At 41.3% G+C, this 53,533-nt stretch carries 40 protein-coding genes; 8 read left to right on the top strand and 32 right to left on the bottom strand.

The features are described from left to right. Window positions 1–393: 393 nt before the first annotated feature. The 17 genes from ggt to NK987_RS12295 form a co-directional block, all read right to left on the bottom strand. Entirely contained in the window at window positions 394–2,091 is a 1,698-nt protein-coding gene (gene ggt / locus NK987_RS12370; RefSeq protein ID WP_259264087.1) for a gamma-glutamyltransferase, read from the bottom strand. A gap of 38 nt (window positions 2,092–2,129) precedes the next feature. Then, window positions 2,130–2,267, bottom strand: a complete 138-nt coding sequence (locus NK987_RS21480) for a HepT-like ribonuclease domain-containing protein (RefSeq protein ID WP_420841181.1) — start codon at window positions 2,265–2,267, stop codon at window positions 2,130–2,132. A 9-nt stretch (window positions 2,268–2,276) separates the two neighbouring features. Then, window positions 2,277–3,068: a sterol desaturase family protein gene (locus NK987_RS12365; protein ID WP_259264086.1), complete on the bottom strand. Its 792-nt coding sequence runs from the start codon at window positions 3,066–3,068 to the stop codon at window positions 2,277–2,279. Window positions 3,069–3,076: 8 nt separating this feature from the next. Next, window positions 3,077–4,381, bottom strand: a complete 1,305-nt coding sequence (locus NK987_RS12360) for a M20 family metallo-hydrolase (RefSeq protein WP_259264085.1) — start codon at window positions 4,379–4,381, stop codon at window positions 3,077–3,079. Between the two features lie 55 nt (window positions 4,382–4,436). Continuing rightward, window positions 4,437–7,592 carry a VPS10 domain-containing protein gene (locus NK987_RS12355; protein ID WP_259264084.1) on the bottom strand — a complete coding sequence of 1,052 codons (3,156 nt, stop codon included), beginning with the start codon at window positions 7,590–7,592 and terminating at the stop codon, window positions 4,437–4,439. A 184-nt stretch (window positions 7,593–7,776) separates the two neighbouring features. Continuing rightward, window positions 7,777–8,958, bottom strand: a complete 1,182-nt coding sequence (locus NK987_RS12350) for an acetyltransferase domain-containing protein (RefSeq protein WP_259264083.1) — start codon at window positions 8,956–8,958, stop codon at window positions 7,777–7,779. Between the two features lie 97 nt (window positions 8,959–9,055). Then, a complete protein-coding gene (locus NK987_RS12345; protein WP_259264082.1) occupies window positions 9,056–10,057 on the bottom strand; it encodes a c-type cytochrome in 1,002 nt (333 codons plus the stop codon). 10 nt (window positions 10,058–10,067) lie between these two features. After that, a complete protein-coding gene (locus NK987_RS12340) occupies window positions 10,068–10,490 on the bottom strand; it encodes a hypothetical protein (RefSeq protein WP_259264081.1) in 423 nt (140 codons plus the stop codon). 90 nt (window positions 10,491–10,580) lie between these two features. Next, window positions 10,581–11,585: an NADPH-dependent aldehyde reductase Ahr gene (ahr, locus tag NK987_RS12335; protein ID WP_259264080.1), complete on the bottom strand. Its 1,005-nt coding sequence runs from the start codon at window positions 11,583–11,585 to the stop codon at window positions 10,581–10,583. A 93-nt stretch (window positions 11,586–11,678) separates the two neighbouring features. Further along, on the bottom strand, window positions 11,679–12,311 hold the full coding sequence (locus NK987_RS12330; RefSeq protein WP_259264079.1) for a DUF2306 domain-containing protein: 633 nt from the start codon (window positions 12,309–12,311) through the stop codon (window positions 11,679–11,681). Window positions 12,312–12,386: 75 nt separating this feature from the next. Then, window positions 12,387–12,812 (bottom strand): nuclear transport factor 2 family protein, encoded by a 426-nt coding sequence (locus tag NK987_RS12325; protein WP_259264078.1) that lies wholly within the window; start codon window positions 12,810–12,812, stop codon window positions 12,387–12,389. A 29-nt stretch (window positions 12,813–12,841) separates the two neighbouring features. Continuing rightward, window positions 12,842–13,240: a RidA family protein gene (locus NK987_RS12320; RefSeq protein WP_259264077.1), complete on the bottom strand. Its 399-nt coding sequence runs from the start codon at window positions 13,238–13,240 to the stop codon at window positions 12,842–12,844. 231 nt (window positions 13,241–13,471) lie between these two features. Further along, on the bottom strand, window positions 13,472–14,239 hold the full coding sequence (locus NK987_RS12315) for a hypothetical protein (RefSeq protein ID WP_259264076.1): 768 nt from the start codon (window positions 14,237–14,239) through the stop codon (window positions 13,472–13,474). Between the two features lie 162 nt (window positions 14,240–14,401). Continuing rightward, on the bottom strand, window positions 14,402–16,819 hold the full coding sequence (locus NK987_RS12310; RefSeq protein WP_259264075.1) for a TonB-dependent receptor: 2,418 nt from the start codon (window positions 16,817–16,819) through the stop codon (window positions 14,402–14,404). Window positions 16,820–17,137: 318 nt separating this feature from the next. After that, the gene (locus NK987_RS12305) at window positions 17,138–17,656 is read right to left on the bottom strand and encodes a YybH family protein (RefSeq protein ID WP_259264074.1); all 519 of its coding nucleotides are present in this window, start codon (window positions 17,654–17,656) and stop codon (window positions 17,138–17,140) included. Window positions 17,657–17,786: 130 nt separating this feature from the next. Beyond that, complete coding sequence (locus tag NK987_RS12300) at window positions 17,787–19,091, bottom strand: DUF418 domain-containing protein (protein ID WP_259264073.1); 1,305 nt, start codon at window positions 19,089–19,091, stop codon at window positions 17,787–17,789. Between the two features lie 210 nt (window positions 19,092–19,301). Continuing rightward, a complete protein-coding gene (locus NK987_RS12295; protein ID WP_259264072.1) occupies window positions 19,302–19,826 on the bottom strand; it encodes a nuclear transport factor 2 family protein in 525 nt (174 codons plus the stop codon). Between the two features lie 257 nt (window positions 19,827–20,083). Between NK987_RS12295 and NK987_RS12290 the strand changes: the two genes are divergently transcribed. Together NK987_RS12290 and NK987_RS12285 are read left to right on the top strand one after the other, a co-directional pair. After that, window positions 20,084–22,027 (top strand): tetratricopeptide repeat-containing sensor histidine kinase, encoded by a 1,944-nt coding sequence (locus tag NK987_RS12290; protein WP_259264071.1) that lies wholly within the window; start codon window positions 20,084–20,086, stop codon window positions 22,025–22,027. Continuing rightward, window positions 22,024–22,758 carry a LytR/AlgR family response regulator transcription factor gene (locus NK987_RS12285; RefSeq protein ID WP_258424922.1) on the top strand — a complete coding sequence of 245 codons (735 nt, stop codon included), beginning with the start codon at window positions 22,024–22,026 and terminating at the stop codon, window positions 22,756–22,758. Before NK987_RS12290 ends, NK987_RS12285 begins: the two co-directional genes overlap by 4 nt. A gap of 11 nt (window positions 22,759–22,769) precedes the next feature. Here NK987_RS12285 and NK987_RS12280 read toward each other — a convergent pair whose 3' ends face one another. Further along, window positions 22,770–23,531, bottom strand: a complete 762-nt coding sequence (locus tag NK987_RS12280; RefSeq protein WP_259264070.1) for an SDR family NAD(P)-dependent oxidoreductase — start codon at window positions 23,529–23,531, stop codon at window positions 22,770–22,772. A 197-nt stretch (window positions 23,532–23,728) separates the two neighbouring features. On the opposite strand from NK987_RS12280, the gene NK987_RS12275 reads away from it, so the two are divergent. The 3 genes from NK987_RS12275 to NK987_RS12265 are packed head-to-tail and all read left to right on the top strand — an operon-like array spanning window position 23,729 to window position 28,396. Continuing rightward, on the top strand, window positions 23,729–25,534 hold the full coding sequence (locus tag NK987_RS12275; RefSeq protein ID WP_259264069.1) for an FAD-dependent oxidoreductase: 1,806 nt from the start codon (window positions 23,729–23,731) through the stop codon (window positions 25,532–25,534). Continuing rightward, entirely contained in the window at window positions 25,531–27,369 is a 1,839-nt protein-coding gene (locus NK987_RS12270; protein ID WP_259264307.1) for a 2-oxoacid:acceptor oxidoreductase subunit alpha, read from the top strand. Before NK987_RS12275 ends, NK987_RS12270 begins: the two co-directional genes overlap by 4 nt. Then, a complete protein-coding gene (locus tag NK987_RS12265; RefSeq protein WP_259264068.1) occupies window positions 27,344–28,396 on the top strand; it encodes a 2-oxoacid:ferredoxin oxidoreductase subunit beta in 1,053 nt (350 codons plus the stop codon). The genes NK987_RS12270 and NK987_RS12265 overlap by 26 nt, the downstream gene beginning before the upstream one ends. 464 nt (window positions 28,397–28,860) lie before the next feature. Here the strand turns inward: NK987_RS12265 and NK987_RS12260 are convergent, their stop codons facing one another. The 6 genes from NK987_RS12260 to NK987_RS12235 form a co-directional block, all read right to left on the bottom strand. Continuing rightward, window positions 28,861–30,480: an FAD-binding protein gene (locus tag NK987_RS12260; protein ID WP_259264067.1), complete on the bottom strand. Its 1,620-nt coding sequence runs from the start codon at window positions 30,478–30,480 to the stop codon at window positions 28,861–28,863. 12 nt (window positions 30,481–30,492) lie between these two features. Continuing rightward, entirely contained in the window at window positions 30,493–30,822 is a 330-nt protein-coding gene (locus tag NK987_RS12255; protein ID WP_258424917.1) for a Bor family protein, read from the bottom strand. A gap of 207 nt (window positions 30,823–31,029) precedes the next feature. Further along, window positions 31,030–31,557 carry a YfiT family bacillithiol transferase gene (locus NK987_RS12250; RefSeq protein ID WP_258424916.1) on the bottom strand — a complete coding sequence of 176 codons (528 nt, stop codon included), beginning with the start codon at window positions 31,555–31,557 and terminating at the stop codon, window positions 31,030–31,032. 127 nt (window positions 31,558–31,684) lie between these two features. Next, the gene (gene priA / locus NK987_RS12245; RefSeq protein ID WP_258424915.1) at window positions 31,685–34,204 is read right to left on the bottom strand and encodes a replication restart helicase PriA; all 2,520 of its coding nucleotides are present in this window, start codon (window positions 34,202–34,204) and stop codon (window positions 31,685–31,687) included. A gap of 8 nt (window positions 34,205–34,212) precedes the next feature. Then, entirely contained in the window at window positions 34,213–36,240 is a 2,028-nt protein-coding gene (locus NK987_RS12240) for a thioredoxin domain-containing protein (protein ID WP_259264066.1), read from the bottom strand. A gap of 413 nt (window positions 36,241–36,653) precedes the next feature. Next, on the bottom strand, window positions 36,654–37,640 hold the full coding sequence (locus NK987_RS12235) for a GSCFA domain-containing protein (protein WP_259264065.1): 987 nt from the start codon (window positions 37,638–37,640) through the stop codon (window positions 36,654–36,656). 159 nt (window positions 37,641–37,799) lie between these two features. On the opposite strand from NK987_RS12235, the gene NK987_RS12230 reads away from it, so the two are divergent. Continuing rightward, window positions 37,800–38,084, top strand: a complete 285-nt coding sequence (locus NK987_RS12230) for a GxxExxY protein (protein ID WP_259264064.1) — start codon at window positions 37,800–37,802, stop codon at window positions 38,082–38,084. 264 nt (window positions 38,085–38,348) lie between these two features. Here the strand turns inward: NK987_RS12230 and purL are convergent, their stop codons facing one another. The 7 genes from purL to NK987_RS12195 all read right to left on the bottom strand — a co-directional run bounded on the left by purL (window position 38,349) and on the right by NK987_RS12195 (window position 48,807). Further along, window positions 38,349–42,029, bottom strand: coding sequence for a phosphoribosylformylglycinamidine synthase (gene purL / locus NK987_RS12225; RefSeq protein ID WP_259264063.1), 3,681 nt, complete (start codon window positions 42,027–42,029; stop codon window positions 38,349–38,351). Between the two features lie 372 nt (window positions 42,030–42,401). After that, window positions 42,402–43,046 carry a tetratricopeptide repeat protein gene (locus NK987_RS12220; protein ID WP_259264062.1) on the bottom strand — a complete coding sequence of 215 codons (645 nt, stop codon included), beginning with the start codon at window positions 43,044–43,046 and terminating at the stop codon, window positions 42,402–42,404. A 608-nt stretch (window positions 43,047–43,654) separates the two neighbouring features. Next, window positions 43,655–44,509 carry a helix-turn-helix domain-containing protein gene (locus NK987_RS12215; RefSeq protein ID WP_259264061.1) on the bottom strand — a complete coding sequence of 285 codons (855 nt, stop codon included), beginning with the start codon at window positions 44,507–44,509 and terminating at the stop codon, window positions 43,655–43,657. Next, window positions 44,510–45,064 (bottom strand): cupin domain-containing protein, encoded by a 555-nt coding sequence (locus NK987_RS12210; protein WP_259264060.1) that lies wholly within the window; start codon window positions 45,062–45,064, stop codon window positions 44,510–44,512. Window positions 45,065–45,313: 249 nt separating this feature from the next. Continuing rightward, a complete protein-coding gene (locus tag NK987_RS12205) occupies window positions 45,314–45,880 on the bottom strand; it encodes a hypothetical protein (RefSeq protein WP_259264059.1) in 567 nt (188 codons plus the stop codon). Then, window positions 45,870–47,645, bottom strand: a complete 1,776-nt coding sequence (locus tag NK987_RS12200) for a S41 family peptidase (protein ID WP_259264058.1) — start codon at window positions 47,643–47,645, stop codon at window positions 45,870–45,872. Before NK987_RS12200 ends, NK987_RS12205 begins: the two co-directional genes overlap by 11 nt. Window positions 47,646–47,730: 85 nt before the next feature. Continuing rightward, on the bottom strand, window positions 47,731–48,807 hold the full coding sequence (locus NK987_RS12195) for a ligand-binding sensor domain-containing protein (RefSeq protein ID WP_259264057.1): 1,077 nt from the start codon (window positions 48,805–48,807) through the stop codon (window positions 47,731–47,733). A 124-nt stretch (window positions 48,808–48,931) separates the two neighbouring features. On the opposite strand from NK987_RS12195, the gene NK987_RS12190 reads away from it, so the two are divergent. Further along, window positions 48,932–49,801 (top strand): winged helix-turn-helix domain-containing protein, encoded by an 870-nt coding sequence (locus NK987_RS12190; protein WP_259264056.1) that lies wholly within the window; start codon window positions 48,932–48,934, stop codon window positions 49,799–49,801. Window positions 49,802–49,850: 49 nt separating this feature from the next. Here NK987_RS12190 and NK987_RS12185 read toward each other — a convergent pair whose 3' ends face one another. Beyond that, the gene (locus NK987_RS12185; RefSeq protein WP_259264055.1) at window positions 49,851–51,545 is read right to left on the bottom strand and encodes an ATP-binding protein; all 1,695 of its coding nucleotides are present in this window, start codon (window positions 51,543–51,545) and stop codon (window positions 49,851–49,853) included. 677 nt (window positions 51,546–52,222) lie between these two features. Between NK987_RS12185 and NK987_RS12180 the strand changes: the two genes are divergently transcribed. Then, the gene (locus NK987_RS12180; RefSeq protein ID WP_259264054.1) at window positions 52,223–53,422 is read left to right on the top strand and encodes a DEAD/DEAH box helicase; all 1,200 of its coding nucleotides are present in this window, start codon (window positions 52,223–52,225) and stop codon (window positions 53,420–53,422) included. Window positions 53,423–53,533 lie beyond the last annotated feature (111 nt).

Raw genomic sequence — 53,533 nt, 5'->3', positions numbered from 1 at the left:
CGAAGCGGGCGAAGTAACAGTAGTTATGGGCAAGGCGCTTCTCTGAACTTCAAACTTTACTCAAATTTTCATGAACCATAGCCCATGGGTAAGAATGGGAACGATTAAGGAATTTCGGTCACGAGTTTTCTAAAAAGGAGAATTCTTAAAACCGAAATGGCCGGGATTGATTTCTTTATTTTTACTCTTTACATCGATCCCAATCTTCTATGTGTTTCATTCTTGTGTCACTTTTTGTCTTACCACAAAAAGTAACCAAAAAAGGCAAGAAATTTTAATCCTCCCTTACACAAACCCCCGCCGGCCCGGTAAAATTTCTTCCTCCCCACGGTTGTTCCATAAAAAGGTTAATTGAAAAGAATAAGATGCTTAAATATTCCTCCTTTCCTTTTCTCAATACCCCACCGCTGCTCCATCATCACTCGAAGAATCGGCAGCTCCAATAAAGACTTTAAGCTTGGGATCATAGGTGATTCCCATTAAGACACCGAGATTGTTGTAAGGAAATAGCCTATGTCCCATCTTCGTCAACGCATCACGGGTATCGGGGGACATCAAGTGCTTTTCATACACCAACCCATCCGGAAGCCATTGGTGGTGGATTTTCATGGCTTCGATGGCCTTGTCGATCCGCATGTTGTATTCCAGGACATTGAGGACTGTTTGAAACACCGTATTGATGATCGTCCTCCCTCCCGGGCTTCCGATGATCAGGTATGGTTTGCCGTCTTTGGCGACAATGGTCGGCGTCATGCTGGACAGCATCCGCTTTTCAGGTGCGATCAGATTTGGATTGGAACCGATCTGTCCGTCGCCGTTGGTCACTCCCGGCACGGGGTTGAAGTCTCCCATTTCATTGTTGAAGATGAAGCCGAGTTTGGCAGAACCCATCCCTACCCCATAGGAATTTTCGAGGGTATATGTCAGGGAGACGGCATTGCCCTCTTTGTCCACTACCGAAAAGTGCGTCGTGCTGCTTCCGTCATATAATTGTCCAAATTTCGAAGAGTCGCTGACGGAGGCTTTTTTGAGGTCAATATTCTCAAAACGTTTTTTGGCAAATTCCTTGGATGTCAATTTATCCAAAGGTATCTCAGGATTGAAATCAGGATCACCCAAATGCTCCGCACGATCGGCAAAAGCCCTTCGCATCGCTTCAGCTACCAAATGCACATAAGCCGTGGAATTGAATTCAATTTTTTGGAGGTCTGCCAGTTCCATCAGGTTCATCATCTCTATCAGGGCTACTCCACCCGAACTCGGTGGCGGCATCGAATAGATGTCGTAGCCTTTGTAGGTTCCTTTGATAGGTTTGCGCTCGATGGCTTTATATCTTGCCAAATCTTCCTTGGTGATGATTCCACCTTTGGCTTTCATGTAGGCTTCGATTTCTTCGGCAACTTCACCTTTGTAAAAGCCATCCTGACCTTTGTCCAGGATCAGTGAAAGGGTTTTGGCCAAGGCAGGCTGTGTCCAAAGCACTCCCGGTTGGATGATTTCACCGGCAGAATTGCGGAAATAATTGGTCATGATGTCATATGAATCATCCCAATCTTCCATATTCAGCGCAGCTTTATACAATCCCCAAGTCATGGGAAACCCTTTTTGAGCCAAATCAACAGCAGGCTGCACCAAATCCGGCCAAGGCAATTTCCCGTATTTTTGATGGGCTAGGTAAAGGCCTGCCACTGTACCGGGCACGCCAACGGCCTTTAAGCCATTGCTGTTCGCGTTTTCGATCAGGTTACCTGCGGCATCCTGAAACATGTCAGGTGTTGCTTTCAATGGTGCTTTTTCCCTAAAGTCAAAAGTCGTGACTTCCCCATCTGATTTCATCAAAACAATAAATCCTCCTCCACCGATATTGCCTGCCTCGGGATGTGTCACTGCCAAAGCAAATGCCGTGGCAATACTCGCATCGATGGCATTTCCTCCCTTTTTCAAAATGTCTATACCCACTTCAGAGGCAAGGACATTGTCAGAGACAACCATGCCGTTTTTGCCGTAGGTTTGGGCATGGAGGTGGAATGGAGTAAAAAAGAGGGAGGCTAACCAGAGGATTTGGAATATAATGGATTTGAAGTTTTTCATATTTGGGAAAGGCTATTTAGAATTTTCTTGTGCAACAGTTAAAACTCAGTTTCAAGGATAATAGTAACCATTGATTTCAATTTGGGTAAGTCTCTTTGGATGATCTCCCAAACAGCAGTCATTTTGATATTGAAATATTCATGGGAAATTAAAAAATAAACACAAAGAAAAAACAAAGTAGACAATCAATCTCTTAAAAATGGACTTCTGATCAAATACCAGAAAGTCTGCTTTCTTTCTTCATCGAATTCTTCCAATCCTAGTTTGACCTGCTCTGCAGGTTTGTATTTGTAAGTCCCGAAAATCCTGTCCCAAAGGATAAATATGTCGGCAAAATTCGAGTCGGTATAATGCTGATCCTGATCGTGGTGAATCTTGTGGAAGTTGGGCGTGGTGATCACCAATCCAATAGTTTTGTCCAACCAGGCAGGGAACTTTAAATTGGAATGCTCAATGACCAGAAAGGGAGTCAATACCAAAAAATACACTCCTATGGTAAACAGATCCAATCCGAAAATGGCCGACATCAAAATGGGTGCGCTTCCAAACCAGAAAAGGACTTCAATCGGATGGGATCGGAAATAATTGGATGAGTCCATGGTAGTATCACTGTGGTGAACCCTATGAAACCGCCAAAGTAGCGGGGAAAGATGGGAAATTCTATGGAACCAATAAGTACCTAAATCCAAGATCAAAATACCTAAAATCAGCTTCAGCCAAAGGGGGAATTCAAGCATATAGAACAATCCTATTTCATTTTGATTGAGCCATTCAATGCAGAAAACGAAGAAACCCGCCCAAAATAGGTTGCCGATCAGGAATACCACCTGAAACAGGAGGCTGTTCCAAAAATGCTTTCCCCTTTCTTTAAATGGAAATTGGGTACTGAGCACATGTTCCAAAGTAAAAAACAGTGCGATCAATCCGACTGCGATGTAATTGATGTCAATGCTAAGGAGGTATTCGAGGGTTTCCATTGCTCAGATCAGTTTCTTTTCAATTTTAGGCTTAAACTTTTGTCTAACAACAAAACTGTATGTAGCATCACATTGGCTCCGTTTGCCATTTCTGCAGGAGAGGAATATTCCTCTGGATTGTGGCTGATGCCGTCCTTGCTCGGGATAAAGACCAGTCCGATAGGTCCCAATTTTGCCATTTCCTGGACATCATGACCGGCACCGCTCTGCATGTTGATATGGGTAATCCCAAGAGATTTGGCTGCCTGAACCATTTTATCCTGAATTTCCTGACTTGCAAAGGTCGGAGTGGTCCCGAGGTTTAGATTTTCAAATTGGATTTTAGTATTGGTTTCTTTTTCGATCTGAGCGGCCCGCATTTGGATGTCGGCAAACATTCTCATGATTTTTTCTGAAGAAAGGTCACGCATCTGAAGGCTCATTTCCACTTTTCCCGGAATGATATTGGGAGCACCTGAAGGAACAGAGATTTTCCCCACACTCCCTACTTGCGCACCTTCATAGCTGTTGACTACCTCATTCACAGCCAATACCAATTTGGAAGCAGCGATCAATGCATCCTGCCGGTCGTTCATGGGCGTGCTTCCAGCATGGTTGGCCATCCCTGTGACAGTGATGTCCCAATCCTCAATACCAACAATGCCTTCAACAATGGCCACATCTATGCCGCGGCTTTCCAATACTTTGCTCTGCTCAATATGAATTTCTATAAAAGCTGCCAAGTCACCCTTTTTTCTGACGACCTCCTCCAGCCTATCCGGATTGCCTCCGATAGCCCTTATGCCTTCTTCCAAGGTGAGACCACTTGCACTCTTTTGGGACAAAGCTTCCCTGTTCAGGTTGCCTGACAAAGCCCTACTCCCTACCAATCCTCCTTCCTCGTTTTGGAAAATAATCAACTCCAAAGGATGCTCGGTTATGATGTTATTCTCATTCAGAACTTCGATGATTTCGAGAGCAGTGATGGAACCGTAAGCACCGTCATAGTTTCCGCCATTTGGAACCATATCGATGTGGGAACCAAAGGCAATGGGTTTTTTGGAAGAGTCCTTACCTGCCCTTTTTCCGATGATATTGCCCGCAAAGTCTAAGTGAACTTCAAGACCAGCCTTTCGCATCAGATCCATAAAGTAAGCCCTGCCGGCAATATCTCCCTGACTGTAAGCTACCCTTTGGCCTTCTCCTTTTTCATTTTTCCCAAACTCTGCCAATTCAAAAATCCGTTGTTCAATACGTTTCTCATTGACCTTGACTTGGGCAAATACTGAGAAAGCAAACAAAAACAAAATGCTTATCAGTAAAATTGATTTCATACTTATTGAATTTTTCATTTTCTCCAATGCTTTTATAGTCCGATTCAATTGAAAATCACCTTTTCAGAATCATTTGGATATCTCTTGACAATAGATACTGATTGAACTTCGGGATCTCCTCCTCTATCAGTCTTTTGTATTGGACCTGAATGTCATCCAGCTGTTTTCTGAAGACATTGTATACTTCCATTTGTTGGTTAGTTGGCCTGAAATCAGCTCCAAATCCGCCCGTATCGCTGGCCAAAGCACTGATTCTTCCATAGAGTTTCATCGGATTTCTAAAAGCATCTTCCCTTGCACCGGTAAGGTTGACATCAAATAATGCCCCTTCGACTTCCAAGATCTTTGCTTCAAGTTCCTTTGCTTTCAAAGCGATTTGTTCATCCTGATTTAGAAGTGTCAATTCCTCGAGTTCCTTGCGGATGATTTCGATCTCATTGATGGCAAGTACCACTTCGTTCATTGCCGCATTGAGTTTTAATGAGAACTCAACTTGCTTTTGAATATCATCTAAAGTACCGGCAGTGTTTGGGTCCTTGATGACCTTTCCTTTTTGACTGAAAGTTTGTCCATCAACAGTGATCCTGATTTCATACTCTCCGGGAATCACCCGAGGCCCAAATTGCCCACGATAAAGATCCAAATCCCAAGTCACTAGCGGTCTAAATTCCCTGCCCTCTAATTTTACCCAAGGTTTATCCTGAGGCGCTACCAATAATTTTGGTTGAAGTGTAGGTTCATGACGCAAATCCCACCAAACCCTGTTTACCCCTGAATCTTTCCTGCCATTGATGGTTCTGACTTGATTTCCGTCTTTATCAAAAATTTCCACCTTGACCTCTTTTGCCGGATTTTTCAAATAATAATTGATATCCATGCCATATGGGGGATTTGATCCTGTGGTCATGGTTCGGCCTTCTGTTTTGATTCCTTGTATTTCTTGAAATCGGTAGGCCGGCTGTTGATTGAAGAGATGTACCTCTTTTGCCAAAACCTCCTTATCCAATTCTTGTATTGCGCCAATATCATCCAAAATGTAGAATCCCCTGCCATATGTACCGATCACCATATCATTGAATTCCATTTGGATTGTCAACCAATAAATCGGTACCGGTGGTAGGTTATTTCTTAGTCTGAACCAGGTTTTGCCGTCATCCTTTGAAATGTAGAGTCCTTTATCCGTACCTGCATAAAGCATTCCTTTGACTTTTGGATCTTCACGAGCAACATGGACAAAGCTGGATTCTGAATGTTCTATTCCCTCGCTGATTTTTTCCCAGGTCTTGCCATAATCGGTGGTTTTGAAAATATAAGGATCAAAGTCTCCAAGCTGATGTGCATCAACTGTTATGTAGGCAGTTCCTTGCTGATGTCTTGATGGTTCAATGCTGGAAATTGTCCCAAGCTCAGGTTTTCCCATTATTTTTTCTGAGACATCTGTCCAGGTTTTGCCGCCGTCTCTGGTCAACTGAACCAAACCATCATTGCTTCCGGTCCAAATGAGTCCGTCTTCAATTTTAGATTCGGCAATGGCAAAAAGAACCGAGGCATCAAAAGTCATGAGGTTATCTGTCGCAATTCCTCCCGAAGACTGCTGATGGGATTTGTCATTTCGGGTGAGGTCCGGGCTGATGATTTTCCAGCTTTGCCCATAATCTTCTGTCATATGTACAAACTGACTTCCGACATAAACACGTTTGTGGTTATGAGGACTGATAAAAATCGGGAAGGACCAATGCCATCTGTAGCGCATGTCCTGCGGTGCCCAGCCATATCCTGCTTCCGGCCAAACCCGAACGTCTCGGGCATGTCCTGTTCGCATGTCGTATACCTGCAGTCCACCATCATAGCATCCCGACCAAACTATATGGTTGTCTACAGGGTCAGGGATAGCCCACCCACTCTCACATCCTCCGACAGCCTGCCAGAGTCCAAGCGGAATACTTCCTTGACGGCTATTGCTTGGGCCACGGTAAGAATAGCCATCCTGCCGGTTTCCATAGACATTGTAAGGAATCTGATTATCAGTCCATACATGGTACATCTGTGCATTGGGGAACACATGCTGCTTGTAGGATTCCTGTTTGTTCCAAGTCACCCCAAGCCCTCCATCATGCGCCACTAAAATCCGGTTTGGATTTAGCGGATCAACCCATATGTCATGGTTGTCTCCACCTGCCCGATAACCTGCGCTGGCCAGCGTTTTGCCACCGTCCTTGGAGGTGCTGAATTTTACCGAAGCAAAGTAAATTTCATCAGGATCATCTGTGGAAACTCTCAATTTGGTGTAATAAGGGGCCCGCTCATTGATGTCATGGTTGATCATGGTCAGTTCCCAAGTATCTCCACCATCAGTTGATTTCCAAAGCTGAGGACTATCCATTTCAAACAAGGCGTAAACGATATTTGGATTGCTGTAGGCAACGGCCACAGATGTTTTGCCCACAGGATTCCTTTCTCCACCCGGCAATCCTTTGTCTTTAAGTGCTTCCCATGTGGCTCCTCCGTCTTTACTTCTGTAGATTCCACCTCCGGCGCCTCCGCTGTTCAGCCCCCATGTTTTGATGTCAATTGACCAAAAGGCCGCAAATAGAATCTCGGGATTTTTGGGATTCAATGCCAAATCTACTGCGCCGGTTTGCTCATTTACAAAAAGTACTTGGTTCCAAGTTTTTCCTCCATCTGTGGTTTTATACACTCCTCTTTCTTTTTGTGGACCATATGTATGGCCCAAAGCAGCTACATAGACTATATCAGGGTTTTTCGGATCTACCACAATCTGCCCGATACGGGCCGTTTCTTTTAAACCCATGTATTGGAAAGTTTTCCCCGCATTATTGGATTTGTAAATCCCATTACCCATCGCATGTGCAGGACGGATTAGGAAAGTTTCCCCGGTACCTGCCCAGACCTGATTAGGGTCTGATGGCGCCAAAGCCAATGCAGAAACAGAAGATATATCCTGCTCATCAAAAATTGACCGCCATGTAGTCCCTCCATCTTCCGTTTTGAAAAGACCCCCTGACGCCATGCCTACATACATGACCATGAGGTTGTTGGGTTCGCCAACGGCAGCAATGGTACGGTTACCATCAGGTCCTATAAACCTAAAATCAAGCTGGTTCAAATGTCCGGCAAGATCGGCTTGCTGTGCAAAACCCAGCATAGGAAAAAGAAATAAACAGAGGAGAAAATGCTTAAAATGATTCATTTTTGGTGGTTTTCAATTGGTAGGTTCTAATACAATCTGAGTGCAATTTAACTTCATTCACAGAATTGAATATACCGGAATTTGAATTTAAAAGAAGAAGCATCCTCATTAATTTACATTTCGCATGGGAATAGAATTCCTATTGGATTGAATCTCCAGTGGTATGAATTCTTGTTTTACAAAATCAGAGATAGCTGAGCCACCATTTGTCCTTATTGCCCTGCTTGTAGCGGTCAAACTTTTTACAAATCGGATACAATACCAAAATCACTGAAATCCAGACAACATATACTACCCAAAGCGGAAATCCATAACCGGGAATCGGATTTTCGATTGCTCCCCATGCCGCCAAAACCATGTTCTTCTCCCAGACGAAACCCGTAAGCGTCACCAATCCGATAGCAATGAGATGAATTAGATAAATGTGGATGATGTAGAAAAAAAACGGAACCCTGCCGAAGGTGCAGATAAAATCCACTAGTTTTCCTTTCCATTTCTCCGAATTGGCCAAAAGGAGGAGTGTCCCTCCCAAAGTCATCAATAGAAACAAAAGTGAAGGCGGGTATTTGGTTGGATTCAGGAATGAAACCAGGTCCTGACCGGGTCTATCATACTGCTGAAACAGGATAGGATCTCCATAGACATTGGTCCACCTCAGCACAACAAAAAGAACAATAGCACCAATCCCGATCAAATTGAATGTCTTTCTCCTTTTTGAACTGTCCACTGATTTGTCGTAAAAGTCACCAAAGCAATAACCAAGGGACATCACAGCTATCCAAGGGATGATTGGATATCCTGCTATAAACATCAAATTTTCTGAAAGCATGAAAATATTGAGTTTGTGAAACATTGCCCATAATATAGAATCATCAAATTGGATATTGTCCAAAAGGTTATGTCCAAAAATCAGGATAAGGCTAAAAATCAAAATGACTTTACGGGGTAAGTAAACCAAACCCGCCAAGGCAATCATGCTGATTCCCAAGGACCAGATGACCTGTAAAAGAATGGTTCCAAAACTTAGATCAAAAAGCCACCCAAAATTGATCACAGTTAGCTCAATAAATACAAGCCAAAGTCCCCTTTTGAGAAGAAATCCCGATAATTCATTTTTTGGTTTTCTCTTGCCTATCATAAAAGCAGAAAGTCCTGCGAGAAAACTGAAAGCAGGCGCACAGAAGTGCGTGACCCAGCGGGTGAAGAAAATGGCCAAAGTTGTTTGTTCAGGGTCTGCCGCGTTGAATAGGAAAGCAGGGGCATGCACATAATCCCGCACATGGTCCAATGCCATGATGAGCATAGCAAGGCCTTTGACAAGATCGATAGAGGAGATTCTTTGGTTGGGGACAGAGATTGAATTCATTGATTATATTACTTTCTAAAGATTGATTTTTTTTAACAAAAGAATTGGACAGCAGTCGAGTGACCGTTGTCCAATTTGATCTATTCAGTTTATGATTCTATTTCTTAAACATCAACTCTCCAGCATCATAATCAGAAGGCTCCAAGCTGGTTAGATACAGGTATAGCGCCTCCAAATCTTCATCGGTCATTCTGGAAAAGGGTCCCCAATGCATCTGGGATATATTGATCAGCCTTCCCTGACGGAATCTTGCTTTCCATTCTTCTACAGTTTTGAATTTTGACAGAGCGCTGTTTGGATGGGGGGTAATGTTAGGGGTACGCATCCAGGTTTCAGGATCACCCCCTACAGCCAAAGCAAATTCAGGCCAAGGTTCAAATTCCATTCCACCGGCGTATTCAGGACCTATGGCTTCAAAAGTCATGGGGTCACGATTGGTATGACAGCCTACACAATTTGCCACATATCTAGCCACATATTCTCCCCTGGCTATGGTGGCTTCCATCGGAGGGGAGACCGGGGCCGGACTAGGGTCGGATATTGGTTGAAAAGAGCTTGCCAACACCCGAACTGCTTTTCCTACAAAAGTCCAATCATTATTGGGAACATCATTATTTACAGGCGCCATGGTTCTGAGGTAGGAAACCACCGCCACTAGGTCTTCATCTGCCATATTCCAAAAAGGCATCAATACAATTAGGGTACCTGTACCATCCGGTTTTACTACATGCCGCATCATCCTAAACATTTCCTTGTCCGAATACCTTGCTATACCTGTTTCCGAATCAGAAGTCAAATTCCTTGGGTACATGGTGCCGAGAGCGCCCATATTGAATGGCACACCTCCTTTAAGAGGGATTCTCTCACCCGCATCGGCCGCAATCATTTCCGCAACACTTCCCACATGGCAATTGGAACAATGGGCGGGACCATGAACGAGATATTTCCCCCTTTCGATTACTGTGGAATCAGTACTGACCTGAAGATCAGGATAGGAAATGTCATAGGTTTTATTCCAATTTAGTTGGACATAAAAAACAAATCCCCCAATGAATACTACCAAGAGAATAAGTGTTCCGAAAATGATTTTCTTTAACATAGCTGTTATATTAGTTATCCGGCTTATAATCAGAATGTTGCCACGACATCAGAACCCAATTCTTTTTTTGAGATGCATAAACGGCCGTAAATACGCCTTTGTATTCAAAAACATCTGAAGGATTCTTTTTTTGACTTATCTTTTGGTCGATCAGACCCGAAACTATTACAGTACCACCTGATTGATTTACTGTTAGATCTGAAAACTCATTTAAAACGGTCATCGTGGAGATTGCTTCCTTTATCTCGTTACGGCCCATTTTTTGGCCATTACCTGTAATAAACACAAAGCTTTCATCGGTATTTTCTAATGTAAACATCCGATCTTCAGTCTTAGCCATAAGTTCATGGAAGGTCTTTTCGGTAAAAGAACCTTGGGAATAGGCACTTAGTGTAAATGCCATAAGAATTGTTAGGATTGCTAAATTTTTCATTTTGGTTTTTATGGTTGCCTACTCTAAATCGGTTTTCGGCTTTCTCCTTTTAAATTAAATTAGCGGTACCCTTAAGGATATTCATAACTTCTAGTTTTTTAATACGATTCGGAAACGGGCTTTACCGGACTCCAGATGTTCTATCGCTTCATTGATTTTTGACATAGGATATTCTTCAGTAATCGGATAAATGTCATGTCTTACACAGAATTCCAACATGGTTCTAGTCAGGGCCGGACTGCCTAAAGGACTGCCTGCGACAGACTTCTCTCCCATAATCAAAGAAAAAGCAGGTATGGCCAAAGGTTCTAAAACCGCTCCTACATTGTGAAATTTTCCTTTAGGAGCTAAAACTGTCAGATAGGAATTCCAATCTAAAGTCACATTGGTCGTATTGAGAATAAAATTCAGACTTCCTGCGATTTTAGCAAGTTCTTCGGGATTAGTTGAATCCACAACCTTGGTCGCTCCCATTGCCATAATGGATGTCTTTTTATCAGGGTTGGAGCTAAAAGCGATAACTTCACAACCCCACTTGTTTAGAAATTTGAGTGCCATATGACCAAGACCTCCAATGCCAATGACTCCAACTTTGTCAGTCGCTTTGACTCCCGCGAGAATGATCGGATTAAACACGGTGATTCCCCCACAAAGCAATGGGCCGGCCTTATCCATATCGATTCCCTCAGGAAGCGGAATTGCCCAAGACCAATGGCTTCGGACATAGTCAGCAAAACCACCATGTCTCCCACCAATAGTGAATTCGGCAGAAGTGCAGAGATGATGTGCGCCATCCATACATTCATGACAGGACATGCAAGATCCAGAGAACCAACCCAAGCCGACTTTATCCCCGACTTTTACATTTTTGACAGCATTTCCTGCTGCTACCACTTCACCAATGATTTCATGTCCAGGGACAATTGGGTAGGCGGTCATTCCCCAGTCATTGTTCATCATGCTGAGATCTGAATGGCAGATTCCACAGTTGATAACCCTGATATCTACTTGCTCAGATCCTAATTCTCCCATTTCGTAAGTAAATGGCTTTAATTTTTCATGCGGCCCCGTTGCTGCAAAAGCTGATACTTTCATGTTTGTCTTTAGTTTAAAATGTGAACAAATTGTATATCAAATAATTAAAATTGAAAATTTTAGTATTTAATTGTAATTTCTTTGAAGCTTTCTTTATTTCTTATTCCACTGTAACACTACTTCTGTAATCAGAAGCGGAATGACCCATGAAACCCATATCATCGTTGGGCCTCTTTCGATGAAATTCCCCATTTCGACGAAATAGGGAGTGCTGTTCAGCCAACGGAATAGCACAAAAGCAAATGTCACCACATAGCTTCTGACCATCCATTCCTTGTGTAAGTTGATCCGACGCAGCAAAATAAATCGAAATGCCATTCCGGTAGTCAGAAACCAAGCCATGGCAAGAACTATCAAAGAAATCGCCCATGACAAATGGATGGCCATTCCGGTAGTCAGCGCAAGAGCAACAGAACTGACCGTTCCGATCAAAATTCCGATTAAGTATAACTTTCCCATCCATCGGTGGACTTTAAGGTACCTGTTTCTAAACCCCGCCCAAAACTGGAATGGGCCTAATACCAAGGCGAGCAAACCGCCTGTGATATGCCCGATCAGCGGCCATTTCATCCTCCAGAACCTGCCATACACTTCTTCATCAAATCCGAAATAGGGTAAAGCTTCCACCAGGACAAATTTTCCGGCGAAAACGATAAGAAAACCCCAAGCCAAAAGGCTTAGCCAAGTTTTGGGTTTTTCGGGGATAAGGGTGAGGGTTTTTGCCATGGTTTCAATAAAGGGGTTATTGGTTTTTTTTCTAATATTATAAATTCACACTAGTCAGGAATAAGGTTTGTTTCACTAATTCAAGGCATCACTTAACTTTTTGGTATCTACATATTGTTGAAAGGCAACTACTTTCCCGTCTTTCAATGTCCAGAAATGGGCCACTTGGGCATTGTAATGCTTTCCATTCTTGCCTTTGGCATCATAGCGTAAAGTGGCCAATACTTTATCGTTTAACATTTCGTGAAGCTCGATATCCTCCAAATTGAAAAACTCATGTTCCTGCATTATCCGGCCAAAAACCCCGTTCAAGACCGATTCAGGTCCTATGTATGGATTGCGGTCTGCATAGGCATTGCCTTCGGCTTCATTCCAGACTATGTTAGCATCCATGGCACCAAGGACTTCAGGAATATCACCCACAGCAAAGGCTTTGTAAAGTCCATCTATGACCGCCCTGTTTTGGGTTGCATTTTTTAAATCATTTTCAATTGTATTCATAAGATCCTTTTTGTTGTTTATTGATTTTTTTAATTCTCTTTATGCGCTTCCAATTCGATTTCGATCAGGAATTCAGGCAAAGCCAAGCCTTTGACTTCCAACCAGGAACCTGTAGGAAAATGTTGGGTATAGATGGAATTTCGGTAAGCTGCATGTTCTAAAAATGCCGACATATCTGTGGTAAAAACATTTTCAACCACTACATCGTCAAAGGTGCAGCCAAAGTGCTTTAAAACTTTGTCAAGATCGGAATAGCAGTTTTTCATCTGTTGGAAAAAATCGCCCACAGCGGTAGGCGCACCTTCATCATCCATGCTGACGGCACCTGATACTTTGATACTGTTACTAATCTTGACAGCATGGCTATAGCCGTAGGCTTTTTCGATTTCAGGTCTCAAACTGAAAAATTCAGGTTTTTCTGTTTTCATATCACTTTATCTTGGTAACAGCACAGAATTTACTTTTTGATTTTAGATAAATAAAACCATCAGGGACGAAGCACTCGATTTTATGTCCTAAGCCATGGTTTTATTACCCGAAAAAAAAAGGGCTTCGACAAAAAGGATTTCTCCAGATGCCTCTACCCTATTTTTATCAACTAATTGGCAATTGCCCGAGTTGGATTTTACTGCTAAATCAAAAAGGATTACATATTTATTTTACTTGGCGGGATTGCTTATGTCCTTATCCAAGGTGTAGATATAATTCCAAGTATTCTGAAGGGATGATCGAAATGCTGCCTGAAGTTCATCCCTTTTGGCCTTTCCGGCGTTTTTTTCAACAGTCTGCCAAACTCCTTCCTGAATGATGTCCATTGCTGCATAATCTTTGTAAGGCATCACGTGATGGAAACTTGGGCTTTCGGGTCCCGCTGTCTGCCATTGATACCAATAACCCCCGGGTTCAAGACCTGCACTTTTGCGGATTCCTTCCACTTCTTTGACAACCTCCATCAGTCGATGGCCATTTATGGGGTTCAAATCATAGAAAGAAACCCTGATGATATCTTCAGTAAGTGCAGAACTTTTGCTCATTCCAAGTTGAAACCTGGTCACATGTGAGGTCGCTTTCTCAATATGTGGATTGATCAGGGTCCGGGCAAGGTCTTGGCATTTTTTGCCTGACTCGTCGGTTTTGTCCATTTCAGCCCAGTTTGCCATATCAGAAGCAAGCACAAATACACTTCCTTCTCCCTGCTGTCTTTGCCACATTCTCCAGGTCCAATCGCCTTTGTTTTCCAGGTAGCAGGCTTTCCATGCTTTGATGCCTTCCCTAAACTGCATTTCATGCCCGGGCTTGATCGTAAATTCCGTCACTGACATCAATGGACCGAGTGGTTCGGTTTGGGCAATGGAGGAAGACAATAAAGCCCAATTGAGCGCTATTCCCATTGTCAGGATGATTACATAATTCATTCTTTTTTTCATGGTCATTTTGGTTAAAGCGGTTTTAATTAGTTTTGAATCGGTTAAAAATTATACCCCAATGTCAATTTTTTTCATCTCTTTAAAGAAGCTTTTGGGACGAACATATTCCAAAATTGTCCGAAGACAATAATTCATTTTCCCGCAGTGAAAAACATAATCTGATTAATTGGTGACCCTTCTCTGTTCCTCTTGGGAACCCACTTTCCTATTCCTTGTTCCCTTGATCTTGCTGTTTCCAAATCTGTAAGTATAGGTGGCCATAAACACCCTTTTTTCAAACTTGAACCTACCTGAAAATTCTAAATCCGCACCTTCAAATGACTTCCATCGCATTTGGCTTGTTTCAAAAATATCGTTGCAGGATACCCTTAATACTCCTGATTTTTCAAAGTCTTTTTGGATTCCAAGATTGACAAAGCCTCTTGAAAGCCAATTGAAATAGCCGTTGATGGTGGGCGAAATATAATATCCCATCAACTCTATGGTGTATTTTTTGGGAAGAGGGAAAGTATTGGTCAGCACTACCTGTAAACCTTTCTGATCTACTTCATAAATTTCCCCATTTAACTCTGAATTTACTTTTTGATAGTTAAAGGTGAAGTTGTTTTGCATTTCCCACCAAGAAGTTACCTTCAAAGGGAAGGCAACCATCATGGCAACAGTCTGACTTTGGTCAAGGTTTTCCGTCTTTAAGAATACCGTATTGGTTTCTTCATCAAGTGTGGGCTGGAAAGATGCAATCACATTTTTATCTTGGCTATACTGTACAAAGAAAATCATGCTTTTGTGTGAGAAATCCGTTTTGAAGGTATTCGTGTAGGTAGGAAGGATATTTTCATTTCCGGCGAAAAATGTAAAAGGGTCAGAAAAAAACACAAAGGGTGCCATCTGATTGAAAGTAGGACGGGTAATCCTCCGCCCATAGGATACCTGAACCAAGTTGTTGTCATTTATTTTTCTGGATAAAAATGCCGTTGGAAAGAAATCCCCATAATGCCTGTCAACGATTTCCTCTCCCGAAACAGTGGTCAGGTTGGTTTTGGTGTTCTCGTACCTTACTCCTGCATTTAAAGTTGTCTTGTCATCAAATTCAATTTTTGCTGTGGAAAATGCGGCCAAAATATCTTCATTGAGAAGGCCATCATTGGTGAAATTTGGGTCAATCATCCAATCTGATCCCAATTTCTCTTCGAAGATCACAGTATTGGTGAATTGTGAAAAAGTAGCTCTGAGACCAGATTCAACAGCTACTGATTTCCCGATTTTCATGGAATGGTTGAGATCAGCTACCCAAAGGTCAATTGGTGTATCTTTGGTTATTCTGAATTCCTCCGAACTGATCAAATCATTGGATTCATCATAATTCATAATGGTATACCAGGAAGGATTGGAATTTTTGTAGGTCAAGTAATCTACATTGGTACTAATGACCTGCCCGTTTTGGAAAGTATGCTGGAGATTGATATTACCCATGATATGACTCCATTTATTGACTTCTACCGTAGTCATCTTAATAAGGGTATCAGGAGAGATGGAATAACTGGATTTGGTAACATTGGGTGCTGTCATATCCCAACGGTTATTATAGCCACTGACCAAGCCACTAAGGATAGTATTGGTTGCTAACTTGTAATCAAAGCCAGCTTGATAATTGATTGACTTTCTGGTGGAAAATCGATCGGTGTAGGTATCAATGCTAATGTCTTCAAATCCATTGTTGTTGCCTCTAAATTGTTCCCATTCTGCTACCTGATCTACATAGGTTGCAGACAGTATGCCAAACCAGCTGAATTTAGGTCCCTGATGGTTAAGGCTGAAACTCATATTGCCATTGTAGCCAGATCCATAGCCTTGTCCAATCGTCACTGAACCATTGGTACCAACAGTTGCATTGTCCTTTTTCATCACGATATTGATAAAACCGGCATCTCCATCTGCATCATAATTTGAAGGGGGAACTGTGATGATTTCGATCTTTTCGACATCGCTTGAATTCAGACCTGCCAGCATCTGATAGGCGGCTTCCAAGGGCATTCTAAATCTATGTCCATTCATTAATATGACAACCCCGTTCTTACCTAATATCGAAAGAGAATTACTCTGCCGGTTAACCATAACTCCGGGTGACCTGTCCAAGACATCAATCACCGAAAGTCCTGCCGCTGAAATGCTGTTGGCAACATTTACCACCATCTTTCCTTCTTCAAGCTCAAAAAATGGCCGAGTGGCATTTACCGTCACCTCTTCCAAATTTTGGGCTTCCTCCACCACCGTTATTCCTTCCAACTCATTTTTTTCTGTTCCTGAAAAATTAAAGCCGGGGGTATAGGATTTGGAGTATCCCATTATAAAAACTTCAACAAAATATTCCCCTTTTGGGATTTCTGAAAATATAAAGTTCCCTGTTTCATCTGAAATGATTCCTTTGACCAATAAAGAATCAGGGACACTTTTTAGCAGCACATTTGCAAAAGCTATTCCTTTCGATTGAGTATCATGAACCTTCCCCATTATGATTCCTTGAGAAAAACCGGCCGAAACAAAAAAGAACATCACAATCATTATCAAAAAAACTTTCATAGGATTTTCTATTTATTTAATTTAATAGTTAAAAACAATAAATAGAATGTCGTGAATATAAAATTGAAAAAAATTAGTTATGTACGAAATAGGCCTATTTATGTCCCAAAGCATAGTAATATTTACCGGATGAAAAAATAAATAATTATTTACCTAATTCTTTATATTAAATCGAGTTAATCAAATTATCCTATTTCTTTGGTTTTTTTGGGGCCAAATCAATTTGAGTCATTAAAACCCAGCAAAAAAAAACTGAGTGGGTATCAATATTGACCCACCCAGTTAAAAAATATACAAATAGCCAATAGCTGAAAGGAATTAATTTTCTTTGGAGTCGTTATTGCTGATATCTCTCACACAGATATATTTTCCATTACGCTTTTCCCAGATTGCCATGTACTTACCGGTGGAAGTAACTTTTCCTGAGGCATCCATCCTAGTTGTCTTTCCTACTTCGGTGATGGTATTTTCATCACCAAAAACATCCAATACCTCGTATTTAACTGTAGTTCCGGCAGGTCTGGAAGCCACGCTCTCTTGAATTTCTTTTTGAATCGCAGCTTTGCCTACAGCCATTGGGCTTCCACTGCCCATACTCACTGCGTCGTCAGCATAAAAAGCCATCAGGGCATTTACATCACCTGCATTATCAGCAGCACTCCAAGCGTCTTCCAAGGCTTGGATTTCAGTTTTGATGGAAGCCATATCAGGCTCAGCGGCAACTGTCGGTGTCATTTCATCCGGAGCAGCTGATTCTTCAGGAGCTGGCGAGCTACAGGCAACAGTAAATAAGGAGAGAGTGAAACAGGCTGTCGCTATTCGGAAATAATTTTTCATATTCATTTTCTTAAAGTTTGGTGCTTACTCTAATCGGTTTTCGGCTTCCCCGTTGATTATTTTTATTTTTTTTAGATACCTAAATCAAAATCGTAAAATATTACCGGTCGGTAGTCTGATCACAAATTGGCTAGACCTTTCTAAATGGCGGTTTTTGCATATAACTCAATCTCCTCCAGATCCATTCGACCGGTCCAAAATGAAAATATTTCAACCAGATCGGACTTATGATTAATTGAAAAACCCAAATGGAAAAAACCACATATAACAGCTCAAACCGCTCCAGCTGTCCAAACAGACCAAACCCTACTCCTGTGAATACGAACATACATATCACAGAATGCATTAGATAATTGGTAAGTGCCATTTTGCCGACAGCTGCTAGGGATGTTTTCAGGAAACCGAAGAAAGGAGATTTGCAAAAAAGTATGATCAGACCTACATGACCCATCGCCACAAAAAATCTCCCCCAATAGTAGGTTAAATTGGACTCACTGAAAGAAAGGGTTGAAAATTGGGCATCCAAAACCAGCTTCATCTCATAATAGTTGATGGCAATCCCAATCGGATAACCGATCCCTACTATCAGCCAGTAAACAGAAGATGACTTTTCCCCTGAAAGAATTCCCCACTTAAAGAGGGCTATCCCGATCAACATCATACTCAAGACATCCCAAAGGTCTCCTCTGTAAGGTTCGTTGACATTAAAATCATAATTGATGGGTGCCAAGTGTGCCAGAACTGAAAAATACCCCTTTTGCATTTCTTCTATGAACTTTTCAGTAGCCTCAGGGGAGGTTTTAGATTCTCTTTTCTCCCAAGAATCCTTGGCTTCTTTCAAATCTTTTGTAAGTTCCTGTCCGGAAGCCAAGGCTAAGTCAGCCTCCTCCACTTTGGCAAACCACTTATCATCTTGGCGATAATCATAGTAATTCCATCCTGTACCTATAATCATCAAAAGTAAACCGATAATCAATAGTTTTTTGGGGACCATATTCCTAAAGGAATAGACCAAAAATCCCATAAGGGCATAATTATATAGAATCTCCCCTACCCAAAGCAAGAGGTAACCATGGATCAATCCAAAAACCAACAGCCAGCTAATCCGGCGGAAATAGATGTCCGCTGCATTGATTCCTGCTCCTTTTTTTAGCAGCCTATCCAAAAATATAAACATCCCCACGCCAAAAAGCAGTGAGAATAATGCCCGCATTGTTCCTTCAAAAAAGAGGTTACTCATCATCCAGGTATACAGGTTCAAACCTGTATCTCCGCCCAAGACAGAAGGATCATTATAGCCAAAAGCCAACCCAAACCCATTGATATTCATGATCAGAATCCCGCAGAGGACGATCCCTCGCATCACATCGAGTGAAGTGACACGCTCATCGGTCTGAATAGGGGTTAAGGAAGCATTACTTGTTTGTGTTATCACAGTAAATTTGGGGGGATAAATGAAATAAAAACAAGAATCGGGATAGAGCTCCTCAAAATTACTATTGGTTCCCTACCCCGATTTTCTCATCAACTAAAATTCAAACCGTTTCATTTGAATCTTTACTATTTGTTCAACAAGGGTTTACAAAATTCTTATGTGAAATAAAATCCCAAGCAGATCGCTACCGGCAATTAACCGTATGGGTTCTTATTGTTCAGGATCAGTATCTGTGGATTTGGCAGCTTCTGCAGCTTGAATCTGCATCATCGCCAAGGTAATTTTTGAATTGTCCCAATAACCTAACTCTTTGACGATTTTTCCATCCACAAACTCGAAGGTTATATGGATGGGAATTTCGAAAGTCTCTTGGTTAGCCGCCAAAGTTCCTTTCCAAACTCCCCAATAATTGACCCATGTCTCTCCATTATCGTCAAGCACCATTTCCAAATTTTGATTTTCAGTATCAATGGAATAAGAAGAAAGACCTTCAATCTCGATTTTTTGCTGTGCGATCAATTCCTGAATATTTGCAGGATTGTTTTCTGTAGCATTAATAAAAATCTGTGCATTGTCAGCATAATGAGATTTATATGCATCCCAATCACCATTGATGTAATTATCAAAAATAGTCTTTACCGTTTCGATCTCCTTTGAATTTTGGGTATACCTCTGCTTTGATTCACAACCAACCATGGTCAGGACAATAATTCCGTTCAACATTGCATTTTTCATAATTTTATGGAACAAGGTTTAGGATAAATATGTCGATTATCGCAAATGGAATCAGAAGTCTTTAGATTAAATCTCTTCCACAGGAGAATACTCTATTGGCCTTAAACTGATTCAATTAAACCATGAAAATTTGGATTAAAAATCTACCTAGGACTAATGACTGCTTTAATTGTCCGAATGATGCCAAAAAATTTTCGGAGGAATAATTATCTGCTTATCAGGTCATTTTGATGTTTTTTAAATACTATATTTCATAAATGAAATGGATTGTTGTCTTTCTGTTTTTTTCAATAACCCTCAATACCGAGGCTCAGGTGTATTTCTCCAATGGGGAAATGAAATACAGGCAGGTATTTTTGGATACCGATGATTTTGGAGATGATTACCTTGAAAACCTAGAAAAAGGTCTCGAAAAATTAAAAAATGACTCTTTGAGATTAAAAGTCCTGAATGACCTTGGTTATTTTACACACACCAGAAATCTAAAAAAATCAATGTCCATCATCAATAGAGGGCTCGAAGAAGCGAGGAAAATAGGCGATGTGTATTGGGAAGGCAAATTACAGGTTTCACAGGGGGCCATCCTTTTGAGACTCGATGAGTTAGATTGGGCAGAGATGGTTTTGAAAAGCGCCATTGAAAAAATCCCCGAAAACGAAACTTGGCTGCTCTACACCAATCTTGGATATGTGTTTGAGAGAAGGGGAAATCTTGGAGAAGCGTTTGAATATGCTTCCAAAACATTGAAAATCGGTGAAAAGTACGGAGATGAAAAAGCCATCGCAATGGCCTATTCTGACATGAGCAACCTTTTTTGGAAGCAGGGAAAACCCAGTATCGGAGTGGAATATGGATTAAAATCACTTGCGCTTTTTGAAAAAAGAAATCTTTATGACCTAGATTATGATTTTACCCTCCATGTCGTTGGAAATAATTTGATCAACCTTAACAGGCTTGAGGAGGCATTGGAATACTTCCAAAAATCCATTGCCATCGGTGAAAAATATGGATTTTATAACAACCTAAGTGACACGTATATCGCTCTTTCGGATTTATACAATCAGAAAGGTGATTATATAGCTGCCGAAAAATCAGGTCTCGAAGCATTGAAATATGCCGAATTATTGGAAAATGATTTTATGATCATGCGGTCTTTGCTTTCTTTGGGCAAATCCAATAACAGCATCGGACATTTTTCCCATGCCATTGAATTTTTAGAAAAAAGCATTCAGGTAGCGACAAATGATTTTGGAGACAAGTATTATTTGAGTCTGGTTTATCTTGAATTAAGTAAGGCCTATGAAGGTGATAAAAAGTTTGCCAAAGCTTTGGAAGCAAGTAGAACTTACGACAAACTCAAGCAGAGCGTTTTTACAGCAGAAGCTGACCAAAGAATTTCGCTCCTACAAACAGAAATGAATGTTTCCCAAAAGGAAAATACCATAAACCTGCAGGAGGCACGATTGGAAAAGCAAAAAATCCTGCAGATTTTTATTCTGACACTAGCCGGATTTTTGGTGGTCATTCTTGGGATTTCATATGTTGTCTTGGTCCGAAGAAAAAAGTACAACCTTCTTTTGGAAAAGCAGAATCTCGAAAAGGAACATTTACTCAAAGAAATCCACCATCGGGTAAAAAACAACCTTGAAACGATTTCGAGTCTACTTGCGCTTCAGACAGCCAAGATTGATAACAAAGAATTTCAGGGAATCATGGAAGAAACCCAAAACAGAGTACATAGTATAGGAATGATCCATCAGAGGCTTTATCAGGGAGGAAACTTAAAAACCATTGAGATGAAGGATTTTTTCCTAAACCTCGGTGAGTACATCATTGACACATTCAATGCTTCGCAGCGTGTATCATTGATCTGTACTATGGAACCATTGGAACTTGAAATAGACCAAGCAATCCCGATTGGATTGATTGTCAACGAATTATTATCAAACTCACTCAAATACGCTTTCCCAAACGGGAACAAAGGCTCAATCAAAGTCTCTTTGTCAGAAAGAGAGTCCCACCTCTATCTTCAGGTTTCGGATAATGGGGTCGGTATCGGCACCAATCCTGAAGTCCATGGTTCAGGTTTTGGAACCCAATTGATCCAACTCCTCACCCGCCAACTTGATGGAAAAATGTCCCTTGTGACGAATTCCGGAACAGAAGTCTTTTTTGAATTTCAAATCCATAAAGCTGCATGAATCAAAAAACAAGAATACTCATAGTAGAAGACGACATGATAATAGCTGCAAACATAGGTCTGCAGCTGACCAATCTCGGGTACGAAGTTACCGGTTTGGAATCTCGGGGTGAAGAAGCTGTACACCATGCTTTGGAAAATAAACCTGACATGATATTGATGGATATCCAGCTAAAAGGAAAAATAAACGGAATAGAAACTGCAAAAACCATCCAACAATACATTGACATCCCCATCATTTACCTTACTGCCAATGTGGACGATGCCACTTTTATCAAAGCGAGAGAAACACATCCTTTTGCCTTTATTGCCAAACCTTTCAAGAAATTAGACCTTGAGAGAACCATCGCATTGGTAGAGGAAAAAATCAAAGAAAAAGACCAGGATTTTCTTTCCAATGAAACCATGGTAGAATACCAAGGCGACAGGATTTTCATCAGAAACCAAAACAAACTCATTAAAGTCTTACTGGAAGAAATCCTATACATCGAAGCGGAAAGGAACTATTGTAAAATCAATCTTTTTAACCAAAACTACCTCATTGTCAGCCCACTGAATAAATTATGTGAAAAACTAGATCAGAAGAATTTCGTTCGTGTCCACAGGTCTTTTGTCGTCAATTTTTCAAAGCTTGACGCCGTTGCCGAATCCCATGTCGAAATTGCAGGAAAATTAATTCCGGTCGGAAAACAATTCAAAGATGATCTTCACCGGATGCTAAATAAAGTATAATTTATCGGGATTTAACCTGCTGCCAATATTCCCCCATCAATCGTAAATGCGCTACCTGTAATCCAGGAAGAATCATCACTTGCCAGAAAAAGTACCAATTTGGAAATGTCTGCTGGTAAGCCTAATCTTTTAAGCAAAGTTGCTTTTCCTGCATTGGCCACTGCTTGGGCAGGGTCAGGAAATGCAACAGCAGAAGCATGGATAAACGGCGTGTCTACCGGACCGGGACAAATGGTATTGACCCGGACAATTGGTCCATAATCTACCGCAGTCTGTTTTGCCAAAGCCAATAAAGCTGCTTTGGAAGCACAATAGGCAGGATGGTTTGGAAATGATTTGTAGGCTGCGATGGAGGAATTGACCACCACAGCTGCAGTTGGCCTTTTGAGCATTTCTGGCAAGGCGAATTTCAAAAGATAAAAGACCGAATCCACATTGGTTCTGAATGTGATGTCCCAATCTGAGGGCTCCAATTCCGTCACTGAACCCAAACCAAGCATTCCTGCATTGGTCACCAATCCATCCAACTGACCAAATGAGGAAATTGCCAAATCAACCATTTTTTTGTTGTATTGTATGTCTCCGACGTCTCCTGACAAAAAACAGGCTTCTCCCCCATTTGCCTTTATTTCGGCCAAAAGTGATTTTCCCCTTTCTTCATCCCTTCCGCTCAGGATTAGATTTGCTCCTTCTTTGGCAAAATTCAATGCAATGGCTCTTCCCATTCCGCTTGTTGCCCCTGTGAGGATAAAAGATTTTTGATGGAGTTTCATAACCAAATTTATTTAAATATATACCTGCATTCCTTGGTCAAAAGTATGCGACATTTTGCATATTTATCAACCTTCAAAATAAAATAGAATTTTTATCTTAAGGTATCTGCATTAAATTCTGAAATTTCTTAGCTTTAAAAAGCCTTGTCTTTTTCTTTAGAAAAATAAGGCAAAGTGAATTCAAACCCATTTTAACCATGAAGCCTACCAATACCAAAGACCCTGAATACTACCATAAAGTAGTGGACTGTCAATACGCCTGCCCTGCACACACCCCTGTACCTGAGTATATCAGACTTATCGCTGCTGAAAGATTCACAGAAGCTTACATGGTCAATTGGGAATCCAATGTTTTTCCGGGTGTACTCGGTCGAACCTGTGACCGACCCTGCGAACCGGCTTGCCGGAGGGTAAGGGTTGAAGAAGAACCGGTCGCTATCTGCAGACTCAAAAGGGTGGCAGCAGACAACAAAGGGGATGTCAAACAGCACATGCCTCAAGGTCCTTTTCCTTCCAATGGAAAGAGAATTGCTCTAATCGGAGGAGGTCCGGCCTCACTTACTGTGGCTCGGGATTTGGCTCCTTTAGGATATGAAATCCACCTATTTGATGAGCAGATCGCAGGTGGGGGAATGATGAGAAGTCAGATACCTTCATTCAGACTTCCCGAAGAGGTACTCAATGAAGAAGTGAATTTTATTCTTGATCTTGGGATCCATACCCAATTTATGACCTATGTCAAGAGTCTGAAGGAAGTATTGGAGGGAGGTTATGATGCGGTATTTGTCGGGACGGGAGCTCCCAAAGGAAGAGACCTTCCAAAATTGCCCGGAAGGAAAGAAGGGGACAAAAACATCCATATCGGAATTGAATGGTTGGCAGGTGTAGCTTTTGAACATACAAAATCCATTGCTCAAAAAGTAATCGTATTAGGAGGTGGCAATACCGCAATGGACTGTTGCAGGACTTCAAGGAGATTGGGCGGAAAAGAGGTCAAAGTAGTGGTCCGAAGTCCTTTTGACGAAATGAAAGCTTCTCCTTGGGAAAAAGAAGATGCACTACATGAAGACATACAGATCATTGACAACCATGTTCCATTGAGTTTTGAAGTCAAAGACGGTAAACTGATCGGGATGAAATTCCAGAAAGTAAAACCTGTCTATGACGAAAACGGCAAAAGACAACTGCTCCCAACGGAAGAAGATGATGTTTTCATTGAAGCAGATGAAGTCTTGATAGCCATCGGCCAAGAAAACAGTTTCCCTTGGATAGAAAGAAACATCGGCTTGGAGTTTGACCAATGGGGAATGCCGGTGGTGGATGAAGTCACTTTCCAATCCACCAACGCCAAGGTTTTCTTTGGGGGAGATGCAGCGTTTGGGCCCAAAAACGTCATCACTGCTGTAGCCCAAGGCCACCAAGCTGCAGTATCCATCCATTTATTTTGTGAAGGATTGAATGTCTACGAAAGACCTTCTCCCTATACCAATCTTGTCAGCCAAAAAATGGGCATCCATGAATGGAGCTATGACAGCAATGTGGCCATTGACCAAAGGTATATTGTGCCCCAAGCCAAAAAATCACAAACCCTCAAAGACAGAAAGAAAGAAGTTGAATTGGGCTTTGATATCGCAACAGCATACAAAGAAACCCAAAGATGCCTAAACTGTGATGTTCAGACCGTTTTTACCGAAGACAGGTGTATAGAATGTGATGCCTGTATGGACGTCTGCCCTACTTCCTGTATCACTTTTACTGTCAATGCAGAAGAATCCGAATTAAGACAGAATCTCTTGGTACCGGCAGAAAATCTGACCCAAGATCTCTTGGTTTCCAAAGAACTCAAAACCGGACGGGTCATGGTGAAAGATGAGGATGTTTGTCTTCATTGTGGGCTTTGTGCAGAAAGATGTCCAACCTCAGCATGGGACATGCAAAAATTCCTCTATTCCACCACCAAAGCCAATCAAATGATCACCCCACTTCCCCTTATAGAGAAATGACAAAAACAGTCAATGATTTTATAATCCGGTTTGCCAATGTGAACGGAACCGGATCGGCGAGTGCCAACTACCTGTTTGCCAAAGCCATTTTCCGTATGGGAATACCCGTCACTCCAAAAAACATCTTCCCTTCCAACATTCAGGGACTTCCTACTTGGTATGAAGTACGTGTCAGTGAAAAAGGATATCTGGGGAGAAGGGAAGGTATCGATATTTTGGTGTCAGTTAATCCTCAAAGCATGGCACAGGATATAAAAAGCGTCAAGCCGGGTGGTTATTTCATGTATGACAGTACCAAAAAACTCCCTGCCCCTTATTTCAGAGAAGATATCCATTACCTCGGTGTTCCTATGATGGAGATGTCCAATGAGGCATTTTCGGATCCCAGAAAAAGGCAGCTCCTAAAAAACATCATCTATGTAGGAGCTTTGGCCAAATTGTTAAACATGGATTATTCCGAAATTGAAAAATTGGTTGGAGAACAATTTGAAGGTAAAAAGCAACTGATCGATGCCAATATCCAAGCCCTCAAATTGGGAATGGATTATGTCGAGGCCAATTTCGATTATCCCTTAAGCTTTCATCTTGAAAGAAGGAACCTCATCAAAGACAAAATCCTCGTTGATGGGAATACTGCATGCGGCCTTGGAGCAGTCTATGGAGGTGCCACAGTGATGGCATGGTATCCGATTACGCCTTCAACTTCTGTAGCAGAGGCATTTGAGCATTATTGCGAAGCATACAGGACTGATCCTGAAACAGGAGAGAAAAAATTTGCCATTATCCAGGCCGAAGATGAACTTGCCGCGATGGGCATGGTCATTGGTGCCAACTGGAACGGTGCACGGGGTTTTACTGCTACCAGCGGTCCGGGAGTCTCCTTGATGAATGAATTCTTAGGATTGGCTTATTTCGCTGAGGTTCCTGCTGTACTAATTGATGTCCAAAGAACCGGACCCAGTACAGGTATGCCTACCAGAACACAACAATCAGACATTCTCCTTGCCGCCTATGCTTCCCACGGAGATACCAAACATGTCTTGGTTTTCCCTGCTACTCCCCAGGAATGCTTTGAGATGACGGCTGAGAGTTTTGATCTTGCTGAGCGACTTCAAACTCCGATTATGGTCATGACAGATTTGGATCTGGGTATGAACGACCATATCAGTGAACCGTTTCATTGGGATCAAAAAAGAAAGTATGACAGGGGAAAAGTACTCAATGCGGAGGAATTGGAGCATATCGGGCGATTTGGTAGATACCTTGACGTGGATGGTGACGGCATACCGTACAGAACTTATCCGGGAACCCATCCTACAAAAGGATCATTTTTTACAAGAGGGACCTCAAGGGATGAATACGCTGCCTATACCGAAGACGGTGCTGCATACAAAAGAAACATGGACCGATTGATGGTCAAATGGGAAACAGCAAAGAAAATCGTTCCAAAAGCCCATATGTACCAAAAAGAAAACAAGTCTGAGATAGGGATTTTATTTTATGGAACATCCACTTTTTCGGCTGAGGAAGCGAAAGACATATTGGAAGAAAATGGAATCACAGTAGATGCGATCCGGATCAGAGCCTTTCCTTTTGGGGAAGAGGTGGTTCAATTTATCCATTCCCATTCGACTGTTTTTGTAATCGAACAAAACAGGGATGCCCAATTGCGCAGCATGATGATCATGGAATTGGAAACCAATCCGGCCAAATTGATCCCCGTTTTGAATTATGATGGCATGCCGATCACGGCTGACGCCATCAAAAACCAAATTTTAAAGCATTTAAACCTAGAAAATACCCAACACCATGAGTTATCTGAAACCGCTCTTTAGACATCCGAAATTACCCAAAAATAAACTTGGCTATACCCAAAAAGAGTATGAAGGTTCACTTTCCACACTTTGTGCCGGTTGTGGCCATGACAGTATCAGCGCTGCCATCGTGCAGGCCTGCTTTGAAATGTCCGTTGAACCCCATAAAGTGGCCAAGATCTCCGGAATCGGATGTTCATCCAAAACACCGACCTACTTTTTGGGTAATTCGCATGGATTCAATTCTGTACATGGCAGGATGCCTTCTGTAGCAACAGGCGCGAGCATGGCTAACAAGGACATGGTGTATTTTGGCGTTTCAGGAGATGGAGATTCCGCTTCCATCGGCATGGGGCAGTTTGTCCATGTCATCCGGCGAAATCTGAATATGGTCTATATCGTTATGAACAACGGCTGCTATGGCCTGACCAAAGGACAGGATTCTGCCACTGCAGACCAAGGTTCTCGGAGCAAAGCCGGTTCCGTCAATCCATTTCAAGCCATCGACCTAGCGAGTTTGGCGATAGAATTGGGAGCAACCTTTGTAGCTCAGAGTTTTAGCGGGGACAAGCAACAATTGGTTCCGCTAATCAAGGCCGCCATGCACCATAAAGGTTTTGCCTTTCTCAATGTGATTTCTCCTTGTGTGACTTTCAACAACAACCCCGGTTCTACCAAATCCTACGATTATGTGAGGGAACATATCGAAGCCACTTCGACTTTGGACTTTGTTCCGGAAATGCCCGAAATCAAAACCAATTACGAAAAAGGGAAATCTACCAGAGTCGCTATGCACGATGGCACCTTGATCCAACTGAATAAATTGGCCACGGATTGGAATCCCGAAGACAGGGTTTCTGTTGCCAATGCCCTTCAGGAAGCAAGGATAAAAAATGAAATTCTGACAGGTTTGCTTTATGTCAATACTGAATGGAAAGACCTTCACGGCACATTAAGCACTTGCGGTACCCCCTTGAATAAATTGAAGGAAACAGATCTTTGTCCGGGAACTGAGGTTTTGAAGGAGATCAATGCTGGGTATAGGTAAATGAGTATATGCGCCTCCACTACATTTCTTGAAGGGAAAATCCTTGGTTTTGGGATGGAAGACCGAAGACGGAAGACGGATGTAAAAGGCAATTAGCAATTTTATCAAAAACTATCTAGATAGGCTTGGTATTTAGAAATGCCAATATTATGGGTCTTGGTTGTCTTTTTGATTATAATTGGATCGGAGGCAGGATGTTGGAATGTTGGTATATAAGTTACAGCACTGACGGTGCGAAATACCCTAGCGATGGGTGCAGCCCAGCGAAATTGTAGGAAATGTTTGAAGAAAGCCCTGTAGGGGCGAAATATCTCTAGGGACAAGAAAGGAAATGATCCTGCCCTTTCCGGGCTTAGGGGAATTATCTAATGAATTATGGATGGGCTTCACCCATCCCTTTAGTATTTTGCCCCTTCAGGGCTAATTTAAATTTGGTTTTAGGTTAGTATTTGGACATTTCTGAATTATGGGACATACCCATCCAACCCACACTGCTGCATAAATTCATTGTTGAAAATCTGCTGTACTTCTTGGGTCATCACTCTTGACCGTTGCTTTTTCCATTGTTGTATCTTTTCATTTCCATAGATATAATTCAGTCTGTTCTTGTCCAAAATGCGGTTTAACTTTCCCCAATGGATAGAATAAGGAATATGGGCTGCTTCCAATGATTCAAGTACCAACTGGTAAAACTGATGGTTGACCGCAGCATCAGCACCGTCTAGTTCCATCACTACGGAATGCTTGAACCGAGTAAAGGCAAATGTTGCCTCATTTCCATTTACAAAGCGGAAAGCTAAAATACCTGCCAATTTCACTGTTTCATTTATTTTCAGACAGATATTTATGGCCTTTACTACATCTTTGACATCAAGGCAAATCGCAGCACTGAAGGCTTTTCCTCGAAATCTTGTGTTGGTAAATGTCTCCCCTATCGTGCCTACCAAATCTTCAGGCCTACTGTATGCCAATCCAAATATTGAATTCACAATTTGGGGTACCAAAATTCTATTCAAAAATCCAACTTTAGCCTGAACTTGATCCAATACCGTTTGAATCAACCCAAGCGTATCATCCCCATAGGTAAATCCCGAGGTCGCATGTTCAATTCTCTTATAATCTTCCCTGTAGGCAACCTTGAACATGGTCCTCATGTACACTCCTTTTTCAGGGTTGTTAAAATCGAAATCATGGGGATTGACTGCCAACTCAAAATGATAAAGGTGTCTTTGCGGATCGTTCCATGTGTATTTGAGGTGGTGCTGTATTTTCGAAAAATCCATCTTGGTGACAGCTTCGGTCATGGCATTGTCAAATTGTACTCTCTGCATTTTTTGCTCCAAAAGGAATTTGTCCTCCACCTCCACCAAGACTCCATGGATTATTCCAAAACTTCCAAAACTCACCAAAATGGCATTGAAAAGGTCATCTTCTATGATGGTCTCTGCTCCTAATTTCATATGAAAAGCATCGGAAGTAATTCGTCTCGAAGCCCTCTCTACGTAAATATGCCTGTCAGGACCGGTAATGACGTGCATGCCAACAACCATTTCGGGCAAAGCACCCTTGAATACAGCTGCCCCATGGGTTCCCGTGGAAAAGGCACCCGCAATGGTTTGGCCATTACTTCCGCCACTCACCATCAGACTTTTGGAAGGTTGTGATTGCTTTTCGAGGTATTCATTGATTTGGATGATGGTATTTCCACACTGCAAAAACTTAAAATTTTCAGGCTTATTGCCTGCATTCAAAAAATCGGGATGGAAATTTTCATTACTCAAGGCAAATTTGTGCCTCAGTCTCTTGGTGTTGATAATCGCATCTTCGCTCATACCAACTTTGCTAAAAGACCATCCACTTCCTAATGCGCGGATATTGAGCTGGTTTTCCAAGGCGTGTTTGATGATCCATTGGAAATTGGCCGTACATTTTTTGTATTGGGAAAACTGGTCAAGGCTTTGGAAAGATGGATCATCCAAGACCATATCAAAGGAAAGGTCTTCATCCAAAGGCTGGGTATAGTTTTGGTGGACATTGGTGAATTCCTTGATTTTCCAAGGAATAACTCCTGCAGGATAGGTCATGGCAAAATGGGTTTAAATTTCTCCCGGAATCGGTACCTCCGGGCAACAAAAATATTCGACCGATTGGGGGACAACAATTCCCAATGTGATGACAGAAATCAGGATATGACCAACATTGGTCTTCACTGTAATTTGACAAATGGATTTACAGCTTGCTTCGGTTTTGACATCTACGGGCTGCCTCAAACCCCAAAAATAAGTGGTTCTGTTTACCTGAACCGGCGCGGGATTATCGGAATCATACTTGGATACAATCCTCAGATTGGCACATGAAGCAATGTAGAAGGTTAAACTGAAAAGAATCAGGAAGGAAAAACGCCTGAATTGAAATGACTTTTTCACTTGAGTTCAAAGTTTAAATTGAATACACTCTTCTAAAAAATATATAACACTCTAAAAATCAAGGTAAAAGTTAAAAAAATAAATGGAAAAAGGCAAGAGCTCTGCGAAATTCAGAATTATGAATTCAGAATTAAAAATTAAACCTTAGCCTATCGCTTCTTATCTCTCGCTTTTTTTGTCTCATATCTCATGTCTCATATCTCCCATCTATTTTCCTCCACTCACCAATTTCACATGACCCAAATGATGTCTAGAGTGCCATGCATACAGTGCAATGGTGGTGGCAAGTGACATTGTTTTTTGGTTGGCAGGATGGAAAAAGGTTTTCTGCAAGTCATCAGCTGATAAAGATTTGATTAAAACTACCCAGCGATAATGTAATCCTTCCAAAATCTTCAAACTTGGTCCAATAGGCATGTCTTTGGCATCAGCCAATTCCGCCCACAGATCTTCATGATAAGGTTTGATGGTTGGGTTATCCTCGGTCAGCGCCAACTTGAACCGGATAAAACTGTTCATATGGCTATCGGCACAGTGATGCACCACTTGCCTCACCGTCCATCCTTCAGGCCGATAAGGTGTGTCCAATTGTTCTTCTGAAAGTTTATAGGTTTCAGTTTTGAGCAATGCGGGGAATTCTTCTATGATTCCCACCCATTCTTCAAGTTGTTGGGCAGTGATTTCTTTTGGTGCGGAAAAGCGGCCAACGGGGAATTTTAATGATTCTATTTCCATGTGTTAATTTGGTTATTGGTTATTTGGTTAATGGCCATATGGTTAATTGGTTAACTGATTTTGAAAACAAAACTCAGACTTGGTACTGAGGACTTTTTCTTAATACTTGATACTTGGTACTTGATACTCAATACGGATCCACATCCACCACAAACCTCACTCCTCTAAAGTCCTTATGCACCTGCATTTCTTCCAATAACAGGAGCAAATCATGTTTAAATTGGGCTTGGGCATTACCTGATTTATCCAACTTCGCGATAGATTCAAAAATGTATTGGTTCTTGATTTTTCCGACCAAGCCTTTTTCCGGCCCCAACATGATTTTCTTGACATCGATTTCCCCCATCAGGTTATGGAGATGTCTTGCAGCTTTTTCAGAGATTTTATAATCCTTATGCCGGGTCGTTATTTTGATGATTTTGACAAATGGAGGGTAGAAAAACCTCTGCCTGTCCCCCATTTCCTGGATATAAAAATTCTTGTAATCCCCGGAAATCACCTGCCCAAAAATGGCTTCCTCAGGTTTTCGTGTTTGAATGATGACGGCACCTTTTTTGTCCCGCCGTCCAGCCCGACCTGCCACTTGGGTGATTTGCTGAAAAGCACGCTCCCCGGCCCTAAAGTCCGGAAAATACAAAATCCTGTCTGCATCCATGATCCCTACGACTGTGACCCTGTCAAAGTCCAGGCCTTTGGTAATCATCTGGGTGCCCACCAAAATATCAATGTTCCCACTTCCAAATTCTTCCAATAATTGCTGGTATCCGTATTTGCTTCGGGTAGTATCCAAATCCATCCTTGCGATTCTGGCTTCAGGGAAAAGTAAAGAAAGACTTTCTTCAATCCGCTCTGTTCCCAAGCCAACCGCTCCCAATTTATTGCTCCCACAGGCAGGACATGCATGCGGAACTTTCTCCTTGAACCCGCAATAATGGCAGCGCATCTCCTCCCCAAACTGATGATAAGTCAGGCTGACATCGCAATGTTCACATTCAGGAATCCATCCGCAATCTTCGCAGGCAATATAAGGCGCATAACCGCGCCTGTTCTGAAAAATCAAAACCTGCTCCTGATTTGATAAAGCCTCTTGTATTTTCTCCCTGAGAAGCCGTGTAAAATCTAGCTTCAGCAGGTTTTTCTTTTTGTCCACCAACATGTCTGCCAAGTGGTACTCGGGAAGTTGTGCTTCCCCATATCTTTTGTCCAAAGCCAAGTAACCATACTTTTTGGTTCTTGCATTGTAAAAAGACTCAAAGGAAGGCGTCGCTGAACCGAGCAAAGTTTTGGCTTGATGGATCCAGGAAAGCATGATTGCCGCATCCCTTGCCTGAAACCTTGGCGCCGGGTCAAACTGCTTGTAAGATGACTCATGTTCTTCATCGACGATCACCATTCCCAAACTGTCAAATGGCAAGAAAATCGAAGACCTTGCACCGATCACAAAAGAGATTTTTCCACTCAAAACCCCATTCCAAACCTCTACCCTTTCATTGTCCGAATATTTGGAATGGTAAACCCCCATGCTACTCCCAAAAACTTTTCTCAGCCTGCCGACCATATGGGTCGTAAGGGCAATCTCGGGCAATAGCAACAATACTTGGGAACCACCGGCCAAGACTTCCTTGATCAAGGTAATATAAATTTCAGTCTTGCCGCTTCCGGTTATTCCATGAAAAAGGACTGTGTTTTTTTCTTCAAATTGGCTTTTTATTTCTCCAAGAGTTTTGCTCTGTAGGTCTGAAAGGACAATCTCTTCTCCATTTCCTTCTTCCTCCTCAAAACGGCTGATTATAATTTTGTATTCTTCCAAAACTCCGTTTTTGATCAGAGTTTTGAGTGAAGATACAGACAACCCGGCTTCGGTAATTACCTTTTTGTCCAAGCCTTTTTGATTCAGTTCAGGTTGCTTGTACACTGGGATTTCCTGCAGGTACTTGAGGAGGATTTCCTCTTGTTTTGGTTTGTTGGCGATTTCGTTGAAAAGCGCTTCCAAGGCTTTCTTGTCGGAAGCATATTCTTTAGAAAGCCTGATTCTTGATTCAACTTTGGGCGCATATTTCTCTCTCAATTGCTCAAAAACCAAAATGGCTTCCTTGATGACCAAACTTTTGATGATACCATGGATTGATTTGAGACCAAGTACATTTTCACACTCCTCATAGGTCATTTCGCCTTTGTTTGCCAATGCCTGAAGCAAAATTCCCTCCCTGTCATCCAATGGATAGGTCGAGGTGTCTGAATCGTAAGTGGGATTGAGTTGAATTTTGCTTTCGCTGCTGAGTTTCAGTCCAGAAGGTAAGGCCGCATTCATCACTTCTCCGATGTGGCAGCAATAATAATCCGCCATCCAAGCCCAAAAACGGATCTGCAAAGGATTGACCGTAGCGTGGTTGTCAAGAATATCAAGGATGGGTTTGGCTTCGTAAGCTGCAGGTGGCTTTTGGTGGACTTTGCCGATAATGCCTGTAAGTACTTTCTTTTTCCCAAACTGAACAATCACCCGAAAACCGATGCCGATCTGCTCCGCCATACTCCGCGGAATTTTGTAGGTAAACATCTTGGGAATGGGTACCGGCAATATGATGTCCGCAAATAAGTTGGATTTGCTGTCTTCCTGCGGGTATAAATCACCAAATAAACTCTCCAAAAGGTGGGTCAGGCTAAAGATGGAAACTGTGCCAAAGCATCGGCTACTTCAGAAACGGGCTTTTGACAGGCCTTATTGAAGCAAACGTAAATTAAGGCATTTCCTTCAGAATCCGCTGTTTTGTATTCCAATAATGGGATATTTTCTACGACAGTTTCAGACGCAGCAACGACAAAATTGGATGAATTTGAGGCTTGCATCTCCTTGGCTTTCGCTAGTGCCCCTTTGCCCACAATGGCGATTTCGGCCTTTGGCACCAAAGTACTCAGATACAGCGATGCCCAATTGCATAGAAAACCCGGTTCGGTGATGATCAGCTTCTTCATGGCTCCAAGCATTTTTTCAGAAATCTCAAGATACCTGTCTTCATAAAAATACAGACCCAAATCCTGAAGGTTTCTCGCCATCATGGAATTGGAAGCCGGAATGACATTATCAAACAATTCTTTTTTATTGGCAATCAGTTTTTCAGCAGTAGGATTGTTGAAAAAGAAAAAACCGTCAGTCTCATCATAAAATTGCTCCAATACAATTTCAGTCAATTCCTTGGCTGTGTGGAGCCATTTCAGATCAAAAGTAGCTTTGTACAAGGAGATAAATCCTCTGGTCGCCGCAGCATAATCTTCCAAAAATCCGGAAGTATATGCTTTCCCGTTTTTGTATGACCGATACAAAATCCCGTCTTGGTACATTTTGTCCAAAATAAAATTTCCATTGGCAAGGGCTAACTTCAATGCTTTCTCCTCTCCTATGGATAGATAAGCCTGCACGAGTCCCTCCACCATAAGTCCGTTCCAACCACTCAAAACCTTGTCATCCAAACCCGGATAAATTCTTTTATTCCTCACCTCCAACAGCTTGGTTTTGATTCGGTTAAGCCTATTTACATAAGCTGAAACTGAAAGACCTTCTTCCTTGGAAAGTTCCTCATATGATTTTGTCTGAAAAAGGATATTGACTTCATCTTCCCAATTTCCTTTGAACTTGATGTTGTATAATTTGACAAACCACCTCATGTCCTCCGCTAGGATGGATTCTAACTCATCTGACGTCCAAGTGTAAAATTTTCCTTCTGTTCCTTCAGAATCCGCATCTTGGGCTGCAAAGAAACCTCCCTCCTGCTGAAGCATTTCAGCTTCCAGCCAAGCGATGGTTTCGGTCACTTTCTCCTTGAAAAGTTCCTCGCCACTTACCTGATAGGCTTTGGCATAAAGCGTCATCAACGGCCCGTTGTCATACAACATCTTCTCAAAGTGCGGTGCAAACCATTCCCCATCCACCGAATACCGTGCAAATCCTCCGCGAAGATGGTCATAGATACCGCCCATTCCGATCTTGCGAAGTGTAAAAAGTACTTTCTCAGTCAAGGCTTCATCTTTCTTCAGGATTGCATATTCCAACACAAAAGACCAAATGGCCGGCATGGGAAATTTGGGTTTTCTGTTCATTCCACCCCATTCCAAGTCAAACTGATCCTCTAATTTTTTGATGGCATAGGCCAACTCCTCACTTGACAATTCAGTCTTGGCAGACTCCAATCCATATTTCTCCAACTCCGACCTGTTAAGGCTCCTACCAAATCCTTCTGCACTTTCAGCGAGTTGGTCAAAATGCTTTTCATATGCATCCGCGATATTGGTGAGTAATCCTTTCCATTGTTTGTTGGGAAAGTAAGTTCCGCCATAAAAAGGCTTTTGGTCCGGCATCAGGAAAACATTGAGCGGCCAACCGCCATTGACGCCCATGACCTGCACCGATTCCATATAAATATTGTCTAGATCAGGCCGCTCCTCACGGTCGATTTTGATACAGACAAAGTGGGCATTCATGATTTCAGCCGTGGCATCGTCTTCAAAACTTTCCTTTTCCATCACGTGGCACCAATGACAAGCCGAATAGCCGATGCTGACAATGATCGGTTTGTTTTCAGTTTTGGCTTTTACTAAAGCTTCTTCTCCCCAAGGATACCAATCCACAGGATTGTGGGCATGTTGGAGGAGATAAGGTGATTGGGAGTGGATGAGGCGGTTGGACATTTTTTGGTTGTAAGGGTTGTAGTGGTTGTAAGGGTTGTAGTTGTTGTAATGGTTGTAGTTGTTGTAATTGTTTAAAATGTTGTCAGGTTGTCATTGTTGTCGGGTGGGTTCCGTCATCCTGAAGGAGGAACGACTGAAGGATCTCTTTTAACTTTGTTAGGACACTTGGCTACACTAACAATTACGTGAATCTCTTGGTCGTCACACTGATCAGCCACAGTGGAGAAGTATCTCCTAATTCTGAGATCTTTCATCCTCGTACCTCGGATTCAAGATGACGCAATACCAACTGTAATTCCTAAATTGAACTGTTTGCTGAAAATTTTAACATCGGCCATCGGTCATCCGTCATCGGTCAAAAACACCAGTATTTACTCTGATTCAAACTTCCTTCCTAACTTCCAACCTCCACCTCACTTCCCCCTAGAATGCACCTGTTTTCTCAACAAGTCCATTTCCTTTGAAAAATCAAAATCCCGGCTGTATCGTTCCAATTTCTTCTGAAGATTGTCTAAAAATTTGATATGAGCCGGGCTGTCCGGATTGAATGGACGGTGGGCAAGGTCTCTTTTGATCCCTTCAAATTCCAAAATCAAAGGGAAAGTCTTTGGATCAACCCAAGTGGTTTTGAATCTTTCCCAAATATATTCTTCAGCCTGCGCATTGGGATGGATCATGTCTTCCTTGTAAAAACGATAATCCCGCAAATCATCCATCAGGATCTCATAGGCAGGAAAATACTGCACAAAATCATAGGTTTCGGTGAGGTCATGGGCTGCTAATCGCAGGATTGACTTGCTCAACCTGTCTTCAGGAATGCCGTCTTTGATATGTCGTACAGGGCTGACGGTCAACAATACCTGTACATCGGGATTGATCTGTCTCAGAATATTGAAAAAGCCGCTAAAAGCTTTTTGGATTTCATCAGGGTGGAGTAATCTCTTTTCAAATAGATCTGCAGGCTGCTTGTGACAGTTGGCAACAATCTGACCATCATTTCCATATTCATAAATCCAGGCGGTACCAAAAGTGATCAGGATATGGGAAGCATTTTCCAAAACCTGTTTTATGTGCTGTTGCTTTTTATGGATCAACCTTTCCAAAGAATCCTGACTGTACGCCACCACATCAGAATGCATCCCAAAATGTAGGTACAATCCATCTCTGACCAAAATCATGTCCGTATTGATCGGCATTTCCAATGCGGCATCTTCCATTACTTGAGCGATGGAGATGGGGTTGAAAAGCGTTCCAAAGGGATTATTGAGAATGGGAAACTTTCTTTCGGCCAATTTCTCACCGATCATGGTCGAAAAACAAGAACCGATAGAAAAGATTGGTTTGTGGTGATTAATCTTACTTTCCCCCTCAGGGATATCAAAAGAAGTAGTCCAAAGCATGGGATAAAATTAGAAAGAAAGCCCACAAATCCTTAGAGAAAAGACGCAAATTTTTTTCTCTCACAAAGACACTAAGGCACGAAGGAATTTTTGGTTTAATTGATTAAAGTTATATTTAACTAAACTATTGGAAATAAATTAAAAATCCCTTTTTGGAACATGACGGAAAATGAATTGGCAACCGAAGCGGTAGATATCGCATATCAAATTCATAAAGAACTTGGACCAGGTTTGATTGAAAGTATTTACGAGGAGATTTTTGCTTATGAATTGCGAGAAAGAAATATTGCCTTTACAAGACAGGAAAAAGTGATCGTTAGGTATAAAGGATTGTCTTTTGGAAAAGGATTTAGGACAGATTTGATTTTAGATGACAAACTTATCATTGAATTAAAATCTGTTGAAACTATCGAGAAGGTCCACCATAAAATGTTGTTGACCTAAATGCGATTAAAAAATATCAAGCTTGGATTACTGATCAACTTCAAAGTCAATCTCATCAAAGATGGAATACATCGAAAAATCGATGGTTATTTATAAAGATATACAAACAAAAAGGCACAAAGAAACTATGATTATTTCTTTGTGCCTTCGTGTCTTCGTGGGATTCCTATTGCTTGGTTTGTTGTTCTTATTTTCTTTGCGTTTTTGCGCCTTTGCGTGATTCCTATTCCTTTTCTTTGCGCCTTCGTGTCTTAGTGGGAGCATTTAGTGTCTCCCCACCCACTTAAATGCATTCACAAAAGCCTCTATCCATGGACTGACTTCGTCGCTTGATTTGTCGGAAGGATAATATGGCCAATTCCAGGGTTTCAGTGATCTTTCGATGTGCGGCATAATAGCCAAGTGCCTGCCGTCTCCGGATACAATTCCAGCTACTGCGTGATCCGAACCGTTTGGATTGCCTGGATAGCCTTCATAGCTGTACGTCATGCCGATTTGGTAAGCGTCTTTCGGTTTTGGCAATTGGAATTTTCCTTCTCCATGCGCCACCCAAACACCCAATCTTTTACCTGAAAGGGATTTGAACATCACAGATTCATTCTCGGGAACATTCACATTGACAAAGATCGATTCAAACTTATGGCTTGCATTGTGCAGCATCTTTGGCTTGACATCATGGTCAGGCGTAACGAGCCCAAGCTCCACCATCAGTTGACAACCGTTGCAAACACCCAAACTCAGGGTATCTTTTCTTGCATAGAAATTGTCCAAGGCTTGTTTCGCTTTTTCATTATACAGAAAAGCTCCGGCCCAACCTTTTGCGGAACCCAATACATCCGAGTTGGAAAAACCTCCCACAAAAACGATCATCTGTACATCTTCGAGGTTTTCACGCCCTGCGATCAGGTCTGTCATGTGAACATCCTTCACGTCAAAACCTGCCAACCAAAGTGAATAAGCCATCTCACGGTCACCGTTGACACCCTTTTCACGGATGATGGCGGCACGCTTTCCTGAGGCTTCTTTTCTATATGGATTCAAACCAAAAGCATCTAATGTGCCTTTCCAGTTTTCCCCAAAATTGTATGCTAATGGCTGCTTTTTATAATTGGTAAAGCGCTCCAAAGCAAGTTTGTCACCGCTTTGCTTTTTGTCAAGCAAGTAAGATGACTTAAACCATGTATCTCTCATGCCGGCAACTTCCAATGTCAGATCAATTCCTGACAACTCCACTTTTCCGTCCAGGGTCACTTCCGCCAATGAAATATATTCCACACCATGGTTTTCCAAAACGGCTCTTGTCCTTTCCGGATTTGCAACTTGGATCAGTACACCGGGATTTTCGGAAAACAAAGCTTTGACAATGTCCTTTTCAGCCAATCTTTCGGTTTTCACTTTCAGACCAACTTGGGTGGAAGGAAAGCACATTTCCAACAAAGCAGTGATCATTCCTCCTGAGGAAATATCATGACCTGCAAGGATTTCCCCCTTTTCGATCAGCTTTTGGATTACCATAAATGCTTTCGCAAAATATTGGCTGTCCTTGACATCCGGCGTTTCGTTTCCGATGGTATTCAATACCTGTGCAAAACTGGAACCACCCAATTTGGCGGTGTCTTTTGAAAAATCAATGTAATAAACCTTGCTTCCCGCAATAGGCTTCAAATCCGGAGAAACAGTCATTTTCGGAGCTGAACACTCCCCTACAGTGGAGATGATGACTGTTCCGGGCGAATAAACCGTCTTACCTCCGGGATACTTCTGTGTCATGGAAAGGGAATCTTTTCCAGTCGGCACATTGATTCCCAAAGCAATGGAAAAGTCTGAAATGGCCTCAACAGCGCGGTAAAGCCTGTCATTTTCTCCAGGATTCTTTGCGGGCCACATCCAATTGGCACTGAGTGAAACCCCAGCCAAACCGTCTGTAATCGTTGCCCAAACCAAGTTGGTGAGTGATTCTGCAATCGCCAACCTTGATCCTGCTTCAGGATTTGCCAAGGCCGCAACCGGAGCATGACCGATGGAGGTTGCAATTCCTTTTTCTCCTGTAAAGTCCAAAGCCATCACGGCCACATTGTTCAAAGGCAATTGGATTTCTCCCGTGGTCTGCTGCTTGGCCACTCTTCCTGTGACGGAACGGTCAACTTTATTGGTCAACCAATCCTTGCAAGCCACAGCTTCCAATTGCAAAACCTGCTCAATGTATGTTTTCAGCTCCTTGGCTGAGTATTTTGGTTCTTCGTAATCTGTCGTTGCCGGAGTATCCTCCAAAATGGTTTTTGGTGAACTTCCAAACATATAGGCCAAATCCCAATCGACAGGCTTCTCGCCTGTTTCAAAATTTTCAAATTTGAAATGCATGTCTCCGGTAGTTTCACCTACGACATAGAATGGCGCTCTTTCTCTCTCAGCAATCCGCTGAAGTGTAGCCACATCCTTTTCATGCACCACCAATCCCATTCTTTCCTGGGATTCGTTTCCGATGATTTCTTTGGCAGAAAGCGTGGGATCCCCGACAGGCAATTTGTCCAAATGGATCGTTCCTCCGGTGCTTTCCACCAATTCCGAAAGGCAGTTCAAATGGCCACCGGCTCCGTGGTCATGGATGGAAATGATCGGATTCTCATGAGACTCGGCCATGGAGCGGATCACATTGGAAACCCGCTTTTGCATCTCCGGATTGGAACGTTGGATGGCGTTCAACTCTATGGCATTGCTGAATTCACCCGTATTTACAGACGAAACCGCTCCACCGCCCATACCTATGCGGTAATTGTCGCCGCCCATGACGATGATTTTGTCACCCTTGCTCGGTTCGTTTTTCTTGGCGTATTCTTTCCTTGTAAATCCGATTCCTCCTGCAAGCATGATGACTTTGTCAAACCCGTGCGATTTACCATCTTCCTCATGCTCAAAGGTCAATACCGATCCACAGATCAAGGGCTGACCGAATTTATTTCCAAAATCTGACGCTCCGTTGGAAGCCTTGATCAGGATATCCATCGGAGTTTGGTAGAGCCATTTCCTTTCGGCTAAGTCTTTTTCCCAACTTCTTCCGGCCTCCGACCTTGGATAGGAAGTCATGTAAACAGCAGTTCCCGCCAAAGGTATGGAGGCTGTTCCGCCTGCCAACCTGTCCCTGATTTCTCCACCTGCGCCGGTTGCGGCACCGTTGAAAGGTTCTACAGTAGTCGGAAAATTATGGGTTTCTGCCTTGAGGGAGATGACAGTTTGGATGGTTTCAGTCTCAAAAAAATCCGCTTTATCCTGTGTTTTTGGCGCAAATTGCTGTGCCTTGGGTCCGTCTACAAAAGCCACATTGTCTTTGTAAGCGGATACAATTTTATTGGGATGTCTTTTGGAAGTTTCTTTGATGAGTTGAAAAAGCGTCTTGTCCTTTTCAACCCCGTCAATCACAAAAGCACCGTTAAAAATCTTGTGGCGGCAATGCTCCGAGTTGACCTGACTGAATCCGAATACCTCAGAATCCGTCAGAGGCCTGCCCAATGATTTGCTTACTCCTTCCAGGTAATCCACCTCTTCCTGACTTAGGGCCAAACCTTCTTTTTGGTTGTAAGCTTTGATGTCTGTAACCGGGATGATTCTTTCAGGCTGCAAATGAATATCAAAAATATCCTGATCCAATCCCGCATATACTTTTTGAAGCATCGGGTCAATGCTGTCATTTTCGGTTATCGGGAGGTATTCTTCCATTCTTTGGATACCCAAAATCCCCATATTGACCGTGATTTCTACTGCATTGGTAGACCAAGGCGTGATCATTTCCTTTCTCGGTCCGGCAAACTTCCCGGAGACTTTATCCGCCTGGATTTGATTGGCTTCACCAAAGAGCCAATTCAGTTTGTCAATATCTTGTTGAGGGAGAGGGTTTTTGGCCTGAACAGCATAAATCAGGGCTTTGGGAGATTGGAAAAAGAGGATCATGAGCGTTTTTTGGAGCCTTTTTTAAGAAGCCACAAAGGTAAACAATTGGGTCAAAAGATTAAAGGAATGTTTTAAAGGATGAGGGATGAAGGATAAAGGGGGTGGAAAGTAAATGGTAGAAGGTGAGAGGTAAAAGGGAAAAGGATGAGGGCGGAAGGATAAAGGATGAAGAAAGATTTGGGAAATTCAGCTCTCTGCGACAAAATGTTCAAAACTTTTTCCGAACTCGATTCTATTAACGTTTTGCAGCTACCCGAAGGTGGCGATTTCGAAGCACTTCACTGTCAACCAAGCACAAACTTATATAGAAGCACAAAGCTTGATTTAACCACTGAACAGCCACTTTTGGGTAGGTGCTGTTAGCAGTAGTTTTTATTTCCGTCCTACGTTCTTGTCTAACCATTTTATTCTGTCTTTTACAATTCCAAATTTTTTCTTTTTCGGGTTCCAAAGTGAATTGGTTTGTGTCGTAGCGTTCTTTTCTGCTAAGTCAGCATAAATTTTTGCTTGTTCTCTGTTCCCTTTAAATTCTGAAATGACTGTCATTACTGAGTACATAATGTAGTTTTGAATTGGAAACTTTAAAGAGTCCTTGTTTATTTTTTTTGTTAACAGGCTTTCAACTTTATCATATAACTCTGTTTTTTCTGCACGAACAACTGTTTCAGAAAAGTTTAAATAAGCGGCCGTTGTTACATTCGGAAATTCTTTTTCAAAGTCAAGTGATTTCTGAAAATATTCTAATGCGGTTTCGTAATCTTCTCTCAACTTATATATTTCGCCTAATGAATTATATGTTTGACTTTTTTCGATTCGGTTGTCGGGATAGTCGGTCAGGATTTTGTTTAAAAGTGTCTCTGCAACCGACAGTAGATTTTTGTCCTTCGTCTCAATAAGTTCTATGGCTTGAACTCTCAGATATTGGGCTCGTCCTTCCTTTCTTGCACGTCCAAGTTTGGCGAAGTATTCTTCTTCGTCTGTTTTAGTCCAAGTTTTTCGTCTGTACCAATCTGTCATTGTCTGGTGTTTCTAAAATTACTGCTAACGTTTTGCCTTACGCCACTTATGGCGCCAAATATTCCTATGGGAAGCATTGACGCCATAAGTAGAGGATATTTTTCAATTGTTTAAACTTAATCTCTTTTAGTTAAATATCCAATCCCTGTAAATCCCCTTTGATATTTATTTGGAAAAAGACTTCGAATTCGATCAATTTATAGGAAAGACTTTTCTCTTTGCGGATTGGCGGGAAACAAGAAGTATCCAGCTTTTGGAGAAGTAGGATAAAGAAATAGTCTGACGGCTGGAAGCCATCCGACTTGGATTTGCGACTTCGCGTCTTCGCGGGAAAAAAAGGTATCCTGCTTTAGGAAATGCAGGATAACATGCAAGCTATTCTTAGTGGCTTCGTGTCTTTGTGGGCTATATTCTTTCTTGTTTTGCGACTTGGCGTATTTGCGTGAGCCGAATAATCCAGCTTCTTGAGAAGCAGGACAATGTAAAACAGAAATTCTTGCCGATATCGGCAAAAAATGATCTATTTGTCAAACAGCAGATTTTTTCTTGCCGATAATATCACAAAGGATAAATATAAAATCCTTTGAAATAGATTTTGAATAAATGGCTCAAACCAATAACTCATGCTTTACCTCCACGACCCCAAAAGTTCTTTCGGGTGCTTTGGTATCCAATTCATAAAACCCGGTTGGGGTCAGATTGGTAAAGTACTTGTAATCCTTAGCCAAATGCTGGTAATCGTAGTACCCACAGGCCAAGGCGATACTCAGCCAATCCAAATGGGGATTGGCGTTTTTCATAAAAAATGCTTTTTCAAAACGGACAACCTTATCGAAAAGCTTTGGGCCGATCCCGGTTCTTTCGGTAAATCTCCGCTGAAACTGTCTGTTGCTCAGACAGGAATCAGAAGCAAGTTTGTCCATAGAAAGCGACCGGTTTTGGTTCAAAATCACAGCACTCACCTTATCTATTCCCTGCAAACTGTATTTTGGCCGTCTGATAAGTCTTTCCAAAAACAATTCAGCAATTCGGATCACTTCTTCCACACCATCAGTGTTGCACATCTGTTCATGCACCATCCTGATTTCTTTTCCCCAAACATCCTCGGCATCTATAAAAGTATTGGTTAGCTCTTGCGCCGGAATCCCTGTCAGCAAATAAAGCGCACTCGGTTGCAGTACGATCTGCAAAACCCAAAAGTCACTTCCTGTATAGCGGTTTGTTACCATCGTATGAATTCCATTGATAGTACACCTATAATGCGTCAAAAAATCCAAATTGCCTGGATAATTGACTTTCTCAATATTCCTAAGAAAAAATAAGAGGCATGTTTCAGGTCGGGGACAATAAACCTTGCAAGGGATTACCGCCCCTGCCCCGAATTCAAATCTTATAACCTGGTGCTTCCTGACATAATCTCTCAAAGAAGGGCCGGGCAAAAAATCCCTGAGTATCATTTCCATTTATTTTAAGGTTAGAGGCGGCCCTACATTTTTTATTCCATGTGCAAGGGAAATCTTCTGTGCCTCCTCTTCTGTCGGAGGCCTTCCAAGGTCATTCATTGTGTTGAAAAACTCCTCCATCTTAATAGCAGGTTGCAAAATATAAATTAACTTACCCCGATCTGAAGTCTGTATCCAAGTATGCGGTATGTTCCTTGGCAGAAAAATAGTATCTCCAGCTTTGAGTTCATGCTGAAGTTCTCCCAACTGGAAGAGGTACTCTCCTTCTACTACATAAAAAACCTCATCTTGCTCCAAGTGAACATGAAGTGAAGGGCCGGTTTTTTCCATACCAATATACTCAAATACAGACAATTGTCCCCCTGTGTCTTTAGAGGAAATTTTGAGATCATTGGGGTTGACACCCCTGAAAGGTGTATGTTTCCCGAATCTCGCCTCACCGGATTTGACCAAAAATCCGTTTTTTACTTCATTTTTTGAAAAAGGGAATGCCATCAAATCCGACCCAAAGGCGGCAAGCGCAGCAGTAGTGACAATAAATTTTCTCCGTTCCATAATTATTGTGGTTAAAGGTTATAGACAAAAATACCTTGAACCAAAATCAGGATGCTGGTAAAAATCGGACGTTTTTTCTTTAGAAAAACATCCACCAAAATGTCTTCCAATCTTTTGAATCAATCAAAACTGGATGGTATATTAGATTATATTGATATCATTGGTCCATTGTCCCAATACTTAGGAATAATCGGTTTAATTTAGAAAAAACAATCATTCATATTCTCCTCTTATTTGGGTTTGGAAATTCTACAAATCACAAAAATCCTTACGCAACTTAACGTTCTCAAGCTTATCCCAAACAACAGCTCCAAAGTCCTGAGGTGAAAATCTAAAAACTATGTATGTTCTTTTACTTTGGTTACAATAAAAATGCCCAGCGGTAACATTTAATGTCATATTCGTTTTTGTAACAAGTGCATCAAATGTTTTTAATTTCCCGACATACTTATTGGGATTACTTCGGGGTTCATTCTCATTAAACAGGGCCACTGAATTTTGGTAATTCATCAAACCATTAAAGTACATTTCAATATTATTTTCCAATGCACTTGAAGTTATTTCCACAGGATTATTTATACTCCATACAAAAACATAGGACCAAAAATCAGCACTGTCTTTTTTAGCCCAAAACTCAGGAAAACGGGCATCTTCAAATCCCTCAAATTTAATTTCCGGAGCAAAAGGGATTGGAAAATGAAAAACTTCTTGATTCCAAGTGCTATCCGTCTCCAACAAATTGAAATTACTTTTCTCTTGTCCAAATACCTCTAATGAAAGTAATATGAACCCAATAGTTAATATTTTATTTTTCATTTTTCTCAATAAGTTTTAACGCACTTTCTTTCACTGCATCAATTTTGTTTAAATATTCGTCAGCACTTTGTGTAACATAAATATCAGGTAAAATTCCAGTTTCGTCAGGAAGCGAGGTAGCCATTGATTCGTGGGTGTTATCAGCAACGGTGTATACCAGTTTAGTATTTGGAAGTCTAAATGTTTTACCTCCGGCAGAACAAAATTGATTAGATCCCAATTCTTCTCCTATAATCGTTCCAAGGTTAAGCACCTTAACTATCGACATGAAATGTCCGGTTGTAGAATTCCCAACACCATCTATTAAAAAATAGAGTTTTCCATCATACCTGTTTTCATAAGGATTTACAGACTCTTCGCCTTCGATTTTTTCTTTTTTGCCATCAAATTGTGCCTCTGAATAGTAGGTAAAGGGCTTGTCAACCAAATACCTTAACAAATGAATACTTGCAGATTGTGAGCCGCCTCCATTATGTCGAACATCAATAATAAGGTTTTTAGATTTCTTCGAATTGATTTCTAGAAAGCAGCTGTCAATGAAATCCTTGAAATAGGCATAACTATCTCTGAATTTATAGTAATTGAAAGAACCAATGCTTAACAAGGCCGTTTTGTCATTGTCAGTGAATTCCAAGCATAAGTCCTTTTTACAGTTCTGAATTGATGGGTCAGTAAGGAGTATTCTTTTTTCCTGAGCTTTGTTCAAAACAATTGGCTTTTCACTTCCTTTTAGGGTAATCGTGTAAGAATCAGGAAAATTCATGGCATAAGGAATGAAGCAAGTTGACCACACATTGAATAAATGTCTTTTTGTTGTTTCGATATATCCTTGTGATGGTAAATGCTTATAAATTTCTTTTACTAAATCACGTACCGGTAATCCATTTATGCTAGTGATTTCCTCTTTAATATTCACTTGACTTCCATTGTTCATGGGATCTATGACAAATAATTGGTCGTTGATCCAACGAGTTTGCATTGGAAAACTCAATGCTACAGGTAACATTTCCAGTTCCTCATAGAATCCGCTTACCGATGTGTGTGAACAATTAACGCTGGCGATAATTTCATCGCAGTGCCATATGAATTCAGCGAAAGTTGTTGTAGGTGTGATTAGACTTTTCTTTGCTTCAATAAGTTTTCTAAAGTCTTTTTCAGAAATAAATTTAAACACATTTGGATGCGTCGTGATTATTTTATTGCCTAGTTCATCTAAGTCTTTCTGATATTCTCCCACTTCATACACCCTTAAAAACTTATCTGCAGGATTTTCCGGCGTTTTAGACGGATCAAGTATGAATGCTATTTGATCTTCGGCATTGAAGTTATCGGGGTTTAGTTCGAGTGATTTTTTATAATTGATCAAAGCCTGATTTTTACCTCCCATTTTAAGATGAATTTCACCATAGCTATCATAAACATTTGGTGAATTAGGGAATTCCGAAACCAGCATTTTAAAGATCAAAAAGGCATCTTGATCTTGATTATTCCAAAGCAATTGATAGCCGTAAAAATTTAATGCCTCTTCATTTTCAAAGTCATAAGCAGTCGGGCTTTCTTTTTTAAGTTTATAGAACAGTTCAATTCTTTCGTTCATTGGCAGGTGTTCATTTTCTTTAAATACCTGAACAATGGGCAACTTTTCATTTTGATCAATATTGGTGTCCGTGGTCTCAGATTTCGAAGTACCATTCTTATTCATACCACAGGCAGATATCGCGATGAAAATTGAAATGATAATCGTAGATCGGACGTTAAATTTCATATTGTATAAAAACTTTTCTTAGTGGATTCGTGTCTTTGTGGGCTATATTCTTTCTTGCTTTGCGCCTTCGCGCCTTTGCGGGCGGCTAACAATTATCCCTCGCTGCCACAAGTCTAGAGAAATATTCCTGACTTGACATGGCATTAAAGCCATTGACGGTCTTTCCATCAAATCTCTTGACCCCATCCAATGTTCCAAACCAAATACTGCCATCATTGGCCTCCCGAATTCCAAAAATCATCCCTTCATTTGCTTTAATTATCTCAGGGACAACGGCAATTCTATTTGACAAAGATTTTTCATTATAGCGGGAAAGTGCCCAACCTTCGGAAGTTTCTGAACTTGTCAGGATATTCCCATTTTTATCTTCGTAGATAAACCCGACAAACCCCTTTGCAATATTGGTGAAGGTACTACCATCGTAACGCCACAATCCGTCATTGCCCCCCAGCCAAATATTCCCCTTTTGATCTTCGATGACCGAACGGACATTTGTAAATGGTTTGCCCAAATGTGATACTGAGTTAAAATCCTTTCCGTCAAAAACAAAAGTATTTCCCCTAGTCGCAAACCAAAACTTGCCTGTTTTGTCCTCAATAATGGAATTGACTTCAAATTCGGGTCTTTCCGAAAATGTTTTGCCAGTAGGGTCTTCATTCATCTCATTTTCATTGATGATAAAATTCTGAAAGGATTTTCCATCATAACGGCTTGCTCCACCAAAGACACCAAACCAGATATTGCCGGCTTTGTCTTCATAAATACTGACGACATCATTATTCAGAAGTCCATCCTCTGTTTTATAGTTTTTGAATCTTTTACCATCATAGTAAAAAACTCCCGAACCGATAGAACCAAACCACATATTCCCCTTGCTATCTTCCAAAACAGAGAAAAATCGGGCAGAGCTTACCGTAGTGGTGAAGTTTGTAAATGAACTCCCATCAGATAAAAAAACACCTTCCCAAGAAGCGATCCAAATCCTGCCATTTCTATCCTGCTCAATATTTCGGACAATACTGGAAGGCGAATCAGAATTAATAAAATATTTGGATTCGGGCTTGAGTTCGTTTGTTGCTAACTCGGTCCTATTTTGTGGCCCACAGGAAGTGTAACAAACAACCATAACGAACCCTGAGAATAATCTGAAGTAATTTTTCATTTTTATTTATTTAGCAAGCCCAAACATAGACCTATCCAAAGTGGAGACAGTAAATGGTTTGTAAAAAGAATGTAAAACAGGGTAAAATTGATATTTGGCTCATTTTAAATCTTAAATTTGATTGATGAAAAAATTATTGCAACCTGCGCTAATAGGAATTTTTACCATGATTTTGATGATGGTCATACTTTGGCCATGGCAGAATGATGAATTTGCGGAAAACCGGGAAATCCGGTTGAGGAATGTAGGGCACCAAATTTTGCTTGCTTCTGGGGATACCACTTCCCGGGTTTTGCCGATCAATAAAATCAGCGAAAGCGAATTCATTATCTTATTTGAAAGTCCCTTCCAATTTGTGCCGGACACTTTGGTCAAGGTTATTCATGCAGGTTTGAAAGAAGGATTGGTCACCAAAAATCCTGAGGACAGCTACCAAGTAAATGTGCTCGAATGCCGTGGAAAGCTCATCGTCTACAGCTACCAAATGTCCGGTCAAAAAGACGAAACCCTTGTTCCATGCCGGGGACGCATCCAACCTAAAGATTGCTATAGAATCAAAATCAAGTTTGAATCAAATCAAGTGACAGCTTCAAACTTTTCGGTTCCGATCATCATAGGGATTTTGGCCTTTGGGTTTTTGTTTCTTTTCAAAATGAAAACACCAAAACCACAAAGCAAACAGCCAATTGACGAAAGCCAAACTATGGTTATCGGAAAATTTGAATTCAATTACGGCAGCTACCTTTTGAGAATCGGAAAAGAAGAAATCGAACTTTCCCAAAAAGAAAACAAGCTGCTCAAACTTTTTGCCTCCCACCAAAACGAAATCCTGGAGCGAGACCGCTTACTCAAGGAAATTTGGGAAGATGAAGGCGTATTTGTCGGCAGAAGTCTGGACATGTTTGTATCCAAACTCAGAAAGAAACTGCTTCTGGATCCGAATATCCAACTTAAAAACATCAGGGGAAGAGGGTATATTTTGCAAGTGGGTTGAAATTTATTAAGACCCAGCTGAGAAAAATCTACAAACATTGCGGTGAAACTTAATTTACACCCAACCGGATTATAAATGTACTCCCGCTATTTAATGTACTTTCTACCGCTAATTCAGCCCCTATGCTTTCGGCAAAATCCTTACAAAGCATTAAACCTATCCCGGTACCACTTTCGCCGGCTGTGCCTTTGGTTGTAATATTTTGATTCTTAAAAAGCTTGGAAATCAGCTCGGGTTTTATACCCATACCAGAGTCTTTGACAAGGATTTCCGCATTTTCAATGTCCCGATATTCAATGTCAATTCTGCCACCCTCCGGGGTGAATTTTATCGCATTCAGTATGTAATTTCTGATGATGAAATTCAACCGCTCCTTATCGCTGTTGATAAACTTTTTCAAAGGAATATGATTTACTAGATCTATGTTTTTCCGTTTCAATTGAAAATTGAAAAGGTCTTTATTCTCCTCAATGAGCCTATTTAAGTTGATTTGATTGCTCTGAACCTCATTTGAACCCATTTGGGTTCTCGCCCAGTCCAAGAGATTTTCCAACATCAAAAATGCGGCATATGTATCTCTTGATATCATTGAAATCAAATCCTCCATTTCCTGAGTTGAAAGCAACTTGGAATTCCAGAGTGAAATGGTCCCTTGGATATTGGCAAAAGGCGCCCTGAGATCGTGTGATATTACAGAAAATATCTTATCTCTGAATTTGTTGGCTACGTTCAAAGCCTGGTTGGTTTCATGCAGATTTTGGGCTTGCTCCTGTATCTGAAGATGCTGAGAGTTTACCAAAGCATGTGCTTCTCTTAATTCTTCGTGGGTGGATTTTAGTTTCCTATGATTATTAATTTGGATCCACAATAAAACCAACAACCCCAGCACAGCAATGAAGATGACGATCAACAACTCATTTTTTCTTTTCAGAGAGAGATTATAATATTCCCGGTCCTTTAGCAGTTGTTGGTTTGCCAGTTCTTTCTTTTCTGTTTCATATTGTATGGTCAGCTCATCCCTGATTTTTTGCCTGTTTTCATTGAACAATATTTCCTCACTTTCTTTTTGAATAGTCAGGTATTCATAGGCTAGAGAGTAATTTTTGAGTGAAGCAGCAATTTTTGCAACCTTTTCTGCAGCAACTGAAATTTGATAATGTGATTTTAAATTTTCCGCAATCTCAAATCCTTGGTTCGCATAGTCTAGGGCTTTATACATTTGCCCTTTTTCAAAGTGGTATTCCGCAAGGCTACCCAATACGGCAAGTTTGCTTTCGATATCATTGAACTTATTGGCAATAGTCCAAGCACGTTGTATTAAATCATATCTCTTACTTTCATCACCGCTTTCTTCAAAAAGATCCGACAACTGGTTGAGCGTATTGATCATTCCTCTATTGTCACCCAAAGTCTCTTTGATCTCTAAAGCTTTTTGAAGGAATTCCAATGCAGAGTCAAAGTCTGTTTGATCTTTTGCTGCGTGCCAACGATCTAGGTGGTAACTTCCTAAATTATTATAGATGAGCGCTAAGCCTCTTAGATTATTGGTTTTCAATCCAAAAATTAGGGCAGTATGATAGAATTTTGCGGCTTTATCAAGTTCTTTTGTCCTGTAATAAATGTTGCCAAGGTTAAGGTTAGATTCCAGCATCCCTACTGAATCTAAAAGCGATTCTCTTATTTTGAGTGCTTCAATATGAGCCTTCAAAGCAGCCTCAAAATCAGATTTGATCAGATTACTCACACCAATTATATTTAATGCATTTGCTTGGATTTTTTTCAATCCTAACTTTTCAGAAATTTCAATAGACCGGTTAGCGAAATAAATTGCACTGTCTTGATCAAAGGTGTAATAATGTTTGCTCAGGCTAAAAAACAATTGCGCTTTAATAGATTCATCGTCAGCTTGATTAATAATTGATTGCAAGCTATCGGAATACGATTGTTGGGGAGTAACGGGTGTTGTAAACGAAAGGTACAGTAATATTACGATTAACATAACAAATACTTCAAATAATGAACGAGATGGATAAATTTAAACAGGCAGGGTGCACTAAGGATTATGGGGTAAATATGCACCCAATCTTCTAAGAATCAAAACAGAAGAATAGATAAAGGATATTTTTGTATTTTAATTGATTTTTTCCTCTGCTAATCGCTTTAATATGCTGATTCCTAACCATAAAAGAGGGATCTTTTCAAATTTTCGGATTTTGATATTTTGCTAAAATAATAATATCGCCAAATTTCTAAGCCAGATTGAAAAGGAAGAAAAATGAAATTTGTGATAGCTGGTTAAAAAAAGCCTACCTTTGTTCCACTTTGTAAAAAAGCACGGCAAGTTGTAAGCCGCTTTTAATAAATCTCCCCGCTGATACAGAACATACAACATCTCCATCGGCCAATTCACAATCAGCCAACATGGCATTCAAAAATTTAGGAATTATTGATCCTATCCTCAAGGCGCTCGCCAATGAAGGATACACTACCCCCACTCCCATTCAGCAACAAGCGATTCCATTGGTTCTCCAAGGAAGAGATTTGCTCGGATGTGCCCAAACCGGAACAGGCAAGACAGCAGCTTTTGCCATACCCATCATCCAACACCTTGCTGAGAAAAAGCAGATCCGATCAGGAATCAAGACTTTGATCCTCACACCTACACGTGAACTCGCCATCCAGATTGACGAGAGTTTTGCCGCTTACGGCAAATTCACCAATATCAAACATACCGTCATATTTGGCGGTGTATCCCAACTCCATCAGGTCAATGCACTCAAAAGAGGTGTAGACGTGCTAGTCGCAACTCCGGGAAGGTTACTCGACCTGATCAATCAGCGCTTTGTTGATCTGAGACAATTGGAAGTTTTTGTCCTTGATGAAGCGGACAGGATGCTTGACATGGGTTTTATCCATGATGTCAAAAAACTCATATCGATCATTCCTGCAAAAAGACAGACTTTGTTTTTCTCTGCAACCATGCCTCCTGAAATTCAAAAATTGGCAGATTCACTGTTGACCAAACCGGCTTTTGTGGAAGTGACTCCACCATCCTCTACTGTTGACAAGATCGACCAAAACTTATACTACGTCAACAAAGGAAACAAGCCTGAGCTTTTGCTTCACCTGTTGCAAAAGAAGAAAATCGGTTCGGCTTTGGTATTTACCAAAACCAAACACGGCGCGGATAAAGTGGTAAAACAGCTCCAAAAGGAAAATGTAAAAACTGCAGCCATCCACGGAAACAAAAGCCAAAATGCACGTCAAAATGCTTTGAGTGATTTTAAAAACGGCAAAATCCAAGTCTTGATCGCTACAGACATCGCAGCCCGAGGTATCGATATCGATGAGCTTGCCAATGTTTTTAATTACGACTTGCCAAACATTCCTGAAACTTATGTTCACCGGATCGGTCGAACAGGCAGGGCAGGAAATTCTGGAATCGCGATTTCATTTTGTGATGAAGAAACAGTAAAGGAGCTGAAAGACATCGAAAAACTCATCGGAAAAAAAATCCCGGTTGTAGAAGACCATCCTTATCCTTTCAAAGGAGTTCTTTCTGAAAAAGCCGGTGAATTGGCGAGGAAGAAGCCGAAACAAGGGCAGAGGAGGAGGTATTGATTTTGGTTATTTGGTCCCGATATTCTTATGGATTAAACAATAGAAGGAATATAAGATTTTTCATATTTTCTATTATCCCTGATTAGAGCAAAAATCCTGTTAATGATTTTT

It is taken from the genome of Aquiflexum gelatinilyticum (assembly GCF_024813435.1).
Taxonomy (GTDB): domain Bacteria; phylum Bacteroidota; class Bacteroidia; order Cytophagales; family Cyclobacteriaceae; genus Cognataquiflexum; species Cognataquiflexum gelatinilyticum.
Note: the sequence above shows the minus strand (reverse complement) of the source record. Positions and strands in the feature narration are given on the sequence as shown.

Excerpts from the sequence above, each read along its gene's own strand:
- ggt (WP_259264087.1), bottom strand. The coding sequence starts at position 2,091 with ATGAAAAACTTCAAATCCATTATATTCCAAATCCTCTGGTTAGCCTCC.
- NK987_RS12365 (WP_259264086.1), bottom strand. The coding sequence starts at position 3,068 with ATGGAAACCCTCGAATACCTCCTTAGCATTGACATCAATTACATCGCA.
- NK987_RS12360 (WP_259264085.1), bottom strand. The coding sequence starts at position 4,381 with ATGAAATCAATTTTACTGATAAGCATTTTGTTTTTGTTTGCTTTCTCA.
- NK987_RS12355 (WP_259264084.1), bottom strand. The coding sequence starts at position 7,592 with ATGAATCATTTTAAGCATTTTCTCCTCTGTTTATTTCTTTTTCCTATG.
- NK987_RS12350 (WP_259264083.1), bottom strand. The coding sequence starts at position 8,958 with ATGAATTCAATCTCTGTCCCCAACCAAAGAATCTCCTCTATCGATCTT.
- NK987_RS12345 (WP_259264082.1), bottom strand. The coding sequence starts at position 10,057 with ATGTTAAAGAAAATCATTTTCGGAACACTTATTCTCTTGGTAGTATTC.
- NK987_RS12340 (WP_259264081.1), bottom strand. The coding sequence starts at position 10,490 with ATGAAAAATTTAGCAATCCTAACAATTCTTATGGCATTTACACTAAGT.
- ahr (WP_259264080.1), bottom strand. The coding sequence starts at position 11,585 with ATGAAAGTATCAGCTTTTGCAGCAACGGGGCCGCATGAAAAATTAAAG.
- NK987_RS12330 (WP_259264079.1), bottom strand. The coding sequence starts at position 12,311 with ATGGCAAAAACCCTCACCCTTATCCCCGAAAAACCCAAAACTTGGCTA.
- NK987_RS12325 (WP_259264078.1), bottom strand. The coding sequence starts at position 12,812 with ATGAATACAATTGAAAATGATTTAAAAAATGCAACCCAAAACAGGGCG.
- NK987_RS12320 (WP_259264077.1), bottom strand. The coding sequence starts at position 13,240 with ATGAAAACAGAAAAACCTGAATTTTTCAGTTTGAGACCTGAAATCGAA.
- NK987_RS12315 (WP_259264076.1), bottom strand. The coding sequence starts at position 14,239 with ATGAAAAAAAGAATGAATTATGTAATCATCCTGACAATGGGAATAGCG.
- NK987_RS12310 (WP_259264075.1), bottom strand. The coding sequence starts at position 16,819 with ATGAAAGTTTTTTTGATAATGATTGTGATGTTCTTTTTTGTTTCGGCC.
- NK987_RS12305 (WP_259264074.1), bottom strand. The coding sequence starts at position 17,656 with ATGAAAAATTATTTCCGAATAGCGACAGCCTGTTTCACTCTCTCCTTA.
- NK987_RS12295 (WP_259264072.1), bottom strand. The coding sequence starts at position 19,826 with ATGAAAAATGCAATGTTGAACGGAATTATTGTCCTGACCATGGTTGGT.
- NK987_RS12290 (WP_259264071.1), top strand. The coding sequence starts at position 20,084 with ATGAAATGGATTGTTGTCTTTCTGTTTTTTTCAATAACCCTCAATACC.
- NK987_RS12285 (WP_258424922.1), top strand. The coding sequence starts at position 22,024 with ATGAATCAAAAAACAAGAATACTCATAGTAGAAGACGACATGATAATA.
- NK987_RS12280 (WP_259264070.1), bottom strand. The coding sequence starts at position 23,531 with ATGAAACTCCATCAAAAATCTTTTATCCTCACAGGGGCAACAAGCGGA.
- NK987_RS12275 (WP_259264069.1), top strand. The coding sequence starts at position 23,729 with ATGAAGCCTACCAATACCAAAGACCCTGAATACTACCATAAAGTAGTG.
- NK987_RS12270 (WP_259264307.1), top strand. The coding sequence starts at position 25,531 with ATGACAAAAACAGTCAATGATTTTATAATCCGGTTTGCCAATGTGAAC.
- NK987_RS12265 (WP_259264068.1), top strand. The coding sequence starts at position 27,344 with ATGAGTTATCTGAAACCGCTCTTTAGACATCCGAAATTACCCAAAAAT.
- NK987_RS12260 (WP_259264067.1), bottom strand. The coding sequence starts at position 30,480 with ATGACCTATCCTGCAGGAGTTATTCCTTGGAAAATCAAGGAATTCACC.
- NK987_RS12250 (WP_258424916.1), bottom strand. The coding sequence starts at position 31,557 with ATGGAAATAGAATCATTAAAATTCCCCGTTGGCCGCTTTTCCGCACCA.
- NK987_RS12240 (WP_259264066.1), bottom strand. The coding sequence starts at position 36,240 with ATGTCCAACCGCCTCATCCACTCCCAATCACCTTATCTCCTCCAACAT.
- NK987_RS12235 (WP_259264065.1), bottom strand. The coding sequence starts at position 37,640 with ATGCTTTGGACTACTTCTTTTGATATCCCTGAGGGGGAAAGTAAGATT.
- NK987_RS12230 (WP_259264064.1), top strand. The coding sequence starts at position 37,800 with ATGACGGAAAATGAATTGGCAACCGAAGCGGTAGATATCGCATATCAA.
- purL (WP_259264063.1), bottom strand. The coding sequence starts at position 42,029 with ATGATCCTCTTTTTCCAATCTCCCAAAGCCCTGATTTATGCTGTTCAG.
- NK987_RS12220 (WP_259264062.1), bottom strand. The coding sequence starts at position 43,046 with ATGACAGATTGGTACAGACGAAAAACTTGGACTAAAACAGACGAAGAA.
- NK987_RS12215 (WP_259264061.1), bottom strand. The coding sequence starts at position 44,509 with ATGGAAATGATACTCAGGGATTTTTTGCCCGGCCCTTCTTTGAGAGAT.
- NK987_RS12210 (WP_259264060.1), bottom strand. The coding sequence starts at position 45,064 with ATGGAACGGAGAAAATTTATTGTCACTACTGCTGCGCTTGCCGCCTTT.
- NK987_RS12205 (WP_259264059.1), bottom strand. The coding sequence starts at position 45,880 with ATGAAAAATAAAATATTAACTATTGGGTTCATATTACTTTCATTAGAG.
- NK987_RS12200 (WP_259264058.1), bottom strand. The coding sequence starts at position 47,645 with ATGAAATTTAACGTCCGATCTACGATTATCATTTCAATTTTCATCGCG.
- NK987_RS12195 (WP_259264057.1), bottom strand. The coding sequence starts at position 48,807 with ATGAAAAATTACTTCAGATTATTCTCAGGGTTCGTTATGGTTGTTTGT.
- NK987_RS12190 (WP_259264056.1), top strand. The coding sequence starts at position 48,932 with ATGAAAAAATTATTGCAACCTGCGCTAATAGGAATTTTTACCATGATT.
- NK987_RS12180 (WP_259264054.1), top strand. The coding sequence starts at position 52,223 with ATGGCATTCAAAAATTTAGGAATTATTGATCCTATCCTCAAGGCGCTC.